Annotated in this window: 55 protein-coding genes and 1 pseudogene (2 of these 56 cut by a window edge); 7 read left to right on the plus strand and 49 right to left on the minus strand. The window is 40.4% G+C overall.

Translation table 11 applies throughout. The features are described 5' to 3' along the window. The 6 genes from opp2D to IGJ41_RS12635 all read right to left on the minus strand — a co-directional run. Window positions 1-635, minus strand: partial view of an oligopeptide ABC transporter ATP-binding protein Opp2D gene (opp2D, locus tag IGJ41_RS12610; RefSeq protein WP_002367425.1) — the 5' portion only. The gene continues 406 nt to the left of window position 1, outside the view; the window shows 635 of its 1,041 coding nt (coding positions 1-635); its start codon is at window positions 633-635; the stop codon falls past the left edge of the window. 263 nt (window positions 636-898) lie between these two features. Continuing rightward, the gene (gene acpP, locus IGJ41_RS12615; RefSeq protein ID WP_002354939.1) at window positions 899-1,138 is read right to left on the minus strand and encodes an acyl carrier protein; all 240 of its coding nucleotides are present in this window, start codon (window positions 1,136-1,138) and stop codon (window positions 899-901) included. Between the two features lie 136 nt (window positions 1,139-1,274). Then, complete coding sequence (gene plsX, locus IGJ41_RS12620; RefSeq protein ID WP_002395966.1) at window positions 1,275-2,276, minus strand: phosphate acyltransferase PlsX; 1,002 nt, start codon at window positions 2,274-2,276, stop codon at window positions 1,275-1,277. A 102-nt stretch (window positions 2,277-2,378) separates the two neighbouring features. Then, window positions 2,379-4,415, minus strand: coding sequence for an ATP-dependent DNA helicase RecG (gene recG / locus IGJ41_RS12625; protein WP_153853915.1), 2,037 nt, complete (start codon window positions 4,413-4,415; stop codon window positions 2,379-2,381). A 115-nt stretch (window positions 4,416-4,530) separates the two neighbouring features. Continuing rightward, window positions 4,531-6,207, minus strand: a complete 1,677-nt coding sequence (locus tag IGJ41_RS12630; RefSeq protein ID WP_002354936.1) for a DAK2 domain-containing protein — start codon at window positions 6,205-6,207, stop codon at window positions 4,531-4,533. Between the two features lie 82 nt (window positions 6,208-6,289). Then, on the minus strand, window positions 6,290-6,652 hold the full coding sequence (locus tag IGJ41_RS12635; protein ID WP_002354933.1) for an Asp23/Gls24 family envelope stress response protein: 363 nt from the start codon (window positions 6,650-6,652) through the stop codon (window positions 6,290-6,292). A gap of 273 nt (window positions 6,653-6,925) precedes the next feature. Here IGJ41_RS12635 and rpmB point away from each other — a divergent pair, with 273 nt between their 5' ends. Beyond that, window positions 6,926-7,114: a 50S ribosomal protein L28 gene (gene rpmB / locus IGJ41_RS12640; protein WP_002354928.1), complete on the plus strand. Its 189-nt coding sequence runs from the start codon at window positions 6,926-6,928 to the stop codon at window positions 7,112-7,114. 102 nt (window positions 7,115-7,216) lie between these two features. On the opposite strand, the gene IGJ41_RS12645 is transcribed toward rpmB, so the two are convergent. The 11 genes from IGJ41_RS12645 to gmk all read right to left on the minus strand — a co-directional run bounded on the left by IGJ41_RS12645 (window position 7,217) and on the right by gmk (window position 18,929). Continuing rightward, window positions 7,217-7,861 (minus strand): thiamine diphosphokinase, encoded by a 645-nt coding sequence (locus IGJ41_RS12645; RefSeq protein WP_002361010.1) that lies wholly within the window; start codon window positions 7,859-7,861, stop codon window positions 7,217-7,219. After that, window positions 7,858-8,511: a ribulose-phosphate 3-epimerase gene (rpe, locus tag IGJ41_RS12650; protein ID WP_002354925.1), complete on the minus strand. Its 654-nt coding sequence runs from the start codon at window positions 8,509-8,511 to the stop codon at window positions 7,858-7,860. The genes IGJ41_RS12645 and rpe overlap by 4 nt, the downstream gene beginning before the upstream one ends. 23 nt (window positions 8,512-8,534) lie before the next feature. After that, the gene (gene rsgA / locus IGJ41_RS12655; protein WP_002359046.1) at window positions 8,535-9,428 is read right to left on the minus strand and encodes a ribosome small subunit-dependent GTPase A; all 894 of its coding nucleotides are present in this window, start codon (window positions 9,426-9,428) and stop codon (window positions 8,535-8,537) included. A 248-nt stretch (window positions 9,429-9,676) separates the two neighbouring features. Further along, window positions 9,677-11,833 (minus strand): serine/threonine protein kinase IreK, encoded by a 2,157-nt coding sequence (ireK, locus tag IGJ41_RS12660; protein ID WP_438714540.1) that lies wholly within the window; start codon window positions 11,831-11,833, stop codon window positions 9,677-9,679. Beyond that, window positions 11,830-12,579, minus strand: coding sequence for a Stp1/IreP family PP2C-type Ser/Thr phosphatase (locus tag IGJ41_RS12665; protein WP_002354922.1), 750 nt, complete (start codon window positions 12,577-12,579; stop codon window positions 11,830-11,832). The genes ireK and IGJ41_RS12665 overlap by 4 nt, the downstream gene beginning before the upstream one ends. Window position 12,580: 1 nt before the next feature. Then, window positions 12,581-13,960 carry a 16S rRNA (cytosine(967)-C(5))-methyltransferase RsmB gene (gene rsmB, locus IGJ41_RS12670; RefSeq protein WP_002354921.1) on the minus strand — a complete coding sequence of 460 codons (1,380 nt, stop codon included), beginning with the start codon at window positions 13,958-13,960 and terminating at the stop codon, window positions 12,581-12,583. A gap of 5 nt (window positions 13,961-13,965) precedes the next feature. Then, window positions 13,966-14,907, minus strand: coding sequence for a methionyl-tRNA formyltransferase (gene fmt / locus IGJ41_RS12675; RefSeq protein ID WP_002368448.1), 942 nt, complete (start codon window positions 14,905-14,907; stop codon window positions 13,966-13,968). After that, entirely contained in the window at window positions 14,900-15,394 is a 495-nt protein-coding gene (gene def, locus IGJ41_RS12680; RefSeq protein ID WP_002371656.1) for a peptide deformylase, read from the minus strand. The genes fmt and def overlap by 8 nt, the downstream gene beginning before the upstream one ends. Window positions 15,395-15,420: 26 nt before the next feature. After that, window positions 15,421-17,853 (minus strand): primosomal protein N', encoded by a 2,433-nt coding sequence (gene priA / locus IGJ41_RS12685; protein ID WP_002419612.1) that lies wholly within the window; start codon window positions 17,851-17,853, stop codon window positions 15,421-15,423. 154 nt (window positions 17,854-18,007) lie between these two features. Then, window positions 18,008-18,310 carry a DNA-directed RNA polymerase subunit omega gene (rpoZ, locus tag IGJ41_RS12690; RefSeq protein ID WP_002354916.1) on the minus strand — a complete coding sequence of 101 codons (303 nt, stop codon included), beginning with the start codon at window positions 18,308-18,310 and terminating at the stop codon, window positions 18,008-18,010. Between the two features lie 4 nt (window positions 18,311-18,314). Then, window positions 18,315-18,929 carry a guanylate kinase gene (gene gmk, locus IGJ41_RS12695; protein WP_002354915.1) on the minus strand — a complete coding sequence of 205 codons (615 nt, stop codon included), beginning with the start codon at window positions 18,927-18,929 and terminating at the stop codon, window positions 18,315-18,317. Window positions 18,930-19,151: 222 nt separating this feature from the next. Here gmk and IGJ41_RS12700 point away from each other — a divergent pair, with 222 nt between their 5' ends. Next, on the plus strand, window positions 19,152-20,633 hold the full coding sequence (locus IGJ41_RS12700) for a DUF1958 domain-containing protein (protein WP_002389422.1): 1,482 nt from the start codon (window positions 19,152-19,154) through the stop codon (window positions 20,631-20,633). 44 nt (window positions 20,634-20,677) lie between these two features. Here IGJ41_RS12700 and IGJ41_RS12705 read toward each other — a convergent pair whose 3' ends face one another. From IGJ41_RS12705 to gnd, 13 genes are all read right to left on the minus strand, one after another. Then, window positions 20,678-20,983: a hypothetical protein gene (locus tag IGJ41_RS12705; protein ID WP_002383233.1), complete on the minus strand. Its 306-nt coding sequence runs from the start codon at window positions 20,981-20,983 to the stop codon at window positions 20,678-20,680. 60 nt (window positions 20,984-21,043) lie between these two features. Beyond that, window positions 21,044-21,928, minus strand: coding sequence for a YicC/YloC family endoribonuclease (locus IGJ41_RS12710; RefSeq protein ID WP_002365374.1), 885 nt, complete (start codon window positions 21,926-21,928; stop codon window positions 21,044-21,046). Between the two features lie 16 nt (window positions 21,929-21,944). Then, window positions 21,945-22,163: a YdbC family protein gene (locus IGJ41_RS12715; protein WP_002381076.1), complete on the minus strand. Its 219-nt coding sequence runs from the start codon at window positions 22,161-22,163 to the stop codon at window positions 21,945-21,947. A gap of 175 nt (window positions 22,164-22,338) precedes the next feature. Then, window positions 22,339-22,809 carry an ASCH domain-containing protein gene (locus IGJ41_RS12720; RefSeq protein ID WP_002368453.1) on the minus strand — a complete coding sequence of 157 codons (471 nt, stop codon included), beginning with the start codon at window positions 22,807-22,809 and terminating at the stop codon, window positions 22,339-22,341. Between the two features lie 168 nt (window positions 22,810-22,977). Then, window positions 22,978-23,631 carry a bifunctional 4-hydroxy-2-oxoglutarate aldolase/2-dehydro-3-deoxy-phosphogluconate aldolase gene (locus IGJ41_RS12725; RefSeq protein ID WP_002354907.1) on the minus strand — a complete coding sequence of 218 codons (654 nt, stop codon included), beginning with the start codon at window positions 23,629-23,631 and terminating at the stop codon, window positions 22,978-22,980. Window positions 23,632-23,635: 4 nt separating this feature from the next. Further along, on the minus strand, window positions 23,636-24,709 hold the full coding sequence (gene uxuA / locus IGJ41_RS12730) for a mannonate dehydratase (protein ID WP_002388613.1): 1,074 nt from the start codon (window positions 24,707-24,709) through the stop codon (window positions 23,636-23,638). A 23-nt stretch (window positions 24,710-24,732) separates the two neighbouring features. Beyond that, window positions 24,733-25,185: a PTS sugar transporter subunit IIA gene (locus IGJ41_RS12735; RefSeq protein ID WP_002354905.1), complete on the minus strand. Its 453-nt coding sequence runs from the start codon at window positions 25,183-25,185 to the stop codon at window positions 24,733-24,735. 77 nt (window positions 25,186-25,262) lie between these two features. Further along, window positions 25,263-25,769, minus strand: a complete 507-nt coding sequence (locus IGJ41_RS12740; RefSeq protein ID WP_002354904.1) for a PTS system mannose/fructose/N-acetylgalactosamine-transporter subunit IIB — start codon at window positions 25,767-25,769, stop codon at window positions 25,263-25,265. Window positions 25,770-25,790: 21 nt separating this feature from the next. Then, window positions 25,791-26,663: a PTS system mannose/fructose/sorbose family transporter subunit IID gene (locus IGJ41_RS12745; protein ID WP_002354903.1), complete on the minus strand. Its 873-nt coding sequence runs from the start codon at window positions 26,661-26,663 to the stop codon at window positions 25,791-25,793. Between the two features lie 20 nt (window positions 26,664-26,683). After that, a complete protein-coding gene (locus IGJ41_RS12750) occupies window positions 26,684-27,520 on the minus strand; it encodes a PTS mannose/fructose/sorbose/N-acetylgalactosamine transporter subunit IIC (RefSeq protein WP_002354902.1) in 837 nt (278 codons plus the stop codon). A 12-nt stretch (window positions 27,521-27,532) separates the two neighbouring features. Next, complete coding sequence (locus tag IGJ41_RS12755) at window positions 27,533-28,636, minus strand: iron-containing alcohol dehydrogenase family protein (RefSeq protein WP_010827837.1); 1,104 nt, start codon at window positions 28,634-28,636, stop codon at window positions 27,533-27,535. Window positions 28,637-28,650: 14 nt separating this feature from the next. After that, entirely contained in the window at window positions 28,651-29,652 is a 1,002-nt protein-coding gene (locus IGJ41_RS12760; RefSeq protein ID WP_002375530.1) for a D-isomer specific 2-hydroxyacid dehydrogenase family protein, read from the minus strand. A 12-nt stretch (window positions 29,653-29,664) separates the two neighbouring features. After that, complete coding sequence (gene gnd, locus IGJ41_RS12765) at window positions 29,665-30,600, minus strand: phosphogluconate dehydrogenase (NAD(+)-dependent, decarboxylating) (protein WP_002381070.1); 936 nt, start codon at window positions 30,598-30,600, stop codon at window positions 29,665-29,667. Window positions 30,601-30,975: 375 nt separating this feature from the next. Between gnd and IGJ41_RS12770 the strand changes: the two genes are divergently transcribed. Next, entirely contained in the window at window positions 30,976-31,863 is an 888-nt protein-coding gene (locus tag IGJ41_RS12770) for a MurR/RpiR family transcriptional regulator (protein WP_002383224.1), read from the plus strand. Window positions 31,864-32,267: 404 nt separating this feature from the next. Here IGJ41_RS12770 and IGJ41_RS12775 read toward each other — a convergent pair whose 3' ends face one another. The 7 genes from IGJ41_RS12775 to yfmF all read right to left on the minus strand — a co-directional run bounded on the left by IGJ41_RS12775 (window position 32,268) and on the right by yfmF (window position 39,557). Next, window positions 32,268-34,052, minus strand: coding sequence for an ABC transporter ATP-binding protein (locus IGJ41_RS12775; RefSeq protein ID WP_002370114.1), 1,785 nt, complete (start codon window positions 34,050-34,052; stop codon window positions 32,268-32,270). Further along, the gene (locus tag IGJ41_RS12780) at window positions 34,052-34,651 is read right to left on the minus strand and encodes a MarR family winged helix-turn-helix transcriptional regulator (protein ID WP_002359022.1); all 600 of its coding nucleotides are present in this window, start codon (window positions 34,649-34,651) and stop codon (window positions 34,052-34,054) included. Before IGJ41_RS12780 ends, IGJ41_RS12775 begins: the two co-directional genes overlap by 1 nt. 248 nt (window positions 34,652-34,899) lie before the next feature. Continuing rightward, window positions 34,900-35,478, minus strand: coding sequence for a CDP-diacylglycerol--glycerol-3-phosphate 3-phosphatidyltransferase (pgsA, locus tag IGJ41_RS12785; protein WP_002365382.1), 579 nt, complete (start codon window positions 35,476-35,478; stop codon window positions 34,900-34,902). A 98-nt stretch (window positions 35,479-35,576) separates the two neighbouring features. Next, window positions 35,577-35,789 carry a hypothetical protein gene (locus IGJ41_RS12790; RefSeq protein WP_002359021.1) on the minus strand — a complete coding sequence of 71 codons (213 nt, stop codon included), beginning with the start codon at window positions 35,787-35,789 and terminating at the stop codon, window positions 35,577-35,579. 168 nt (window positions 35,790-35,957) lie between these two features. Continuing rightward, window positions 35,958-36,824: a helix-turn-helix domain-containing protein gene (locus IGJ41_RS12795; protein ID WP_173963711.1), complete on the minus strand. Its 867-nt coding sequence runs from the start codon at window positions 36,822-36,824 to the stop codon at window positions 35,958-35,960. A gap of 167 nt (window positions 36,825-36,991) precedes the next feature. Beyond that, window positions 36,992-38,296 (minus strand): EF-P 5-aminopentanol modification-associated protein YfmH, encoded by a 1,305-nt coding sequence (yfmH, locus tag IGJ41_RS12800; protein WP_002354885.1) that lies wholly within the window; start codon window positions 38,294-38,296, stop codon window positions 36,992-36,994. Continuing rightward, a complete protein-coding gene (yfmF, locus tag IGJ41_RS12805; protein WP_002372779.1) occupies window positions 38,289-39,557 on the minus strand; it encodes an EF-P 5-aminopentanol modification-associated protein YfmF in 1,269 nt (422 codons plus the stop codon). The genes yfmH and yfmF overlap by 8 nt, the downstream gene beginning before the upstream one ends. Window positions 39,558-39,765: 208 nt before the next feature. Here yfmF and mscL point away from each other — a divergent pair, with 208 nt between their 5' ends. Continuing rightward, entirely contained in the window at window positions 39,766-40,218 is a 453-nt protein-coding gene (gene mscL, locus IGJ41_RS12810; RefSeq protein WP_002411261.1) for a large conductance mechanosensitive channel protein MscL, read from the plus strand. Between the two features lie 40 nt (window positions 40,219-40,258). Here mscL and IGJ41_RS12815 read toward each other — a convergent pair whose 3' ends face one another. Then, window positions 40,259-40,942 (minus strand): WxL domain-containing protein, encoded by a 684-nt coding sequence (locus IGJ41_RS12815; protein WP_010783622.1) that lies wholly within the window; start codon window positions 40,940-40,942, stop codon window positions 40,259-40,261. A gap of 454 nt (window positions 40,943-41,396) precedes the next feature. Here IGJ41_RS12815 and IGJ41_RS12820 point away from each other — a divergent pair. Further along, window positions 41,397-41,504, plus strand: a pseudogene (locus IGJ41_RS12820) (large conductance mechanosensitive channel protein MscL); the annotation flags it as partial. A gap of 40 nt (window positions 41,505-41,544) precedes the next feature. Here IGJ41_RS12820 and IGJ41_RS12825 read toward each other — a convergent pair. Together IGJ41_RS12825 and treR are read right to left on the minus strand one after the other, a co-directional pair. Further along, window positions 41,545-42,261, minus strand: coding sequence for a WxL domain-containing protein (locus tag IGJ41_RS12825; protein ID WP_002381065.1), 717 nt, complete (start codon window positions 42,259-42,261; stop codon window positions 41,545-41,547). Between the two features lie 396 nt (window positions 42,262-42,657). Further along, on the minus strand, window positions 42,658-43,371 hold the full coding sequence (gene treR / locus IGJ41_RS12830; RefSeq protein ID WP_002367455.1) for a trehalose operon repressor: 714 nt from the start codon (window positions 43,369-43,371) through the stop codon (window positions 42,658-42,660). Window positions 43,372-43,631: 260 nt separating this feature from the next. Here treR and IGJ41_RS12835 point away from each other — a divergent pair, with 260 nt between their 5' ends. Both IGJ41_RS12835 and pgmB read left to right on the plus strand, forming a co-directional pair. Continuing rightward, a complete protein-coding gene (locus IGJ41_RS12835; RefSeq protein WP_438714548.1) occupies window positions 43,632-46,376 on the plus strand; it encodes a glycoside hydrolase family 65 protein in 2,745 nt (914 codons plus the stop codon). A gap of 14 nt (window positions 46,377-46,390) precedes the next feature. After that, on the plus strand, window positions 46,391-47,041 hold the full coding sequence (pgmB, locus tag IGJ41_RS12840) for a beta-phosphoglucomutase (RefSeq protein WP_104855649.1): 651 nt from the start codon (window positions 46,391-46,393) through the stop codon (window positions 47,039-47,041). A 367-nt stretch (window positions 47,042-47,408) separates the two neighbouring features. Here pgmB and pepG1 read toward each other — a convergent pair whose 3' ends face one another. The 9 genes from pepG1 to rny all read right to left on the minus strand — a co-directional run. Continuing rightward, window positions 47,409-47,552 carry a type I toxin-antitoxin system toxin PepG1 gene (pepG1, locus tag IGJ41_RS12845; RefSeq protein ID WP_002392696.1) on the minus strand — a complete coding sequence of 48 codons (144 nt, stop codon included), beginning with the start codon at window positions 47,550-47,552 and terminating at the stop codon, window positions 47,409-47,411. Between the two features lie 231 nt (window positions 47,553-47,783). Then, window positions 47,784-48,755 (minus strand): ribose-phosphate diphosphokinase, encoded by a 972-nt coding sequence (locus tag IGJ41_RS12850; protein WP_002381060.1) that lies wholly within the window; start codon window positions 48,753-48,755, stop codon window positions 47,784-47,786. A 174-nt stretch (window positions 48,756-48,929) separates the two neighbouring features. Continuing rightward, entirely contained in the window at window positions 48,930-49,367 is a 438-nt protein-coding gene (gene msrB, locus IGJ41_RS12855) for a peptide-methionine (R)-S-oxide reductase MsrB (RefSeq protein WP_002354871.1), read from the minus strand. Window positions 49,368-49,499: 132 nt separating this feature from the next. After that, window positions 49,500-50,054, minus strand: a complete 555-nt coding sequence (locus tag IGJ41_RS12860) for a Maf family protein (protein WP_002354869.1) — start codon at window positions 50,052-50,054, stop codon at window positions 49,500-49,502. Between the two features lie 24 nt (window positions 50,055-50,078). Next, entirely contained in the window at window positions 50,079-52,211 is a 2,133-nt protein-coding gene (gene mutL / locus IGJ41_RS12865; RefSeq protein ID WP_033625549.1) for a DNA mismatch repair endonuclease MutL, read from the minus strand. Window positions 52,212-52,242: 31 nt separating this feature from the next. Next, window positions 52,243-54,819 (minus strand): DNA mismatch repair protein MutS, encoded by a 2,577-nt coding sequence (gene mutS, locus IGJ41_RS12870; RefSeq protein ID WP_438714552.1) that lies wholly within the window; start codon window positions 54,817-54,819, stop codon window positions 52,243-52,245. After that, a complete protein-coding gene (locus tag IGJ41_RS12875; RefSeq protein WP_002359008.1) occupies window positions 54,820-55,206 on the minus strand; it encodes a RicAFT regulatory complex protein RicA family protein in 387 nt (128 codons plus the stop codon). 73 nt (window positions 55,207-55,279) lie between these two features. Then, complete coding sequence (locus tag IGJ41_RS12880; protein WP_002354864.1) at window positions 55,280-56,077, minus strand: TIGR00282 family metallophosphoesterase; 798 nt, start codon at window positions 56,075-56,077, stop codon at window positions 55,280-55,282. Between the two features lie 159 nt (window positions 56,078-56,236). Further along, window positions 56,237-57,671 carry the 3' portion of a ribonuclease Y gene (gene rny, locus IGJ41_RS12885; protein ID WP_002354863.1) on the minus strand. It continues 122 nt past the right edge of the window, so 1,435 of the gene's 1,557 nt are visible here — the last part of the coding sequence; its start codon lies beyond the right edge, outside the window — the gene reads right to left on this strand; the stop codon is at window positions 56,237-56,239.

A 57,671-nucleotide genomic window follows, 5' to 3' on the forward strand; every position in this document is an offset into this window, starting at 1 on the left:
TTTAACAAATCGAGAATTTGTGCCTGAATGGTAACGTCTAAGGCCGTTGTTGGTTCATCTGCAATTAAAATCGGTGGTTTACACGCGATTGCAATGGCAATAATCACCCGTTGGCGCATGCCGCCAGACAATTCATGAGGATACTGTTTCCCGACACGCTCTGGGTTGGGAATCCCCACTTGATCTAACAGTTCAATGGCCCGTGCTTGTTTTTGTTGTGCGGTCATTTTGGTATGATACGTTAGACTTTCTTTAATTTGGTCTTCAATTCGCATGAGCGGATTCAGTGCAGACAACGGATCTTGGAAAATCATCCCAATATCGTTTCCTCTGACTTTGTTGTACAATGTTTCATTAAACGTAGTTAAGTTTAAATTGTTGTATAAAATTTCCCCAGTAATTTTGGTATGATTGGGATCATGTAAGCCCATAATCGTTGTTGCTAAGGTACTTTTTCCACAACCAGATTCTCCGACGATTGCCAGAATCTCATTTTTCTTCAATTCAAATGAAACATCATCGACGGCATTATAATAATCATCTTTGATTCTAAATGCTGTTTCTAATCCTGAAACCTCTAGTAATTGTTCATTTCCTTGCATCCATACGCACCCCTTACGTCCTTTCAAAAACATTATATAAATTAACTAATATTTAATGATAGCACTTTCTAATTTTTATCAATGTTAATTTACAGCTCATTGTTTTTTCATAATTTTATAGAATTATTCCATAAAAAGCAAGATAAAATAACTTTTTTCGCAGTTATTTTTTTACATGTATGATTTTTTTTACAAAAATATGTGTAAAAATAGCCTTATTGCTTAATAAAATAACCATTATGTACGCAAAAAAAGTCGATCAACACGAATGTCAATCGACTTTGTCTTATTATTTTTTATGAATTACTCACAATATAATCTACAGCGGCACCAACTGTTTCAATTTTTTCTGCATCTTCATCTGAAATCTCTGTTCCAAATTCATCTTCAAGTTCTAAAACAAACTCCATTACGCTAATTGAGTCAGCGTTCAAATCATCTTTAATGTTTAATTGATCTGTTACTTGATCCGCTTCAATATCAAAGTGGTTTGAGATAATCTTCGCTACTTTTTGAAGTACTTCTTCACGAGTCAACTGTATTCACCTCCACTGCTTTTGAAAAAAGGTTCTTTCTTTTACTAAAACGCTAAGATACATTGTACTCACAATTTGGGTATTTGTCCATCTTTTTTTCATTTGAGTAACAAACTGATGTCAAGACAATTGCAAATTACTCTACTTTGCCTTCATAATATTCCACTAATTGTGGGACAACTTGGGTTTCTAACATTGTATGAATTTGACGAATGGTGTAGCGGACGGCATCAGGACCCGTGGCCCCATGCGTTTTAATGACTGGCGCTTTTAAGCCAAATAAAACCGCTCCCCCATGTTTTGAGTAGTCCATTTCGTCTTTCATGCCACGCAACGCATTCTTTAATAATAAGGCGCCCATTTTTCCTTTGACACCTTCAGAAAGAATCGCTGTTTTCAGCAAGCTCATCATGTTCATAGCTGTGCCTTCGATGGATTTTAAAACGGCGTTTCCTGTGAAGCCATCTGTCACCACCACGTCAGCTACGCCATTTAATAATTCTCGTGCTTCAACGTTTCCGACAAAATTAATCGTTTCATCTGCTGCTAACAATTCGAAGGCTTTTTTCGTTAATTCACTGCCCTTTGTTTCCTCAGTTCCGTTATTTAATAGACCGACACGAGGATTCTGAACGTTCCGAACTTTTTCAGCATAGAATGAACCTAAAACGGCATACTGAACCAAATGTTCTGGTTTATTGTCTGCATTGGCTCCTAAATCTAACATGTCAAACCCTTTGTCTGGTTCTCCCATGACAGGTAAAGTTGACATCAAACCGGGACGTTCCACATTTTTGATGCGGCCGACAATGAACAGACCCGCTGCTAATAGCGCTCCGGTGTTGCCTGCAGAAAAAATCGCATCGGCTTCCCCATTTTTAACTGCTTGCGCTGCTAAAACCATGGAAGCAGTTTTCTTACGACGGATTGCTTTAACTGGCTCATCGTCACTAGCAATTTTTTCATCGGTATGAATAATCGTAATGTTTTTTTCATCGGTGATGTATTTTTTTATTTCGGCTTCTTTTCCATATAATTGAAATTCAATGTCTGGGAAGTCTTGTTTGGCTAGCATAACCCCTTCAACAATTGCTTGTGGGGCGTTATCTCCACCCATTGCATCTACAGCAATTTTCATGAGTGATTCCCTCCTACTTTTTTGTTTCCTAACAAGTATAACATATTTTTTTCAAAGAAATACGCATTGGCTTTTACTTTCTGGCTTCAAAAATTACCTCTTCTAATCGAAAAATTGGGCTGCCTCATCTTGGGGTTTCACTCGATTGGCTAAGCCTTGATAAGCAGGATATTGCCACCATTCTTTCACTTGCCATAGGGCACTTGCTTCTTGGCGCGCAACTTCTAAAATGTTAAAGTCCGTCACGATATCTCCTACCGCAAATTGAGGCACCCCTGATTGCCGTGCACCGAACACTTCCCCAGGTCCGCGAAGTTCCAAATCACGCTCACTCAAGACAAAACCATTGGTGGTTTCTGTCATGATTTTCATACGCTCAACGCCCATTTCATTTTTCGGATTGGCTACTAAAATACAATAAGAAGCACTGGAGCCACGCCCAACACGGCCCCGTAACTGATGTAACTGTGCTAACCCAAACCGGTCCGCATCCATAATTAACATCACCGTGGCATTTGGTACATTCACGCCAACTTCAATAACGGTGGTAGAAACCAATAATTGCAGCTGATTGTCTTTGAACTCCTGCATAATGTCATCTTTTTCTTGGTTTTTCATTTTACCATGTAGTAATCCCACTTGATATCTTGGGGAATAAAAGCTTTGCATATGTTCAAAAATTTCTGTTGCGTTTTTCACATCTAAGGCTTCTGATTCTTCAATCAATGGACAAATAATATAGGCTTGATGTCCTCGAGCCAGCTCTTTTTCCATCCATTCTAAAACAGTATCTAACTGCGGCGGCCGAATCCAACGTGTTTCGATTGGAATCCGTCCAGCTGGCATTTCATCAATGATTGATACATCCATTTCGCCATAGGCTGTAATTGCTAACGTTCGAGGAATCGGAGTGGCCGTCATAAATAGAACATCTGGTTTTAAGCCTTTTTCTCTTAATATTTTTCTCTGATTCACACCAAAACGATGTTGCTCATCGGTGATTACCAAACCTAATTGATGAAAACAGACATCTTGTTGTATCAAAGCATGGGTCCCTACCACAATGTCAATCTCGCCATTGGCCAGTTCTTCGAGAATTAGACGACGTTCTTTCGTTTTGGTGGAACCTGTTAATAAGGCCGTTCGAACTTCTAATGGATCAAACAACTGCTGTAAGCTTTCCATGTGCTGTTGCGCTAAAATTTCAGTCGGAACCATTAACGCCCCTTGAAAGCCAGCGGTCATGGTGGCGTATAGCGCAATCGCAGCCACTACCGTTTTCCCACTCCCCACGTCACCTTGAAGCAATCGTTGCATATGCTTCGGACTTCGTAAGTCTCGACAAATTTCATTGGTCACTTTTTTTTGGGCGCCTGTCAATTCAAACGGCAGTCCTTGGGTGAACGTTTTTAAGCAATCCACATCATATTGAATGGCTAAGCCATTTTTTTCCGCTTTTTCTTGTTTCTTCAGTCCTTGCATTTTAAGTTGAAAAAGGAAAAACTCTTCAAAGACTACTCGCCGTTTGGCTTGATGGCTTTCTTCTGGATTACCGGGAAAATGCATCGCCCACATTGCTTCTTTTCTAGGCATCAAGCGGTACTTTTCTAATAAATCATTCGGTAAAATCTCTTCAATCAGTGAACCATACTCTTCAAAAGCAGTGCGGATTAACTGAACCAACGTGCTTTGGCGGACTTTTTTATTCACATGATAAATGGGGGCGAAATCTTCATTGTCTCCTTTAGAAGCTAAGATTTTCATGCCATTTAATGATTTTCTCTTGGCGTCCCACTTGCCATAAACAGCAATTTCTTCGGAAAGAACTACTTTGTCTTTTAAAAAAGGTTGGTTGAAGAAGGAAACATTAATGACCGCATGTTCCTGCATCATTCGAAACGTTAACCGGCTCTTTTTATAACCGTACCGACTAACGACTGCTTCCGAAACCACTAGCCCTTTTAGCGTAACTTTTTCCTGATCCTGAATCTCACTTAAATCCTTTTCTTGGATATCATCGTAGCGGAAGGGATAATACGTCAATAAGTCTTCAATTGTAGCAATCCCCAGTTCTTGTAAATTTTCAGCACGTTTTGGGCCAACACCGGGCAATACGCTGACTAAATCTGTGATGTCCATAAAATCCCCTCCTCATTAATATACGCAAAAAAATGGATCATTCATTAAATAGGCTGGTTCATTAGCCCTAACTAATGAACCAGCCTATTCGTTTTTATTTTTTCATCACGAAAACCTATTCTGCTGAGAATAAGTATGGATACACAGGTTGTCCACCTTCATGAAGTTCTGTTTCTAGTTCATCGTTTTCAGAAACTAAAATAGCGATTAGCTTTTCAGCTTCTTCAACCGAACCATCTTCGCCGACAATAATTGTCACGATTTCAGTGTCTTCATCGATCATGCGGTTCAACGTGTCTAATGATGCATTAAAACGATCTGCTTCAGAAACGACGATTTTACCATCAATCATTCCTAAGAAGTCATCTTTTTTAATTTCAACGTCATCAATGGTTGTGTCACGAACAGCTGTGGTTACTTGACCACTCACAACGCTGTCTAACATTTCCGTCATACTTGCTTTGTTTTCTTCTAATGATTGTTGATCATTGAAAGCTAACATTGCTGTCATTCCTTGAGAAATGGTTTTAGATGGAACAACCGCTACTGGTACATCGGCAACTTCTGCTGCTTGATCAGCCGCCATAAAGATGTTTTTGTTGTTTGGTAAGATAATGACTTGCTCTGCATTCACTTCTTTGACTGCTTTTAAAATATCTTCCGTACTTGGGTTCATTGTTTGGCCACCACTAATAATGTAGCTTGCACCTAAACTTCGGAATAATTCTTGAACGCCTTCACCGGCTGCAATAGCAATCACAGCAAACGGTACGCGAACTTTTTCAGTCAACGCTTCTTGCTGAGCATCGCGTTCAACTAACGTTTCATGTTGTAAACGCATATTGTCTACTTTTATTTTTACTAACGAACCAAATTTTTGGCCGTAGTTCATCACTTCACCTGGATGCTCAGTGTGTACGTGAACTTTGATAATTTCGTCATCGTTAACGACTAATAGAGAATCGCCTAATTCATTTAAGTAGTTTCTGAATGTTTCATAATCAAAAGCGCTGTCCACGGTTGGGCCTTCGCCGATACGAACCATAATTTCTGTACAATAGCCAAATTTAATGTCTTCTGTCGCAACGTGGCCACTAACACCACGATGATGTTCAGCATTAACCATTTCGTCCATTTCGGCAGGACTTGGTTCATACGTCTCAGTTGGTAAAAATTCACCACTAAGCGCTTCTAAAAATCCTTCATAGATAAATAGTAGTCCTTGACCCCCACTATCTACAACGCCGACTTCTTTTAGGACAGGTAATAAATCAGGTGTTTTCGCTAAGGCACGTTTAGCACCTGCTACAACAGCTGTCATAACTTCGATACAATCATCTGTTTCTTTCGCTTTACGTTCACCAGAACGCGCCGCTTCACGAGAAACAGTTAAGATTGTTCCTTCAACGGGTTTCATCACTGCTTTATACGCTGTTTCTACACCATGTGTAAAGGCAGCGGCCAAGTCTTTGGCATTTAATGTTGTAACCTCAGGAATTTGTTTTGAGAAGCCGCGGAATAATTGAGATAAAATAACCCCAGAGTTTCCACGAGCACCCATTAATAACCCTTTGGATAACGCACCTGCTAATTCTCCTACTTTTTCAGAGCGAGAATCGGCCACAGCCTTTGCACCACTGGTCATTGATAAGTTCATATTTGTTCCTGTATCACCATCGGGTACAGGGAAAACGTTTAATGAGTTGACATATTCTGCATTTGTGTGCAGACGAGTCGCACCTGCCTGGACCATTTCCTGGAACTGACCTGCGCTGATTTCTGTTACATTCACCTAAAAAATCCTCCTTCAGATTTACCGCTAACGGCAACACACGACTTCCTTGTGCAATTGCATCGTTGACAGTACACTACCTCTAATCCGGTAATACACGAACTCCTTGAACAAAAACGTTAACTGAATTCGCAGTGACACCTAATAATGTTTCAAGATTATATTTTACTTTTTCTTGGACGTTACGAGAAACTTCAGAAATTTTTGTACCATAACTAACAATCGTGTAGACATCCACTGCGATTCCGTTGTCTTCTTGACGAACAACGACACCACGTGAGTAATTCTCACGACGTAAAATATCGTTTAAGTTATCTTTAATTTGATTTTTGCTTGCCATTCCGACAATTCCGTAAATATCTGTCGCAGCTCCGCCAACTACTGTAGCGATCACATCATTGGTAATCTCAATGGTACCTGCGGGTGTTTGAATTTTTACAGCCATTGATGAAAGCCTCCTTATAAGAGCACATTCGCCCTATTTTCTTCCATAACATTTTATCATATCCAGCCTTTAATTAAAAGGAAGTTCGTCAGATATTTTCATTCTTCCACTTCTAAGTGAACATTCTAGCAAGATTTTAATTTACTCTTTTTGATTGCTAAAGTCAAATCATAGAAAAAAATCTTCTTGCAAATCAGTGCCTAATATGATAAATTAAGTTAGTATGAGCTGAATATTATCGCTCCAAGATCAAGGCAAAGGAGGAAACTTAAAATGGCAAAAGTATGTTACTTCACTGGTCGTAAGACTTCAAGTGGTAATAACCGTTCACATGCGATGAACTCAACAAAACGCACTGTGAAACCTAACTTACAAAAAGTTCGCGTATTAATCGATGGTAAACCTAAAAAAGTTTGGGTGTCAACTCGTGCTTTGAAATCTGGTAAAATCGAACGTGTTTAATAAACTTAAATAAGCAAAGCTGGACGTTCGTTGTTCGGCTTTTTTTATTGCATAAAAAAAGAGGTTGGACCTTCATCGCATTGATGAAGGTCCAACCTCTTTTTACTTGTCTTTACTTTGAATAACCGCAATCATCCCTGCATCGAAGGAAAAAGCAGCGGCTTCTTCGATAAATTCATTACTTGCATACGATGTTGGGTAAGGAACATCTTGATTGGTTAATAAATATTTACTGCGTCGTAGCGTCAAGTTTTCTACAGGCGTCAAACAGCAGTAGGCCAGATATTCTTTATCTGGCTCTTTCGGTACGATATACGAACCAGGGGCGTAATACTGGATGCTATTTTGACGATCGCATAGACGGATTTGACGAAGTACGCCTTGAAATCGTGGTTCAAAGGGTAACCAAAGATTGGCTAACAGGTGGTCAATTCTGCCCCCTGTCGCACCGATAATCGTCATCTCTGCTTGTGGAAATCGTTGTAAAGCTTCTTGAAGCGCTAATTGTGTGTCTGTATCATCTTTTTCAGCAGGTGCTTGAATGAGTGTTTCGGCAGTTTCTTGGACAAAATGGTATTCTTCTCGTGATAATGAATCAAAATCGCCCACCGCTAATTGTAACGGTAAATCGGCCTCTAATAAATGGAGACAGCCGCGATCAATACCTACGAAATAATCATACGTAGCTGGTTCAATGGTTGGCCAATCACTTGGATTGCCGCCAGCTACCAGTAAGACACGACTCATTTGTCTAGCACTGCTCTCAGTGCATCGATTCGTTCTTGAGGATTTTCAGCATTATAAATGTAGGAGCCTGCAACAAACACTTCCGCACCAGCTTCTTTACAGCGTGCGGCAGTTTCAGGAACAATCCCGCCATCGACTTCAATTTCATAGGTGTATCCTTTTGTTTCTTTCCATTCTTTTAATTGAGCAATTTTTTCTAGTGAGTTTTCAATAAATGATTGTCCGCCAAAGCCTGGATTGACAGTCATTACCAAGACTTGGTCTGCTAAGTCTAATACATTTTCAATCATCGAAAGTGGTGTCCCAGGATTGATGGTTACGCCAGCTTTCACACCCGCATTTTTAATCATTTGTAAGGCACGATGAATATGGGGTGTTGCTTCTTGATGGACGGTAATAATATCCGCACCGGCTTCCGCAAAGGCATTGATATAGTTTTCAGGTTGTACAATCATCAAATGAACATCCAATGGTAGTTTTGTCACTGGACGAATCGCTGAAACGATATTCGGTCCTAAGGTAATGTTGGGCACAAATTGACCGTCCATAACATCAACATGAATATAATCTGCTCCTAATTCTTCTACTAAACGGATATCTCTTTCTAAATTGGCAAAATCGGCACTTAAAATGGATGGTGCTAGTTTCATTTGGCTCGCTCCCTTTATATTTGCTATGATTTTTTCTTATAAACAGGTCGTCGATTCTCGATTTCCATTAAAAACTGTAAATAATTTTCGTAACGACTCGTCGCAATGGTTCCCGCTTCCACTTGACGTTTCACTTCACAACCAGGTTCTTTGTGGTGCATACATTCACGAAACTTACAGTGAGAGGCCGCGGCAACAAATTCAGGAAATTGCTTTGGTAATTCCACTGCTTCCATCTCCAAGAAATCGATGGCACTAAATCCTGGTGTATCAGCAACCAAACCGTCGTATAACGGAATCAATTCCACGTGACGGGTCGTATGCTTGCCCCGTCCTAAAGATTGGGAAATTTCCGCAGTTGCTAGTTGTAATTCTGGTGAAATTTGATTCAACAATGTTGATTTTCCAGCGCCTGATTGTCCCATAAAAACAGTCAACCGTTCTGGGAAAAAGCGTTCTAATTCTTTGGTGGCTTCTACGTCTTCCGAAGCGATCACCGCATAACCTAACGCTTCATAAATCTGTTTAATTTCAGTGACTTCTTGACGTTGCGGCTCATCTAATAGATCAACTTTCGTTAAATAAATAACTGGTTCTATATCCTTATACTCTAAGCTGACTAAGAAACGATCCAACAAATTAAACGAAAAATTTGGCGAAACCATACTCATGACAACCACACCTAGATCCACATTTGCAACAGGCGGGCGCACTAATTCATTTCGTCTTGGTAAAATTTCCAACACATAACCATCTGTTAAATTATCGCTTTCAAAAAGTACTTCATCTCCCACGAGTGGCGTAATTTTTCGATTACGAAAATTCCCTCGCGCTCTTGTTTGATATGTTTCTCCATCTGCGTATACATAATAAAAACCGCTTAACGCTTTTCTGATTTGACCTTTCAGATAAACCACTCCTAACTACTTTCGAATATACAGGATAGTGGCAGAGAAATCAAGGGAGCCTCTCGATTCTATTAATTAAAAAGAGCCTAGGACATAAGTCGAAATGACTTACCTTCCTAGACTTAAACCTTAAGATAAACTGCGGGACAGGAGCAGCTTCTTCTTATTGCTGAGAAACACTATTTGAAAAGCAAATAAATGTTAAACAGTACCTACTTGGTTCTTGAAGCTAAACGCTCCTGTCCCAACCTCTTGTCTTAATTACTCGTACTACTTTCACTATTGGTGCTTTTTGAATCATTTGCTTTTGAATAATAAACCGTAACAGCGTCGCCTTTTTTGACTTTGCTGCCAGCGGATGGGCTAGTTCGTTCAACGACTTGGCCATCGCCAGAGCCAGATAATCCTTGTTCATTGATTTTAAGGCCAGCGTTATTGATGCTGTCTTCTGCAGCTTTTGGCGAATAACCTGAAATATCGGGAACAGTTACTGAGTCGCTGCCTTTGCTGACATGTAAAGTAATCGTGTCATTTTTCGGATCAACAGCGGTACCAGAAGCTGGTTCTTGACTAATCACGGTATCTTTTTCAACTTTGTCGCTTTCTTCGTCCACTCGTTTAATTTGAGATTCTGGGATACCTAAAGCAATTAAGCGACTTACCGCATTATCATAAGAAATTCCGCTATAATCAGAAAGTGTCACTTTGTCGCTACCTTTACTTACATATAATGTCACTTGACCATTTTTAGGTACTACGGTGCCCCCTGGTGCGGGGTCTTGCGTAATGACTAAACCTGGTTCTACCGTATCGCTTGCTTGGTCGACACGCGTAATTTGAGATTCAGAAATACCTAATTGTGCCAGTGCATTTACTGCATTTGTGTAAGAATAACCGGCGTAACTAGGCAAAGTAACCGCTTCTGGTCCTTCACTGACCGTTAAAGTGACGTTGTCTTTTTTCGGATCAACTTTTTTACCTGCAGCTGGTTTTTGTTTAATAATGTTATCTGTAGACACAGAATCACTGTATTCTTTTTTCGTTGTAATTTGGTCTTCTGAAAACCCTAGTTTTTTCAAGGCTTCGACAGCAGATTCATACGATTCCTTTGTATAATCGGCCATCTCAATTTTTTCTGTTCCAGAGCTGATATATAAAGTAACAGATCGGCCTTTTTTCACAGATGATTTTGCTTCGGGGTCTGTTTTGACCACCTTGCCTTCTTCAATCTTATCGTCGGGAATTTTTTTGGTTTCACTATCGACTTTCAGCCCGGCACTTTGTAGCGCTTGTGAAGCGGCCGCTTTCGTTTCATTTGTAACATCAGGAACTTCAACGTCTTTACCGCCCGACATTGCAAAGGCTAAGCCACCTATTGCTAAAGCAATTAATGCCGCAATTGCTAAGCCAATCCACAATTTTTTGCGGTTTTTCTTCGGTGGTTGTTCAGCTAAAATGTCATCTGCGATATCTTCTGGAACTTCGACAGGCGTTGTCTCTTCCGGTTCAGCGATGTCTTCGGGAATCGGAGTTAATACTTTCGTTTCTCCTAATAAAGCCGTTGGTTCCCACGCAGGTTCGTTTAAACGACTGGCTGACAAGGACGTGTATAAGTCTTCTGCCATCTCATTCGCTGTTTTGTAGCGATCGCTTGGGTCTTTTGCGGTTGCGTGACGAACCACATTTTCCAATGATTGAGGAATCCCTGGATCAAACATTTTGACAGAAGGAATTTCTTCTTGAAAATGTTTTAAGGCAATCGTTACGGCTGATTCACCATCAAACGGTACATTCCCCGTTAGCATTTCATAGAGAATAATTCCCACAGCGTAAATATCTGATTGGTTGGTCGCCATGCTTCCGCGCGCTTGTTCTGGCGATAAGTAATGCACCGAACCTAACATTGTGTTCGTTTGCGTAATTGACGTTTCTGACAAGGCAATCGCAATCCCAAAGTCAGTAATTTTGACTGTGCCGTGTTCGTCAATCAGAATGTTTTGCGGTTTTAAATCCCGGTGAATAATTCTATGTTCATGTGCCATTGCGACAGCAGATAAAATTTGTTGCGTAATGTCCACAACTGTGGAATAAGGAATTGGGAAATGCGTTTGGATGTAACGTTTTAAGTCCATTCCTTTCACATATTCCATGACTAAATACTGTAGTCCATCTTCTTCGCCTACATCGTACACACTGACGATATTCGGGTGAACCAGCTCAGTTGCGGCTAGTGCTTCACGCTGAAAACGTCGGATGGCGGCTTGATCGTTTTGGAAGTCAAAGCGCAAGACTTTTACTGCAACGTCTCGGTCTAAAATTAAATCGTGTGCTAAATAGACGTTGGCCATGCCGCCACTTCCGATGCTGCCAATAATGTGATATCGACCATTCAGCTTCTTGCCGATTTCTATCATTGGTTTTCCTCCTTCTGTTCGTCAAAGTGTATCACTAACACGGTAATGTTATCTAAACCACCCGCTTCATTTGCTTGAGCAACGAGTTGGCTCAATTTGGATTCTAAGGGATCTGACGTCTCTAAAATTTCTAAAATTTTTGTCTCAGGAACCATATTGGTTAAGCCGTCCGAACATAACAATAAATAGTCATTAGGCAGCCATTCATGATTGGTTACATCGACTTCGACAGTACCAGGCATTCCCAAAGAACGTGTTAGGACATTTTTTCGTGGATGATTTGCAGCCATCTCACGAGTAATCTCCCCTGATTTTACTAGTTCATTCACTAAGGAATGATCTTCTGTTAATTGTAACATGTGTTGGTCACGAACTAAATAAGCACGACTGTCCCCCACATTTGCTAAGACAAATGAATCCGGTAAAAGAATGGCACCAACCACGGTTGTCCCCATTCCTAAATACTCTGGTTTCGATTGTCCGCGTTCATAAATTTTTTCATTTTCCTTTTGAATTGCTTGAATTAACCACTGTGCAGATTTTTCAGCTGAGTCGACAGACGCATTGGACCAACTCTCACCTAAATTATTGACTGCCATTTGGCTAGCGACATCACCTGCTTGGTGGCCACCCATGCCATCTGCTAAAACAGCAAAGGTTATGTGTTGCTGGTTCTCAAAAACGTTGGCATAATCTTGGTTCGTATTTCTTTTGCGACCGACATCTGATTGAACGTTGATTTCCAAATTATTTCACCTCATTTGAACTAACTTTCCGCATACAGCAAATAAAGAAGCCATCTGTCATGTATTGATGGGGATACAGAACCAGTTCTTGCTCTTTTACTACTGCTTGGACGTTTTCATTTGCAACAATTTCAATTTTTTCAAATTCAGGGTGTTTGGCTAAAAAGGCTGCCACTACTTCCTGATTTTCTTCTGGCGTAATAGTACAAGTGCTATAGACCATTATACCCCATTGTTTTAGTGTTGGGGCAACACTTTCTAAGATTTCTAACTGAATTTTAGGTAAATTTTGAAAATCATTGGCCGTTTTATGATATTTAATGTCTGGTTTACGGCGCATTAGCCCTAAGCCTGAACATGGTGCATCAACTAAAATCCGATCAAAGGTTTCTGCGGGAAATTCTTCGGCCACTTGTCGCGCATCAAGCTTTTCTGCTTGGACGACATCCGCCACGTGGAGGCGTTGCGCATTTTCATTAATTAGCTTAATTTTGTGCGCATGAATATCTAAAGAAGTCACACGACCACCTGCTTCAGCCTCTAAAAAAGTTGCGATATGAGTCGTTTTGCCACCAGGAGCCGCACAAGCATCCAAGACACGATGATGCGGTTCAATTTGCATCGCTGGAGCCACGAGCATAGAGCTTTCATCTTGAATGGTTAAACAACCGTTAATAAACAGTTCACTGCCAGCTAAGTAGCCTTTTTCAGCGACAACACCATAAGGGGAAAGTTGACTTTCCTTCGCGGCAATCCCTGTTTCTTGTAATTCTTCCAGCGCTTCTTCTCGTGAAATAAACCGTGTGTTTACTCGGCCACTCGCATGACTTTTTTCAAATAATGACAAACCTAACTGCCGTGTTTCTTCTTCGCCTAATTGGGCAAGTAATTTTTCTGTTAACCAACGTGGCATGCTAATTTCCGTGGCTAAACGATCAACTGGATCGCTAATTGCGGCCAAACTAGGTGCTCCATTTCGTTGGAACGCCCGCAGCACGCCATTCACGAATTTACCAATCCCAGGATTGCCACGACGTTTGCCAATTTCAACCGCTTCATTAATGACTGCATGATCGGGCACTTTATCTAAATAAAGTAATTGATATAACGATAAAATCAATAAATTTTTCACCCAATTATCGACTTTTTGCGGTTTCTTAACAAATGGTGTTAAGTAGTATTCCAACAATAATTTGCGACTAATTGTGCCGTAGACAAGTTCTGTAAACAAGCGGCCATCTTTCTCGCTTAGTTCTGATTTTGTCATCATTTCATTAAGTAAAAGATTGGAGTACGCCCCACCTTTATCCACACGTTCGATGGTTTCTAAAGCAACGTATCGAACAGAACGTTTTAATTTCTTGGGGATTTTTTCAGCCATTTTTGTTAGTCCACCTTATCTTTTTCTGCGACATTTTGACCAACGCCATTTAAAAATTCTTGAATCGTTAATTGACCTTTACCTGCTGGTTGCAGGCGATCAATTTGAAGAACTGTCCCTTCGCCACAAGCAATCCATAGCGCTTTTTTACTACGTTGGATAATCGTTCCTGGGGCGCTGGTTGTTGTTTCAGTCAGTGGTGTCACTGCCCAAATTTTCCAGTTGGTCCCTTGATAGGTTGTGAACGCTGTTGGCCAAGGACGCATACCACGCACTTGGTTATCAATTGCCTCAGCAGTTTTTTGCCAGTCAATTCGTTCTTGTTCTCGAGTAATATTTGGTGAAAAAGTAGCCTCTTCTTCCACTTGTGGAATAGGCGTGATTTCGCCAGCAATTAGCTTAGGTAACGTCTCTAATAAAAGTTCTTTTCCTAGAATGCTTAATTTTTCAAACATGGTGCCTACATCGTCTTGTTTCGTAATCGGAATTGCACGTTGCGCTAAAATCGCGCCAGCATCCATTTTTTTCACCATTTCCATAATCGTGACGCCTGTTTCTTTTTCTCCTTCAATAATCGAGTAATGTACAGGTGCGCCGCCACGATATTTTGGTAAAAGTGAGGCATGGACATTAATCGCACCTAGTTTGGGCGCTTTTAAAATTTTCTCTGGTAAAAATTGTCCAAAGGCTGCTGTCACAATTAAATCTGGTGCTAAGTCAATCACTTTTTCCATTTCAGGAGAACCTGAAATTTTCTCTGGTTGTAAGACTAATAAGTTATGTTTTAAAGCTGCTTCTTTGACAGGCGTTGGGGTAATCACTTTTTTTCGGCCAACTGGTCGATCTGGTTGCGTGACAACCGCTTGAACGTCATAGCCTGCCTCGATTAAACTTTCTAAAATCGGAACAGAAAAGGCTGGTGTGCCCATAAATACAATTTTAGTCATCAAAATGTTCCTCCATATACGCTTCTAAATCTTCTGGTGCAATTTTCTCAATCATTTTGTCGATAAATAACTCGCCATTCAAATGATCAATTTCGTGTTGAAAAGCTCGAGCTAAATAGCCGTAAGCCGTAACTTCCATTTCTTCACCTTCACGGTCAAAATAACGGACAGTCACTTCATCTGCTCGTTCAACGGTTCCATATGTTTCTGGAATACTTAAACAGCCTTCCACATCAATACTGGTTCCTTTTTTTTCAATAATCACAGGATTAATTAGTTCAAAACGACCAGATTCTTCATCGATTTCAATCACTGCCATTTGTAAATTTTTCCCAATTTGCGGGGCTGCTAAGCCAATCCCATCATGGGCCAGCATTGTTTCATACATGTCCTCTAGTAACTGCACAATTTCATCGGTAATAATCGTCACAGGTTGAGCCTTCATTTTTAAGTGTTCGTTCGGGTGAATCACAACTGGATAGCGCATAAGTGCTCCTTTCAAAGCTGTATTTTTTAAATAAAATTCATGGGTTCTGCATCAATGGAAAGTTTTAAACCACGAGCCGTTGCTCGTTGTGTATCGGTTAAAATTTCTTTCAATAATGGTTGAAGCATTGGTTCTTGTTTATACTTGATAATCACTTGATAAAAGTACCGATTATTGACACGCATAATTGCGTTGGGCGTTGGTCCCAACAAAATAGCTTGCGGCGATAAGCCTTGTTTTAATTTCGTCGCAATTTGAAACATTTGTTTCGCTGCTTCATTTTCTTCAGGATGGCTGGCCGTAATTTGGACCGTAAAATAGTACGGCGGATAATTCCCACGATGACGAATATACATTTCTTTTGTATAAAAATCTTCATAATCTTGGGCTTTTGCCAATTGTATCGCATAATGCTCGGGGTTAAAAGATTGAATGATGACTTCTCCCGGTTTTTCAGCGCGACCAGCGCGGCCGCTGACCTGTGTCAATAATTGGAAGGTCCGTTCACTGGAACGAAAATCGGGTAAATTCAAGGCGGTATCAGCATTTAAGACACCGACTAACGTCACATTTGGAAAGTCCAGTCCTTTGGCAATCATTTGTGTGCCTAATAAGATATCCGCTTGTCCTTCACCAAATGTTCGCAAAATCTTTTCATGCGCACCTTTGCGACGGGTCGTATCAACATCCATTCGGAGAATACGACTGTCTGGTAACAACGTTTGTAATTCTTCTTCTACTTTTTGTGTGCCTGTTCCGTAGTAACGAATTTTATCTTGGCCACAGTTAGGACAGCGATAAGGAATCCGCTCTTCATGCCCACAATAATGACATTTCATTGTTTTGCTATCCATATGCAAAGTTAAGGAAATATCACAATTCGGACACGGCAACACATAGCCACAATCGCGACACATCACAAATGACGAATAGCCACGGCGATTAAGCAGGAGAACACTTTGTTCGTTTTTCTCTAAGCGTTCTTGGAGTTTTTCTTGCAACGACATGGAAAAAGAAGAGACATTGCCATTTTCTACTTCTTGACGCATATCCACTACATCAATCGTGGGCAAGGTTGCCGCTTGATTGGCACGCTGTGTTAATCGTAACCGCTGATAAACGTTTTTTTGCGCACGAGCGCGTGATTCCAAGGATGGCGTGGCACTGCCTAAAACAACAGGGCAATGATGATACTCCGAACGCCAAATCGCTAAATCTCTCGCGTGGTAGCGGGGGGTTTCTTCTTGTTTATAACTTGCCTCGTGTTCTTCATCAATAATGATCACACCGATGTTTTCGATTGGCGCAAAAATGGCAGAACGCGCGCCAACCACCACTTCCGCTTCTCCTCGTTCAATCTTCCGCCACTCATCGTATTTTTCACCTTGCGATAAGCCACTATGCATTACAGCAACATGTTCGCCAAAGCGACTTTTAAAGCGTTGCACCATTTGTGGAGTTAAAGAAATTTCAGGAACAAGCATAATGGCTGTTTTGCCTTGGTTAAGAACTTCTGCAATGACCTGTAGATAAACTTCTGTTTTCCCGCTTCCTGTAATACCTTCCAATAAATAGGTTTGACTTTGCTGTTCTTGGACCGATTGTAAGATTGTTTCCACAGCCACCTGTTGTTCTGCGTTCAAAGATAACGCAGTCGTTTTTTCAAACGTCTGATTAGCAAACGGATCACGATACGCTTCTTTTTCAATGAACGTTAACCAGCCGTTTTTGGCCGCTTCATTTAAAAGCGCGGTACTGAAACCTAATTCTTTCATTTCCTTCACAGCGGTGATTTTTTCAGTGCCCAAGCGTTGTAAATAGTAAAGAAGTTGCTCTTTCTTCTTAGCTCCCTTGCGTAAACCCAAACGAATTTCCTCTAGTTGTTCAAATTCCTTAGCGGCTTGAATGAAGCGGACCATTTTGACTTTATTTCTCGTCGTAACTTCGTAGCGAATATCGACTTTTTGCTGTTTACGCAACGCCATTAGTTGAGGCAAAATCCCACGTTCTTGCGCTTGGTCCCACGAAATTTCCTCTAAACCATAAAATAACTGATCTTGTAATTCTTCAGAAAGCTCATCCGTTAAATAAATATATTTTTGGTAATCGGCACGCATTACGCTAGGTAACATGGTTTGCAAACAAGTGATTTTAAAGGCAAACGTTTTTTCCTTCATATAATCAGCTAAAGCCAACATTTCTGTATTTAAGACAGGTTTTAAGTCCAATACCGCCACTAGTTCTTTCAACTGAACGTTGGCTTCGTCAAGAACCGTTGCAGCCATTGGTTCAATGGCTAAAACAAACCCTTGAACATGCCGATTACCGTTACCAAAAGGCACTTCTACACGCATGCCGACAGCCAATTGCTCATTTAAATTTTCAGGAACTAAATAAGTGAATGGTTGATCGGTTTGCATCGTTGGTACATCCACAATAACTTTGGCTACTTTTTGCATGGTGCGTCCTCCTTTTTATGTAAATTCTCTTTGCCTATTGTACTAAAGATTGACTGATTTGTCTTGTGTGTCTCGCTGGCACCTTTCAGAATAAACGAAGAGAAAGCCTCTGAAATAGACAGACGGCTTTCTCCATTCGTTGACAATCATTCAATTAATTTTTTTCGTCACGTAAACGGTTTTCTAATTCTTTTTGTTCTTGTTCACGTTGGCGTTTGCGTTCTTCACGTTCAATGCGTAGACGTTCGCGTTTTTCTTCAGGATTTGGATCACTGATCACTGTTCCTGCTTCGATTTCTTCTAACGCACGACCCACACTTTTTACAGAATCAAAGGATTCAACGGTTGGTTGAACGCCTTCATCTAATTCATGCGCACGTTTGCTTGCTAAAATAACCAAAGAATATTTTGAAGGGACTTCTTTTAACAATGAGTCAATTGACGGTTTTAACATCATAAGGCTACATCTCCTCTAACATTTTAATATATTTTCCAATTACACGGTCAACACGGAAGTGCTCACTCGCGATAATGTCTTTAATTCGTTGCACGGCTAAAGGAACTTCATCATTCACTACCGCATAATCATACAGCGCCATCATTTCGATTTCTTCTCTGGCCACAGCCATTCGTTCTTCAATCACAGACATTTCATCTGTTCCGCGGCCAATAATTCTTGATTTTAATTCCGCTAAATCGGGGGGTGTCAAAAAGATAAATACGCCATCAGGCACTTTGTCTTTGACTTGTTTAGCCCCTTGGACTTCGATTTCTAAAAAGACGTCTTTGCCTTCATCTAGCGTCTGGTTAACATACGTTAATGGTGTCCCATAATAGTTACCAACATATTCCGCATATTCCAACATTTCTCCAGCTTCAATCATCGCTTCAAATTCTTCTCTTGAACGGAAATAGTAATCTACTCCATCCACTTCGCCTTCTCGCTGTTTCCGAGTGGTCATTGAGATTGAATATTGAAAATCATTTTCTTCACTGTCGAAAATAGCCTTTCTTACAGTCCCTTTCCCCACTCCTGAAGGACCTGACAATACGATTAATAACCCGCGCTCTGACATAACGACTTCCTTTCAAAACATAATTTCACAGTATTAGTTCTATTTTGCACTTTTTTTCTGCAATTTTCAAGACTTTCTTGGAGATTCACTGAAAAAATAACATTTCTTCTTTAATTTGGCTTTCATAACTTGTTCTTTTTTTAAACAAATTACCTAGAATTCCTATACAGGCAGCCATTTTTTAAGTAAAATGAAGTGATGACTCCTTTAGGATGAAAAAACGTGAATAAGAAAGGACTGAGAAACATCGCACGAATTAAACCATTTACATTGTTTCTGCTAGGCTTAGTTGTCAGTTGTGGGGCCTTTTTTGCCCAACCTACTGTGACTCACGCAGAAGAAGATATTACCGCGATTGCTAAAAAAATGGGGACGACTCTGAAAGCGGATGGCATCCCCAAAGCAGCCATCGTTGTTGATGCTGATTCTGGAGAAATTCTCTGGTCGCAGCAACCAGATTTAGCGTGGAATCCTGCCAGTATTGCCAAAGTGATGACCATGTACTTGGCCTTTGAAGCAATGGAGCAAGGAAAATTTACAATGGATACGACTGTGACTGCTACGCAAAAAGATGTCGATATTTCTAAAATATACGCCATTAGTAATAACAAAATTACGTTAGGTGTTGCTTATCCAGTCCGTGAACTGTTAAAAATGATTGCTGTCCCCTCTTCTAATGTGGCGACTCTCATGTTGGCAAATTTAATTTCAGGGAACCAGCCTACTGACTTTGTTCATTTAATGAACCAAAAAGCGGCTGAATTAGGGATGACAAATACTACCTATTACAACTGCAGTGGGGCGCAAGCAAGTGCCTTTAACGGCCTGTATCAAATGCAAGGAATTGACCCAAATGGCGATAACGTCTCTACAGCTAGGGATTTAGCTTCACTAACCTATCATTTTCTGAAAAATTATCCAGAAATTTTAGAAATCACCAATAAACCAGTGGTGAAAACAATGGTCGGCACGCCTTACGAGGAAACTTTTGAAGCGTACAATTATTCTTTACCAGGCGCTAAGTATGGCTACCAAGGCGTGGATGGTTTAAAAACAGGCTCTAGTCCAACAGGCGGTTTTAACTATATTGCGACTGTCAAACAAGGAGATTTCCGTTTAATTGAAGTCATTTTAGGCGTTGGTAATTGGCAAAACCAAGATGGTGAATACGAACGGCATGTGGCTGGGAATGCTTTGCTGGACTATGCCTATACGACATACGAACGCAAAAAACTTTTAGACAAAGGACCACAAACCATTGATCACAAAAAAGTCACTTTGGCTAACGATTTATACGGTGTCGTTCCCAAAGGCAGTCAGCCTACTTTTAAATTAGTAGCAGGGCAGGTGCAAGTCGACACGCCTTTGACATTGTTAAATAGTACTGTTCAAGCGCCTAAAGTGGCTTACCAAGAAGTTAAGCCAAAACAAACAACAGCTGAAGCTGCGGAAGAATCAAACGAACATTCTGGGGATACCACCGTTGCAGAACCGAATCATTTTATTCCCAAATCGATTGCCACAAGTGTTTTAGTCCTTTTCGGGCTAATCTTCTCAGTAATTACCCGTCAGCTTCAAAAACGTTTAGAACGTCAAAAAAAACACGGCAAAGAAAGCAGTAAAACTGCAGCCATGCGGACAATCTTTTTAAGTGCCGCAGTCCTTTCTTTCCTATGCGCCGTTGGCTTGTTTCTTTTATTCTAATTTTAAAAAAATACCACCAAGCGTGAAATGCTTGGTGGTATTTTTTATAAGCCCATATTAGAAAGCGTATTGACCACGTTCATCAATTCATCGCGACGACGAACTTGTTTGTCGACAGGGCCGTCAACTTCTTTCACGTCAATGCGCACAACAAAGTGACGATTCAAAGTAACAAACGTGTCTTCGTTAATTTGGATATTTAATTCTGTTTCAGAATAGCTTGCACAAGCATCTTGCCAGACGTCAAATGGTTCTCTGTCTGAAGCGACTTCTGTTTTTACCACAGAACGACCACTTAATTCTTGAAAGGTTACATCATAAAATTTAGTCATTGCTTTCACCTCTGTCATTTATTCGTTACTTCTATATTATAGCATAGCGTTTTCTGGAAAAACACGAAACCATTTTCTCTATTCGACATTTTGAATTTGTTCACGAATCTTTTCTAAGGTTGTTTTCATTTGAACGACACTATTTTTTATTTCAATTGGACTTGATTTCGAACCAATCGTATTGACTTCACGGTTCATTTCTTGAATTAAGAAGTCTAGTTCTCGGCCCACTGGTTCTGTTTCATCAAGCAACTGATGCAACTTATCAATATGGATATCCAAACGATCCAATTCTTCATGAATATCGCCTTTTTCCAATAAAATGGCCATTTCTGTTAATAAGCGTGTTTCATCCACTTGGCTCCCTAACCATTCGTTTAATTTCGCTTCAAAACGCTGACGGTATTCTTGTTCAAAAACACCCACAAACGCTTGCAGCTCTTGAATTGATTGGGTCAACACTGCTACGTAGTCAAGCAGGACTTGTTTAATTTGCGTTCCTTCTTGCACACGGCTTTGGTCAAGACTAGCGATGGCTGCTTCAAATGCTTGAACAAGAAATGGTTCAAATGTCTGATCAACGATTTCTGCTTCCACTATTTCGACAAAATCATTTTGCTTTAATAAATGGTTGACCGTGTCCCCTGCATCAAACGTTGCTTCCGGATAGTTTTCCTTTAAATGTTGATCTACCGAAGTTAATAATTGATCAATTAAGTCCCACTGCACGCGTACTTCTTTTTGATTGTTGCCGATTTTTTGGAGATTTACATAGACTTCCACACGCCCACGTTTTAACGTGCGTTTGATTACTTGCCGAATCACCAGTTCATAGGCATTCAGTTCCTTTGGCATACGCAATTGAATATCTAAAAACCGCTGATTAACACTTTTGACTTCGATATCCAATTGATAATTTTCATTTTGAATGGTCTTTTTTCCAAATCCAGTCATACTTTTCATTGACAGGGTGCTCCTTTTACATGGATTTAATTGTTTTGCTTAATTCAGCAAATTCTTCGTTAGTTAAGGTGATGCCTTTACCCATTTTTTCGTGATCAGGGGCCCACTCACGCAAATCAAATTTTGGTGGACGACCATTCCAACTAATTAAATTTAATTCTTTACGCCAGCCACGAGCATTCTCAGATAACACAGCGACTTCTTCTAAAATTTCATATGAAAATTCTTCTTTCATAACATTCACTCCTTGTTAGTATTCCTTAGGTTATTGTACCATCTTTTCCTCGACACTTAAAATACACATCTCTTTTCTATCACCCTGTCTATATAAACATACGCAACTTTTTCAAAAAATCAGTAAAAAAAGCGACGACTGCTCGTTTCAATCGTGTCAGTCACCGCTTCTCTGTTTATTCTTTTTCTGTATAAAGATCCACCACTTCAAAACTTTGGCAAACTAACAGCATGTCGGGATAAAATTGTAGCTGATAGGGGGCCAGTTCTTCTTTAAAGAACCGCGCATGCTCTTCATACCAATAATCCAATGTCAAATCTCCTTCACCTTCTGCTTGCGCAAAAGATTCTGAGACCTTGTTCATGGGCATAATTTCAACTTTGGTTGTTCGAATAATAGCCAGCGGTTGAGACTGACCATCTAAAATTATGTCGTATTGACCAGCTTTAGGGAGTTGTTCTCCTTCCATCTTATAAATATCTAAAGAAGAACATGTCGCTGTCTTACGACCAGAAACAACCAATTGACCCAAACGATTACCCATCTCAGAAGAGCCATCACCAAACATCCACACATCGGGCATCAGCATATCTAATTCATGTTTATCTAAAAAGTTTTGCCAGAACACTTCTACATTTTTTAACATCCTTTGCTCTCCTTTTTATTTTTACTTCACGCAACCTTCTTTCACTAATTATACATAACTGATTGCTTTTCTCCTATACTATTTTTACAAAATGAAAACTAAAATAATGTCAGTAGTATTTGGACAGAAAAAAAAAGAGGACTAAGTAACAAAACTTAGCCCATCTTTTTATTTTGCTTGTCGTTCTTTGATTTTCGTGAGTAAAGATTGAACATGCTGGCGTGCCGAAGCTTCATCTTCTTGAAGCATCTTTTCTGATAAAATAAAGGACCCGCCCACTGCTAATACTTCTTTGGCTTCCACATACTCTATAAAGTTTGTTTCATCAATCCCACCAGTTGGTAAAAATTGAACATCATAAAACGGGCCACTTAAACTTTTGATGGCTTTTAACCCGCCGTAAATATCGGCTGGGAAAAATTTAACCACTCGTAAGCCATACGCCAGCGCTCGCTGAATCTCCCCAGGCGTAGCTGTTCCTGGAAAAATAGGCACCTCATTTGCCAGACAAAAATCAATGACTTCTGGAACAATCGCTGGGGAAACAATGAACTGTGCACCGTTCGCTACTGCCTCTTGGGCTTCTTTCAAGGTTCTAACAGTTCCTGCGCCCACAATTAAATTCCCTGAAGCAGCAAGTTGTTTGATGGCAGGCAAGGCCAGCTGACTCCGAAAAGTGACTTCAATAAACGGTAATTCGTTTTCTACTAAGACTGATTCTACTTGTGGCAAATAGCGTAAATCTGTTGCAGTGTATAGTGGTAAAAGTTTACATGTCGCTAATTGTTGATACAGTTGATTTTTTTCAACTTTTGTTTCCATTCTGTCACTTCCTATTTTGTTTGGCTTTGGTTGCTTCGTACAGTCCTTGAATATAGGTCAACCCCATTGCTCGATCGTATAAACCATAACCAGGCATCGCTTTTTCATCCCAAATTGCCCGCCCATGGTCAGGACGAATAACACCTTCATACCCTACATCTACCAGTGCTTGCATTAATTCCGCCATATCTAACGAACCAGCGACACTCGGATGCGCCGTTTCTTCAAAACGATGCTCACCTAAATACTTCACATTGCGGAAATGAACAAAATTAATTCTGTGACCTATTTCACGAATCATAGTAGGCAAATCATTCGTCGGGTCCGCACCGAGGGAACCTGTACAAAATGTAATCCCATTTGCTGGTGAGTCCACTAAGGAAAGGATCCGTTTTAAATCCGCTAAATTTTTAGTGATTCTTGGCAAACCAAAAATTTCCCAAGGTGGATCATCAGGGTGAATCCCCATTTTGATATTTTCTTCTTCACAGACAGGAATCACACGTTCTAAAAAGTAGCGCAAATTTTCGACCAAATCTTCTTCTGTTACGCCAGCATACATGGCTTTCAATTCTTGAAATTGTTGCAAACGCTCCTCTTCCCAACCTGGTAACCGGAATCCTTTTGACTGACTGTGAATCAATTGATACATGTCTTCTGGCTGCATGTTCTCTACCACAGCTTGATCAAATAACAACGATAAGCTGCCATCTTCATTCTCATACGCCAAGTCCGTTTTAGCCCAACCAAAAATAGGTTTGAAACTGTAGCACACTAAGGAAATTCCGCATTTCCCCAAGTTACGTAACGTTTGGCGATAATTATCAATATAATGGTCTCGTTGATCCGTTCCCGCTTTAATGGCATCATGAATAGCGACACTTTCAATTCCTAAAAGTGCCAATCCTTCTTGTTCTACCGATTGTTTAAGTGCCTGAATTTCGGCTACTGTCCAAACATCACCTGGTAGTTTATTTAACAAGGTACCGACAACGCCAGTAATTCCTGGAATCTGTCGAATGTGTTTTAACGGAATGGCATCGCCTGCCGCTCCGTACCATCTAAATCCCCATTTCATTGCTTTCACCCTTTACTACATTCTTAAAAATCATCGTCCTCATCCTCTTCATCCTCAAAGGAAGTCATAGAAATATCCCATGCTTGCACACTTTCTTTGCCTTGCGCAACAATCGCTTGCGCCGCTTCAGCAATCGGTGTGCCCAATAATTGATGGTTTATCGCTTCTAAGACCATTGGTAGGTTGGTACCACTCACCACAAAGATTTTCTTTTGTAGTGCTGGTTCGAGTTCGTTAATCACCAAAACTGCCTGATTGTAAGGACTCGCACTTAATAAGTCAACCATGACCAACACGCCATCCCCTTGTTGGACGTTCTCAATCGCTGTTTTAATTTGTCCGCCTAGTGCTTGGACATCGTCTCCACTATTTAGATTAACGGTTTCGATATTTTCGGTTGCGCCCATAATCACGGTAGCTGCGTCTTTCGCACCGTCACTTAGTGCACCATGTGTAGCAATCACAATCCCTAACATAAAAGTTCCTCCTTCAGTTCAGTGGCTTGAGTCATTACTTCAAACAGTCATGCAATGACTCAAGCGACTGGCCTTTTTTATAAATTAAATTTGCCTAAAACCTCTTTTAAACTAGTTTTTGGTGCAGAAGGCGTTGCTTGGAAATAAATATCTTCTACGCCATACACCTCATGTAGTTCTTTTAATTTTTCAGCATCTTCTTTGTTTAAATAAACTGATTTGGTTACTAATAAATCTTTTTCTGGATTCTTCTGTGCAATACCGCCGATGTTTAACTCCTTCATAGGGACTCCGTGTTTTACTAAGTCATAAATTACAGAGACGGTTTTAGCGATTAAAATACAGTTGTACTCTTTGAATTGGTATTCATCCCAATAAAATTTAGCTTTTTCCGGCGTAATGACAATGGTTTTTTGTCCTGTCCGACTGCCTGCACTTTTGTATAAATCACGCATAAATTTATCCTTTGCCACCACTTCATCGACAACGAAAATGGAATTAACGCCACTTTTTTGGGACAAGGTCACCATCACTTGTCCATGAATTAATCGTTCATCTACTCTTGCTAAATTTACTACGCCCATCTGATTCACGTCCTTTTCTTTTTATAAAATACCGACTGTTGCTAAGACAATTAAGATACCTGTTAACCACAATAATGCTTGTGTAACTTTCAAGCCTTTTTTCGTATAGAACCAATACACGCCCATTACGACAGCTAGCGGCAAGAGTCCTGGGACAATCTGATCAAGGATATCTTGGACCACAAACTCACGGCCAGAAAGTTTAAATTGAAGAGTTGAAGAAACTTTGACATAATTACCAGCTAAAATTCCCATCATGAACAACCCTAAAACAGATAACATTTCAATGGCTTTTTGAATCCCCGCACTTTGCATTAAGCCTGTAGCATTCCGCCCCATTTTGAAGGATTGTCTCGCAAAGAACACACCTAACAGTACTTGATAAAGGGCAAACGCCACAAATGGGAAAATCGCACCTAATGCGCTACCTTGTTGCGCCCACGGCACCGCAATCGCAATAAAAATATATTGAACCGTACCTGAGTCAATCGCATCACCAATCCCCGCTAACGCGCCCATCAATCCAGCTTTGGTGTTATACATTAAATCATCTTGCATCATGATTTCGCGGCCTTCATGTTCTTCTTTGGCCCGCTCTTGTTCCATAGAAGCCATCAACCCAGTAATGACCCCGCCGCCCCAACTTAATTGCGTATTGAAAAACAGCAGTTGACGCATATAAGCGGCTTTTAATTGTTCATCGTCTTTATATAATTTCTTTAAAAGTGGCATCATTGCGTACAATAACGAAGGCGCCAAGTAACGTTCAAAGGAATGGGGAATTTCATTGGCAAAATGCCAACGGAGATAGGCTTTTGTAACATCTTTATTGGTAATTTCTTCTGGTGCTAAATTCGTTGTTTTCGGCACGACTTTTTCTGTTGTTTCCGTCATTTCAGTTCCTCCTTTTTCTTTTAAAACCCGTCATCGTAATCGTCATCATCATCAAAATCAGTGGTGGCACTGGCGGAACCAGCACTTTCTGCTACAGGTTTGCCTTTTTGGACTTGCACAAAAATTAACGCAATAATTACGCCAAAGATGGCATACGTTACCATGGTAATTTCCAATGACTTAAAGACGATACTCATGAAGTATGCAAGGAAAAAGAAAACCAAGAAATCTTTTCGACCAATGACATAGACCGTTGTCGCAATCCCAATTGCGGCTAAACCACCACCGACTACTTCTAACACGTGAATCACAACGGTTCCTTCTAATGCTTTAATAATATCGGCAATGACTGGTGCCCCTAAATAAAGAGCAAAAAAGACTAATGGAACGAATAAAATAAATGAGGCAATCGTTGGATACCAGATAATTGAGCGGGCAATTTTTTTAGAATTTAATTCAGCCACCGCACGATCGGTATACTTCCCTAAAAACGTGTTAATAAAGAAACGGAATTGATATAAATAACTTCCTAAAAGACCGACAGGAACCGCTACGGCGATAGCCGCTTCCGGCTTCAAATTCCCTAGCAACGCAACTGGCACAGCAATCGCTGCCGCAATTGATGGTTCTGCTGGCATAGAGCCACCTGGTGAAAAAACACCCATGTAAATCATTTGTAATGCTGCGGTGACAATCATCGCTTTCGGGACATCGCCCATCACTAAACCTGCTACTAACCCTGTCATTAAGGGCGAGAAACGCAACGTTAACGTTGCTCCTCCTCCAAGCCATCTGGACATAATTGCTGCCACCCAAAGCGCCATTATCAAACTTTGTAAAACACTTAACGTTTCCATAGTTCCTCCTTCTTATCCTTGGTTTTGGATATACTTTTCTAGCTCTTCAATCCCTTGACGTAAACGTTCTTCCGAAATCTCAATAGGAATTAAATGAACCTTTTCTTTTGAATCAATAAATTGAACCATTGCATCGAGTACTGCTTCTTCTGGGTAAAGGCCCATTTGTCGTAACGACATGGGCAAGTTTAGCTCTTGATAAAAGGGGATTAATGCGTCTATGATGGCCCACCTTTTTTCCAATGCTAATTGATAGAAGATGCCGTAAGCTACTTTTTCGCCATGTAAATAGTCATGACTTTTGGGTAAAAATTTACTCATAGCATCATGCATGGCGTGTGCTGCTGCATTGCGGGCGTATTTGTCACCGAAGCCGCCGACTAATCCAGAAACAGCGAAAACAATTTCTGAAAGATGGACAAATTCAGGCGTGAGTTTGCCCTCGTCCATCGCTGCTAAGGCTGCTTTTGAGTCCCGCATAATCGCTTCTTGCGAAAGCTTGGCGGTCGCTCCCGCTAATTGTAAAAAGGGTTCCCCTTGCAAATGGGCTTGGCGTAAAATAGTCTCTGATTCATACCATTTCGCTAACGTATCAGCTAAACCAGCGACAAAATAATCACGGGGTGCATCAAGAAGCAACTTAGGATCGGTGATTAAAAACGCAGCTTGGCGAAAGAAATGTTCCGTTTTGCCTTCGGCCGCGCCATTTTCTTGATACATCACAGCTAACGGTGTCCACGGCGCACAGTTACTAGCCAAAGTGGGGACCAAGCCAAAATTCAGATTGTTTAAATGGGCGCTGTAGCCCACTAAATCGGCTAACTTACCGCCGCCGACTCCCAGAAGAAAGTCAATCTGGTGTTCCTTTATTTGCTGTGAAATTTGTTCGGCGCCAAAATAACTGCATTCTCCTGTGTAAGTGTGATAGAAGAATTGATACTCTGAATCTGCCAAGAAGGACAAAAATGGCTGAGCTTTTTCAAAGGATACGGTGCCATGCACCACCAAAATTCGTTGGGCGTGATATTCCTTGAAAAGTGACGGCACCGAAGCTAAGGCGCCTTCGTGGTAACGATAAAATTGCGGTCCAACTTTCACTTTTAAATCAGTTAACATGCTCCTCCTCCTTCTTAACTAACGTAACGACTGACTTCTTGCACTGCCCGTTGAGGTAAAATACCTTGCACCACGTCTTCCACATCTTGCACGCATTTTTCTCCCATCGCTTGCAGGCATTCCATGGTATAAGCGGAGGTATGCGGCGTCATTACTACATTTTCAAACGCAAGATAAGGATGATTTTTCCGACCTGGTTCCTCTTCTAAAACATCTGTCCCAAGCCCAGCAATTTTGCCCGATTGTAAACCGGCGATCATGGCTTCTTCATCAATCAAGGCGCCTCGTGCGCTATTGGAAAGATAGACGCCGTCTTTCATCTTGGCAATTTCCGCCGAGCCAATCATGTGATAACTTTCTTCAGTTAAATTGGCACATAAACAAATGATGTCTGCTGAAGCTAGCAACGTATCTAAGTCTACTTTTTTGGCTCCATAACTTTGCAGATAAGTGGCGGATTTATAGGGATCATACGCTAACACGTCACAGCGAAATCCGTTTCGTAACGTCTCCACGACACAACTTCCTGTGTTCCCAACACCAATGACACCCACAGTTTTGTTAAATAACGTCCGACCGACAAAATTCGCTCGTTTTTCCCATTGATCTGCTTTAACGCTGGCATCTGCAGCCACGGTTTGCCGTAAAACAGCTAGTAAATTTGTGACATTGTTTTCCGCCACGGCATCTCGTTCTACTAAAGCTGGGATGATGGAAACAATTGTGTCGTGCTGTTTTGCAGCGTCTAAATCGATGTTGTTATACCCAATACCATGGCGAGAAATCAGCAACAATTCATCTTTATGTTCAAAAAATTCTTTCGTGAAAAATGGCGTCACGCTAGCAATAATAATCGTATATCCTTGTAAACGTTCCGCTAACTCTTTGCCACCAATTTCACTGTCGACTGTAAAATGCTTCACGGTGCCTATTTTTTCTAAGCGCGTCAAGTGTTCAGGAAAAATTTGACCAAAACTACTGGAATTCACTATGGCAATTTTTTGTTTTTTTAACATGACTAAACTCCTTTACTGACTTTTTACGACTTCATGCCCGCCAAATCCTTGTCGCAAAGAAGCGACCACTTTGTTTGAAAAATGATTTGCTAGCATACTTTCATTTCGAGTAAATAAGGACAACGCCGTAGTTGGGACGGGCATCTCCAAACGCAATGCTTCTTCAATCATCCATTTGGCTTCGCCATTTGCTGCCACTTTCCCTTCTAGATTGGCTAACGTAGGATTTTCCGCAAAAACCTCTTTCGCTAAGCCCATCAAGCGAGCTTCAATAATCGAGCCGTGATTCCACACATCGGCTACTTTCTCCAACGCAAAATCATATTCGGCAGCTTCTAATAAATTGAATCCTTCGCCCATGGCTTGCATCATGACGTACTCAATCCCGTTATGCACCATTTTCAAATAGTGACCAGCTCCTGATTTCCCAGCATAAAGATACCCTTGTTCACAAGCTAAATCTTCAAAAAATGGGGTTAACACTTTGACAGCTTCAGGCGCACCGCCAACCATTAAGCACGCTCCTTCCCGCGCTCCTTTGATGCCACCAGAAGTACCACAATCAATAAAATAAATTCCTTTTTCCTTGGCAAGTTGAGCATTCGCGACACTATCATGAAAATTTGAATTGCCACTATCCACAATGATATCCTCTGGTGCTAATTGCTCTACCAATTCTGCCACTAATTGATTGGTAATCTGACCAGCGGGGGTACTTAAAAAAATCACCTTCCTTTTATTAAGCGCTTTCAATAATTCTGACAACGAATCTACAACGGAAAGACCCTGTTCTCTAGCAGTCGCTCTTGCTTCCTTTGTTACATCAAAGCCAATAACGGGCCAGCCTTGTTCGTGAACATTTAACGCCATGTTCAAACCCATTTTCCCAAGTCCAATAAAGCCAATGTCCATTTTTCTTTCACCTGCCTCTTTTGATACTTCAATCATAAAGGATAAAAAAAATAATGTAAACGATTACACTAATTAAAAAATATTTTTTATTTTTTAGCAAAAATCTTGCCTGCTCAAAAGGTAAAACGTTTTTATTTTTAAGGAGCTTTCATACAAAAAACACAAGTAAATCTCTTGGTATCACGTTCTTTTTACTGGCTACTTTCTTTAGTTGAGAGAAGTCTTTTCAAGACCCCTTCATTTTTCAGAAAAAAGATTATTTATTTTTTTTGGCTTTTTTTAAAGAATTTCTTTTTTGTGGAGAAAAAGAGAAATTGTATTTGTCCTCTTTTTCCACTATAATCAGTCTATACCAACAATGAAAAGGCATTCATTCTATTTTTAAAAAAATAAGATTGGAGGAACGTGTTAATGAAAAACCACTATTTGGATCAACGGATTCGGATCAAAAAACCGAATTTGAGCCTCACAGAAAAGAAAATTTCCGATTACTTTGTTCATTCTGAATCATTATTGACACAAATGACGTTAGAAAGTTTGGCCAACGAAATTGGCGTCTCCCAATCTTCCGTGTATCAATTTGTAAAAAAGATTGGCTATTCTGGGTTCCAAGAATTTAAAATTGATATTGCCAGAAATTCTAATTATCAGCCGACTTTTCAAAACGTCAATAGCGTGAATGGCGCCGATGATATTTCACCAGATGATGATAGTATTACGATTGCTAAAAAAGTCTTACAAGCCAATATTTATTCCCTCAGTAACGCTACACAGTTCTTAACAAAGGAGCTGTTAGATAACGTGTTGGCTTTGATGTACTCTGCCAAAACGCTTCATTTTTTTGGGCAAGGCGGCTCCTCGATTGTGGCTTTTGATAGTTTCCATAAATTCATTCGGACCAACTATCGGTGTAACTACATTTTTGATTACCACATGCAGTTAAGCTTTGTCACAAAATTAACCAGTGAAGATTGCGTGTTTATTTTTTCCCATTCAGGCAAAACCAAAGAATCAATCAACCTAGCACGACAAGTTAAAAAAACCAACGCAAAAATGATTACGTTAACTGGTAACAGCGGTTCAGAGTTGGCAGGCTTGTCCGACGAAGCAATTATTGTCGTCACCGAAGAAGGCTTGTTTCGTGCGGAATCCTTGGCTTCACGGATTAGTTACTTAACGGTAATGGATATTTTATATACAAATACGATGTATCACAATTTTGATCAAAATGCCGATTCCTTGAAAAAAATCCGCGACAACATTAGCACGACTAAGACCGATCCGCATTACTTGTCGTAAAGATCTGAATGGTGCTTATTTTTGTAATATCGGTCCTCGCAAATTGGCTTTATACCGTGACTCTACATTTTATGAAGTAAGTGAACTATCATGGAGGTATTTAAAGAGGTCGGGACAGAAGTGTTTAACTCCGAGAAATAAGAAGGAATTTCCGAAAATTGTTCTTTAATTTTTGGAGAATTTCGGCTTATTTCCGAAGGAGTTGCTTCTGTTCCCGCCGTTTATTAGTTTTTGAGCGTAGAGCAAAAATCCAAAGTGATTTTTGTCTCACGCTTTTTATCTTGGGGGTAAAAATAAGTTAGAAAAAAGAACTTGGGGGTTATGTCCAAGTTCTTTCTAAATCTTAAGACAATTAGTTAAATGCATGTGTTGTCTTAGCTTTATTTTAAATTTGCTTATTTCGTTCATTCCGTTACTTTAAATTGTTCGGACACATATTTAGCGTAAGTTTTATGTTTACTTACTAGCTCATCATGTTTTCCTGAACCAGTTACTTTCCCTTTTTCAACAAAGTAAATGCTATCCGCATCAACAATTGTCGACAATCTATGGGCAATAACCAATGTCGTTCGGCCCTTCATTAAATTGGACAATGCCTCTTGAACCTTCATCTCAGATTCTGAATCTAGGCTAGCAGTAGCTTCATCTAACATTAGAATCTTGGGATTCCGCAAGAATGCACGAGCAATTGCAATACGCTGTCTTTGTCCTCCAGAAATTTTAACGCCACGTTCACCGACTTCCGTATTCAATTTATCTGGCATTTCTTCTACAAATTTTCGCGCATATGCTAGTTCCAAGACATCCCATAGTTGTTCATCTGAGAAGTTTTCTGCTAACCCATACGTTAGATTATCTCTGATTGTCCCTGCCATAATCGCAGAATCCTGTGATACAAAGCCGATTTGACGACGATAATCTGATAATTTGATATCTTTTATGTCAATATCTCCAAATTTAATTTGTCCTTCTGTAGGTTCATAAAACCTTTCAATTAAACTAAAAATCGTCGATTTTCCGCCACCTGATGGGCCAGCAAAAGCAATTACTTGGTTTGGCTGAGCAGTAAAAGAAATGTCTGTTAAGATAGGTTCCTCTGGTGCATCTTCATAAGAAAATTTTACATTTTTAACTGATAAAGTCTTTTCCGATAAATCAATATCTTGTCCACTTTCAAAGTCTTCAGGTTCTCTAGATAACAATTCTTGCACTCGTCGCGTTGATCCTGCTGCTTTAGCTACTTCAGAAAATAACGTCGCAATGATTGGCATGGCACCAATAAGATTAAATAGATACATTAAGAAACTCATCAATGTTCCGATTGTCATCACACCAATGGCAATTCGATGCATCCCATATGCTAATAGCCCAAATACCATGCTCATAAAGACCATCATCATAATTGGTTGCATAGATGCATCAAATATTGCTTCTTTTTTCCCTACATTAAATAACCGATCCACTTCATTTGCAGCACGAACCTGCGCCTGAGATTCAGCATTAGAAGTTTTGACTAAACGAATTTCACTCAACGTTTCAGTAGCAAGTCCATTAAATTGACTCATAGCATCTTGGCGAATGTGACTAACTTTTGAACCAAATGCCATTACTGGAATCATACAAAGGATTACAACAGGAACAGCAATTACCATAGCAAGCGACATATGCCAATCCATTTTAATCATCATATATACCGTACCAATAACTGTAATCACACTGGCAACTGTTTGAGGAAAAGTAACGGCTAACAATTGCTTAACTTGATTAGTATCATTTACGACCCGGCTGGATATTTCACCCGCTTTAACAGAGTCAAAATAAGAAACTTTTAGAATAGTTAATTTATTCCATAAGCGTTTACGCATATTTTGGATGACATTTTCACCAAAAATACCTAAAATTGTCCCTCCTAATGCAGAAACGAGTGCTGAAAATATAAATAATCCAACAACTTTACCTAATAAACTATAATCTACTCCCTTTTGAAAATTATTGACTAAACTTGAAGCAAGTTTTGGAACGTACACTTGGATACTAGAAGAAATCACAAGAAATATCATCCCAATGCCAAGCAGTAAATAGTTAGGCTCTGTCATCTTGATTAAGCCTAAAAATTCTTTAAACGAAAATTTTGTTTTATCTGCTCGGATAGAATCATGACTATTTTTGCCGCCTCCACCTACTGCCATTATCTTCTCCGACCTCTCTTCCATCCTTCAAAGCCACCGTATTCACCGTTGAATTCACCAAATCTACCAAAGCCATCATGTCCCATCATCTGTTCTCTAGCTCTACCATATCTAGCTGATATTTTTCTGAAATGTTCCCAATTTTTATCGTCGCCAAAAATTGTTTCAATTTTATCTAAAAATTCTTCACTAGAAATATTCTTTTCTATACGTTCTAAATAATTATTTAAAGACTCTAGTTCCTCCTCTGAAAAGCCCTTAAACATTTCTTCATTAAATCCATTAGAAATATTTCCTTGAGTACTTAAACTTTCTCGTCCCTTATCAGTCAATACAACAAATGTGACCCGAGCATCTGATTCATTTTTGACTCGTTTAACTGCTTTAACAGACTCTAATTTTTTTATGATTTGTGTCACACTAGAAGGTTTTATATCTAAATATTCAGCGATTCTTCCAGCTGTTACATTTTCTTCAGAAGCAAGCAATTTTAACGTTTCAAAAGTGTTATCTGGTTTTTCCTCTATGCTAGAAGCAAAGATTAAGTAAGGTTGTTGAGCAATTTTTAATAGTTTATTTAAAATATCTGTTTTTTTCATAATTTCCTCCAAAAAAATTATTTAGTTTATATATAAGCTAACGAACTAAATAGTAATCTATTTAGTTTACTTTGTCAACAACAAACTAATTATTTGTATGTAGATATAACCAAAATGAAAAATAGCATAAAGAAATTGCCGATTTGTTTTATCGATTCATCTGTTCCTCTACTTAAAAATCTATTTGCCGATTCAATCATGAATACTAAAAAAACGCTTGGCACAAGCCAAGCGTTTTGATTCTCTCTTTACATCGAACCTTTAAAAACATCTTTATTCTTAGCAAAATAATCAACACCAGAGTAAATGGTGAAAATCAAGCAGGCATATAGCATGATTTGATCTAGTGGTAGATGGAGTGCTGAAAATGGAATGTTGTTAATGAATAGTAAAATAATTGCAACCATTTGGGTAGCTGTTTTTACTTTTCCCGGCCAAGCTGCGGCCATTACTTCGCCATGTTCGACTAATAACAACCGTAAACCAGTTACTGCCAATTCACGACAAACAATAATTGCTACAATCCAAGCGGGTACTTTGCCTTGACCAACTAAGACGATAAAAGCGGTCATCACTAGCATTTTGTCCGCTAATGGGTCCGCAAATTTTCCGAAGTTCGTCACCAAGCCTTGCGCACGGGCAATTTTGCCATCCAACCAGTCTGTAAAACTAGCAACTGCAAAAATAATCGCGCCCACTAATTGGGTAACGGCTAACGTTGTGTCGCCAAAACTAATCGTTCCCCAGTCCATCGGCACCGACACAATAATAATAAAAATCGGAATCATAAATATTCTTAAAACTGTTAATTTATTTGGTAAATTCACTTCAATTGCCCCTTCCTTCTCCTGTTCTATTTTACGTTATCTTGCTGGCAGTGTCACGAAAAAAAGAAAAGAATCTGGAATAATTGCCGTTTGACAGTTTATTCAGAAATATTCTTGCCTTTTTTTAGAAAGAGCTGGTAATAGCCTAAACCTAAATTAATCATTCCAATCAATGTGATACTGTCTAAAAATTTAGAACCATAGATAAAGTAGAAATACAGTTGTAAGCCAACAATCAAGAAGCCCATGACCAACAGAGCGATTGAAAATATGGTGATAAGATTAAATTTTTTATTAACTATTTTAAGCATTGATAACCCCTTCTCTCTTGAATTATTATTGTCGTCTTTTTTAACTATTCGCTGTTAATTATACTTTATCATAGAAACGTTTGTAAAAAGAGCGCTGTTAATTATAAAAGAAAAGAATCTGGAATAATTGCCGTTTGACAGTTTATCCAGATTCTTCTTACACCATTTCTAACGATACGTAATCCCTAATGTAACATCCTTACGAATTAAAACTGGCGTTTTTTCCAGTGTTAAATCGGCGCCATCGACTTGAATGGCGACGTTATTTGAGGCGCCTAGAATCAGTGTCGCATTGGCGGCATTCGCAGGTAAAGCTGTTGTTTGGGTCTCTCCTGCTTGCAGGGTGTGTTGGTAGGTGTAGTTGCCATCGACCATCACGCCAATCCAGCAAGAGCCTTCAGTCCCTTTAAAGGTAATGTTGATTGGACTATTCGCATCTTTAACCGTTGCAGTCACTTGATTGTTGGCATCGCTCACCACAGCCACAGCTGTTTTCTTCTCTGGTTCGCTTGAAGAAAACGGCGGTGTACTACTTTGTGTGCTACTTTCTGGGGCTTGACTTGATTCTTTGGGTTTTTCCACACTGGCACTAGTTGCCGGTGTTTGAATAATCGGTTCGGCTTTTTGATCTTGCCACATAATATACAGCACCACGACCGCAATGGCTAAACCAATTAACGAAAAGGCAATGGCTGGTAAGTTCCGCAGTAACCAACTGGATTGCTTTTCTTCGTCATGCAATTGCTTACGTGATCCTTCAAGCTCTTCATACACTGGCTTGGGTTCTTCGACAATTGCTGGTTCTTTGCCATCATAGATATCTACCAATTGATTGCCATCTAAGCCGACCGCACTTGCATATTGGCGGATAAACGCCCGCACATAAAAGGTGCCTGGTAAGGACTCAAAATCGTTTTGTTCAATAATTTCTAAATATCTTTTTTGAATTTTTGTCATTTGTTGCAGTTCATCAATTGAGATGTTCTTCTGCAATCTTGCTTCTTTTAGTGTTTCTCCAATATTTACGCTGGCCACTCGTCCATCTTCTCCAGTCTATTTTGTTAATTTATCGATTGTCTCATCAGTCTTTTTCAATTGCCAAGGAAAACATTCCCGTCCTTTAAGAATACCACAAAAGAAGCCAACTGAGGATAACAAAATTGAAAGATTTCAAAGATTTTTCTTTTTCTTAAACAGTTGGTTTATTGCTCGGTTTCTCCTTTAGGATACATGTAGAAACGGCTCAATCCTTCTTCACGAATCAAGGTCTCTGCTACTTGGCGGACGTCGGCTAATTGAATGCTTTCAATGACTTCAATCTTATCAAACAGCGTGGTTTCCCCAAACAATGATTGTGAAAATTGGTTAGCGATATACTCTAAAGAGTTTAAGGATTGGAAATATTTACCAATCATTTTTTTCTTCAATAAGGACAAATTTTCTTCCGTTAATTCTGGACTTGTTGTGGCAGATAATAAAATAGCTTCAATTCGTTCTGCTAAGACTTCTGGTTGCTCACTATCGCCGCCAATATCCGCAAAATGGAAACTGCGATCTAAATTAAAGTCATAACTAAAACTATCATCTAACAAGCCTTCATCATAAAGAGCTAAATAGTTTTGAGAGGTATTACCAAACAATAATTGTAACAACAAATTCACGGTGACTTGATATTTCATTAAGTCACGACCCGTTGTTGGCACTTCATCTAAGCCTTTCAAGCCAACAAGCACTTTTGCCCGTGTGACTGCCATTTCAATGGCGCTCTCTTTGACAATGTCAGCAGCTGTTTCTTCAGGGAAATGCCGACGAATAGGTTGGGCGGCAGGAAACTCTTTCGCCGCTTGGTTTTCACGAATGAAGGCCATTAACGCTTCAGGGTCCATTTTCCCTACCACGAATAAGGTCATATTACTTGGATGATAAAACGTATTGTAACATGTATACAAATCCTCTGCGGTAATCTCCGCAATACTTGCCACTGTGCCGGCAATATCAATATGCAATGGATGTTTCGGATAAAGGTTGCCTAAAATCCCAAAGAACAAGCGCCAGTTAGGATCATCTAAATACATTTGAATTTCTTGTCCGATGATGCCTTTTTCTTTTTCGACCGTTTCCTTCGTGAAATACGGCGATTGCACAAAATCAAGCAACGTTTCTAGATTTTGTGTCACTTGATCCGTCGTTGAAAACAAATAACTCGTCTTCGTAAAACTGGTAAAGGCATTCGCTGAAGCCCCTTGTTGTCCAAATTTTTGGAAGACATCGCCATCTTCTTTTTCAAACATTTTATGTTCTAAAAAGTGGGCGATTCCGTCAGGTACTTCAATCATTTCCTCTTGACCAATTGGCACGAACGTATTGTCGATGGAACCATAATCGGTCGTAAACAAGCCATATGTTTTTTGGAAATCATTTTTCGGCAATAGGTAAACTTTTAACCCATTCGCCAGTGTTTCTGTATACAATGTTTCTTTAATTTGTGCATAGTCTTTTTTAATCATTTTCCGTTTCTCCTTCCAAAAAGAAGATCGCTTGAAGTTCCAAGCGTTTGGCTACTTCTTGGATTTCTGGAATAGTCACGGCATTGATCCGCTCAATCCATTCCTCCGCCGTCAGCATCGTCTGCGGCATTAATTCGTTCAAGTATTCTTTTTCCAGCCACGCGCCTGCATTATCTAACGCTAAGATATACTGATTTTTTAGCATTGCTTTCGTTTGTTCAATTTCTAATTCGCTAATCTTACCTAAGCGAATATTTTCCAATTCTGTCGAAATCAAACGCAAGACCTGATTCCGATTTTTGCCATCGATCCCTGTTTGAACCGTCATGAAGCCACGGAAGGTGTCGATACTACTAGAAGCATAATACGCTAAATGCTCTTTCTCACGGACATTCATAAATAATTTGGAATGCGGGAAACCGCCAAAAATCCCATTAAACACTTGCAACGCAAAATAATAGCTATCGCCATAATAAATATCCGTGTTGTAAGCCAAGTTTAATTTCGATTGGGCTAGCACCTCACGCTCGGTCCGCTCTTCAATCACGTTGCGAATCGGTTGATTGTAGAAAATCGCGGCTTTGCCTTCTTCACGAGGCGTAAACGGTAATTGCTTGAATAACGGCACTAGCTCCGCCTCATTAACATCACCTAAAACAAAAATATCCACTTGATCTTCCGCCAGCATTTTCTGATAATACGCTGCTAATGATGCCGCTGTTTCCTCAGCTAACGCCGCAACGGTTCCGAAACTAGGGATTTTTTGATCCTCCGATTGATTAAAATAGACACTTTGAAGCGCCAAAGAAGCATAGGTTTGCTTATCCTCCACAATACTTTCCAAGTACGCTTTCAAGTTCTCTTTCTCCCGTTGGAAGGTTTCTGCCTCGAATTGGCCCGCTTGAATATTGGGGGCAAAAATAATTTCCTTCAAAAAGTCCACCGCTTCGGCAAGCACCTGACTATCCTGTAAATAATGATCATTGACAATGTTCATAGAAATATTAAACCAATGTTGATTGCCTTTTTTGGAAACGCCAATCCCAAAGCTGGCGCCGTAAAGTTCCGCCAAACGCTCACTTAACTTGACTTGATTCGGGTAATTCAAGCTGTTGGTTTCCATTAAACTGGACAACAGCGTTCTTTTTGTAATGGTTTCATGATTTAATCGTGTATTAAAGCGGACTAAAAGACGCACCGTTTTATATTTTTCTGTAGGAATGACGTGTAAATTCACGCCTTTAACTAATTGAACAGACATTGCCGCATCGCTCCTTCATTTGCTTCATCTTACCTAAAGAATGCTGTGAAATATATGTATCGCGTAAATTCTAAAGCATTTTTTAATGTTTTTTCCAATAGCTCCATTATAACACAGCTTCAGGTGCTTTCTGAATGATAAGAGTTTTTCAGTTCAAATTTTCAAGAAGATTCGGTATACTGTTTTTAAAGTGAGGAGGAAAACAGGAATGATTAAAGAATTTAAAGAGTTTATCATGCGCGGAAGTGTCTTAGACCTAGCCGTTGGTGTTGTCATTGGTAGTGCGTTTACAGCGATTGTGACACAAGTAGTAGAAGGCTTGATTACCCCGTTAATTAGTCTGATTTTTGTCTTGACGACTGGGAAAAAGAGTGCCGACGATGCATTGGGTGCCCTTGTTTATAAAGTCGAAGGCGTTGAATTCAATATTGGTAGCGTGATTAGTGCACTTATTACATTTTTAATTACGGCCTTCGTCCTCTTCTTGATTGTCAAAGCGGCCAACAAAATGAAAAACCGTGGCAAAAAAGAAGAAGCGGCAGAAGAAGAAGAAGTGGTACCAACGAGCGAAGATTACTTAAAAGAAATTCGCGACTTATTAGCGGCGCAAACACCGCCTGCTGAAACTGTCAAAACAGACAGCACCTTCACAGAGAAATAAGCAAAAAGTCATCCTGAGGGGATGACTTTTTTGTTTGGTCTTAGAGAGATGGTCCTGCCACGAGATTCCAGGTGATTTCCCCTGTATAGTTACCGGCTTTGATTTGTTGATAAGGGGTCGTGATGGTTAATGTATGTCCAGTCATAAAAGAATTCCACATTCCTTGTCCTTTTCCACTAGAAGCGTTAGCCATTAATGAAGCATCTTCTCCAATGGTAATACTTGTAGCTGAAAGTACAGGTGCAACAGGACTATTAGTAAAATCATTTAAACCATCTGTAGCATCAAACCTGTTTGTATCTTCATTATAAGATAATACATATCCTGTCTGTTTAAAAGAATATATACCAGATAACTTATCCTCACCATTTTTCATTTCAGGAAGTGTCGCGGTTACATGCCATCCTTCTTTCGTCCCTCGAATGTCACCAACTGCATAATTGACATACGAATTAGACTTGATAGATGATAAATCACCTGATACAGAAGTTTTATCAAATGAAATTGCTTCAGGGATAAAAAGTAAATCAAAGTTCCCGTTTGATGTATTAGGATCTGGATCCTTTGTGTTATCAAAACCATCCCCATCTGGTAACGTTCCCCCTTCAAAACCCACTGTCACTGGCGTATTCCCTGTTGTTACCGCCTGTACTGACAAGGGTGCTAAACTTGCGCCTACCACGGCGCTACCAACCAATAAACTTGCTAAAACTTTCTTTTTCATATGTACGTCTCCTTTAACTATTATGAATTTCCAGAGCGCGCTGATCATTTCTTCGACGCTTCTGAAGCTATAGCCTTATTATACAAGATTCCGACTTCCCTGTGATTTTAAATATTTAACAGTCCTTATCAAAAAACGACATTTCCTTTAAAAGCAGCATTTACCCTTAGTTTCAAGCCGCTTTTTTAGTACTTTTCAATAGTTATCGATGTTATTTAATACATTTTGTGTTGAAAGTATTTAATAAACAACGAGAAAACGTCACAAAGTAGAGGTTACACTCTAACATTATGACGTTTTCTCCTAAAATCTTATACATTTATTCGCGGTTGCGGCAAAAAAAAAAACGTAAAATTTCATTTAATGACAGCCACTTTTGCATTTGCTAGTCGCCAAGACTTACAACTTGCGGCGGCAGGCGAATTCCACAAACTTAAATTTGTTTAAGCGGTGAGTGGCACCAACTAGCGAAGATTACTTAAAAGAAATTCGCGACTTATTAGCAGCGCAAACACCACCTGCTGAAGCAGTCAAAACAGACAGCACCTTCACAGAGAAATAAGCAAAAAGACATCCTATCGGGATGACTTTTTTGTTTATGCTTAGATTGATGGCCCTGCGACGAGATTCCAGGTGACGTTACCTGTGTAGTTCCCTGCTTTTATATTGTAGGCGGGGGTAGTGATATTTAATGAGGTAACAAACATTGAAAATTGCCATAATCCTTGCCCTCTTCCTGCTGTGGCATTCGCAAGGAGCACTGCATCTCCGCCTAAAGGAATTGAAAATGAAAATGGTGTTTCATCCATTTCAGGTTTGGTAACTGGGTCCGCAAGAACAGGATTTTGAAAAACATACGTTTTAGTTTCCTCATCATAGATTAATGGATATAAAACATTTTTACCAGTTGTGATACTGCCTTCCAAATTCTCCTCGCCAAGCTTCATACCCGTGGATTGAGTAGTCACATGCCAGCCTTCTTTGGTTCCTCGTATATCGCCGACACCAACAGATTCCATCTTCCCATTACGTCCTTCATCCGCTTTATTAGGAATTGGTTTAGTTAAATCATCCGAAAGCGATAATTTCCCAAAATCAAATTCTCTAGGAATAAATAGTAAATCGAAATTGCTATTTGTAGCATCTGGATCAGGTCTTACTGTATTCGGATCTCCATTCCCATCCGGCAAACTTCCCCCTTCAAACCCCACCGTCACTGGCGTATTTCCTGTCGTTACCGCCTGTGCAGACAAGGGTGCTAAACTAGCGCCCACCACAGCACTACCAACCAATAAACTTGCTAAAACTTTCTTTTTCATATGTACGTCTCCTTTTACTGTATGAATTGCCAGAAACCGCTAGTTGTTTCTTCGGCGCTTCTGAAGCTATAGCCTTATTATACAAGAATTTCATTTCTCTGTGATTTTAAATATTTAACCACTCTGTTCAAAAACCGAAATCCCTCTTAAAATCAACGCTTCAGCCGAATTTTAAGCCATTTTTACAATATTTTTTTGGCATCCATGTCTGTTATTTAATTCATTTCTTGGGGAAATTCTTTAATAAATAAGGAGAAAACGGCAAAATTTTAGAAGCGAACCTCTACTTTGTGACGTTTTCTCCTAAAATCTTATACATTTATCAGCAGTTGCGGCGAAAAAAACGGCAAAATTCATTTAATGACAGCCATTTTGGTGTTTGCTAATCGCCAAAACTTACAACTTACGACGACGCGCAAATTCTACAAACTTAAATTTGTTTAAGCGGTGACGGGATTCCGTATAACCAAAACAGCGGGTATCTTCCAAGTTCATGATACTGCGGACCACGACGACATGATTGCCTTCCACTTCACCAATCAGCTGCTTGTCCATCTCTGTGAGCGGTTCCACGGTAATCTCTTTCTGGGCGTAACTAATCGCCAAGCCAAGGTCGTTTTCCAGATAATCGAAAATCGAATCTTCGGCACGGTGCTTCGGCAGTTCCGGGACAATTTCTTTAATCAAGTAATCAATATCTAAAATATCGACTTCCCCTTCAATCTCCCGTTGCCGAACTAAGCGCCACACAGGGGCCCCTTCCCTCCAACCAGTCAACTGAGCCAAGTTACGCTCCACAGGAATTTCTTCTAAGGAAACCACATGAGTATGACTTTCAATATGTTGCGTTTGTTGTAATTCCTTGTAACTGGTCACCCCTGAAATAGGAAAATTAAACTTTTTAAAGTTGAGCACAATCGAGCCTTTGCCTTGTTTTTTCTGAATGTAGCCAGCGTTAATCAGTAAATTCAAGGCTTTCCGAATTGTTTCACGGGAAACATTGTAAGTTTCCACTAATTGATTTTCACTAGGTAATAAATCGCCTGGCTGATAGTCGCCTTGGACAATTTGTTGTTCTAATTCTAAAAATATGTCATGAAACTTGTTCATGCCGATCCTCCTCTACCAACAATTTCTTTTCTAAAAGCATAGCATATTCCCACCGAAAAACCTAGAGCTGGTCAGAAAAATCCCCTGCACTTTCTGCCTTGCTTACGCCACAAACTCCCCCAGCCAAACCACTGCTTGACCGCCTTTTTTCGGACCCAGCGCAGTCTGTTACAGCCCCCTTCTGGAAAAGTTTTCCCAAGAATCTAGGGAAAATCCTTGTAATTCTGATTCGTTCATACTATACTGTAGTCAAACACAACATGTCTATACAAGTTTGTAAGGAGGCGCCAAACATGACCATTTTAGAATTAACATTCGCAACGAACCAACTAACGACGACTTTTTTTAACCATAAATTGGAACCGCTTCACCAAAAAACGTTCCCTTTTGAAGCTTTGACTGTCGAAGAAACGGTTCCTGAACTGTGCCAATTGATTTTGGCAGAGGCTGCGCCGATTCTGGGAGGGATTGTGGCTGAGTTCCCAGCGGACTTCTTTTCGCCAGAGGAAACGTTGGCGCTAGTTCCGCAAGCGGTGATTCAAGCGTTCGCGGAACAGTTGAACACGCCACTTTTAACAGCAGCTGAACAAGCGGCGGCACCGAATCTGCTGGAAGCATTTGAAGAAAAACGGCAGTATTTGGCTTGGCATTTGGACTATTATGGCTACGTGCCTGGGAAAAATGAATATGGGGTGGAGTCCCTATTAACTGTCGGCAATGGCTTTTTAGGCTTGCGCGGCACAACACCTGAGATGACGATTTCTGATGACCATTATCCAGCGACCTACATTGCGGGGCTTTATAATACAGCGGCTTCGGAAGTGGCGGGTCAAGTAGTGGAAAATGAAGATTTCGTCAATGCTCCTGACAACCAACACATCGCTTTAAAAATTGGCGATGCCACTGACTGGTTAACGATTTCTCCAGACACGCTACAACAATTACACCGTCAATTGAACTTGAAAACGGGATTGTTTGTCGCAGAAATGATTTTGAAAGATGCCCACAATCAGCAAATTAAATTAACGACGAAAAAAATCGCCAATATGGCACAGCCGAATGACTATCATCTGCAATATACGTTTGAGCCGTTAAACTTTTCGGCCCCGATTACTTTGAAAACCGTCACGGATGGCAGTGTCTACAACTATAACGTGGCGCGGTATCGCAACTTAACAGCGAAACATTTTCAGGTGACAGCATTAAGCGCGCAGGAAAACAAAACCGTGATTGAGGTTTGTACCAATCAATCCAACTTAAGCGTCCGAGAAACGGCCTTGATAACCGGCGATTTTTTTGAAAAAGAAGCCATTATGATTCAAGAAGAAGCGGAAAAAATCGCCCAAGTGGTGACCGTGATGGCGCACCAAGGCACGCGCTATACGCTAGAAAAACAAGTCTTTGTGCAAGCCAGCCACGCCGAACAAAGTTGGCAGGTACCGTTTACGCCGAAGGACTCTTTTGCGGCCGCCGCTCAGGAAAGCGCTCGCGCTTGGCAAACCCTTTGGCAACAAGCCAACATTACCGTGACAGGCGATTTGATGTCTCAAAAACTTTTACGGATTCACAGTTATCACTTGCTGGCTTCGGCTTCGCCTTTTAGTAACCAAGCCCAAGCATTGGACGTCTCGATTACCGCCCGAGGCTTGCATGGTGAAGCGTATCGTGGACATATTTTCTGGGATGAAATTTTTATTTTACCTTTTTATATTCAACATTATCCTGACACAGCGAAACAATTGTTGCTGTACCGCTACCATCGATTAGAGAAGGCGAAGGAGAATGCGGCGGCCAGCCAGTATCGTGGCGCAATGTATCCGTGGCAATCAGGGCGTGATGGGCGTGAAACCACGCAAAAACTTCACTTAAATCCGTTGAATGGACATTGGGGCGAGGATCATAGTATTTTGCAACGGCATGTGTCCTTAGCGATTGCTTACAATACTTGGTTGTATTGGCATAGTACACAGGATCATGAATTTATGAAACAATATGGCGGCGAAATGTTGTTAGAAATCGCTCAATTTTGGAACAGCGCTGCGACGTTAGATGACGCAACAGGACGGTTCTTTATTGATAAAGTGATGGGACCTGATGAGTTTCACGAGGGCTATCCAGACCAAGCGGAAAGCGGCTTGAAAAACAACGCCTATACGAATTTGATGGTGGTTTGGCTATTCGAAGAATTAACCAACATTTTGGCACTTTTCTCTGAGGAAGAACAGGCACAACTTTTTGCCAAAATGCAGACTACTTCTGCTGATCTAGCCCGCATGCAACAAATTCAAAATTCACTGGAAATTGAAGTTAATTCTGACGGTATTATTGCGCAATATGAAGGGTATTTCGGCTTAAAAGAAATTGACTGGGCGGCGATGAAAGAGAAATACGGCAATATTTACCGCATGGATCGAATTTTAAAAGCCGAAGGAGAATCTCCCGATGATTACAAAGTGGCGAAACAAGCCGACACATTAATGTTGTTCTACAACTTAGACAAAACTCGGGTGGATCAAATTTTAGAAGATTTAGGGTATCAATTGCCTGCGGATTATTTGGAAAAAAATCTTTTATATTATCTAAAACGGACGTCTCATGGTTCGACTTTGTCACGAATTGTTCATGCCCAATTGGCAGAAATGGCGCAATTCCATGAGCTATCTTGGCAACTTTATCAAGAAGCGTTGTATTCCGATTATCGTGACATTCAAGGTGGCACGACCGCTGAAGGGATTCATACAGGGGTCATGGCTGCGACGATCCACGTTACTTTAGCGACGTATGCAGGCGTTGACACGCGCCAGAACGAGTTATCAATTTGTCCAAACTTACCTGAACATTGGCAAGCGCTGGCCTTCCAGTTTATTCATCAAGGCGTGACATATCAATTTTCATTAACACAAACCAGTGTCACGATTACAGCAGATAAAGACACACAATTATTGGTTCAGGGCGCGTTGATTCCGTTAACCGCCGAACGACCAAAAGAAGTACATTATCAATAAAGGAGCGAACCACAATGACGATTGGATTTATTTTTGATTTGGATGGTGTCATTACAGACACCGCCAAATTTCATTATCAAGCTTGGAAAGCGTTGGCCGATTCGCTAGGTATCCCCATTGACGAAACCTTCAACGAAACATTAAAAGGCATTAGTCGGATGGATTCCTTGGACCGCATTTTAGCCCACGGCCACCGTGAAAATGCGTTTACTCCAGCAGAAAAAGAAGCCTTAGCTCAGCAAAAAAATGACCACTACGTTCAATTATTAGAACATTTAACAACAGAAGATGTTTTACCTGGTGTCGTGCCATTGCTACAACAAGCCCAAGCACGTCACATTCCCTGTGCCGTGGCTTCGGCATCAAAAAACGCGCCCCTGATTTTGGAAAAATTAGGCGTGCGCGCGTACTTCGCCACAATTGTCGATCCCGACTCGTTAAGTAAAGGCAAACCTGATCCTGAAATCTTTTTAGCCGCCGCTGACAGTATTGGCGTGCTACCGCAAAAAGCCATTGGCTTTGAAGATGCACAATCAGGCATTGACGGCTTGAAAGCCGCGGGCATCTATGCCGTCGGCTTGTCGGCCAACCAACCCTTAATCGGAGCCGACATGCAAGTTTCTGAAATGACTGAACTAAGCGTTGATACACTGCTCAATCGCTAAAGAATGACAAGAACCTTTAGCAGCAGGCACCTCTTTTCATCTACATTGTATCTATGCTAGAATGTAGATGAAAAGAGAGATACTTCAACATACCTCTCTATTGTAGAGCCGTTTGAGACGGTGACCGATTTTGTTACAAAAAATAACCGTACTCGATCAAAGTTGACGGTTATTTTTTATTGTCATTTTTAACAGCTTTTAGGATTTCACGGATTAACGCTAAATTTATTCGTACTTTTCGGGAAAATGTGCTATAATGAAAACGAAAAGAGAGATATGCGTCAACATACCTCTCTGATGCAGAGCCGTTTAAGACGGTGACTTTTTGAATTATTTAAAAATAACCGTACTCGGTCAAAGTTGACGGTTATTTTTTATTGTCATTTTTAAGCAATTTAACAATCAGTGCAATCAAAGCAATGGTAAACATACCAAAACCTAGGATCGTCTGAATTGTTTCATATGCTGACAAAAGGCCTCTCCTTTCTGTAAATTTTGGAAGTACGCTCATACGCATCACCTCACCGAAAGAGGAAAGTCTCTGCTCCTACGCTTCTCACTTTGTTGCGATGCTCGTCGCAAAGCGCATGTTCCTTTGCGCTTGCCTCCGCCTTAACTACTCTACACTTATCGTATATCATGAATGCCTAATAAATATTCAGGTTACAATATATTTTTAGATAAAATGATTTAGAGAAAAACCCGCCCACATCAGAAAAATGATGTGGGCGGGTTTTTGTAATTATTTATTTTTTGTTTCAAATAACGGACTAACTGGTTTGTTTTCGTGGATACGTTTAATCGCATCTCCGATTAATTCACCAACGCTGACTTCGTCAATTTTTGCAATTTTACGATCATCAGATAGGTAAATAGAGTCTGTTACAACTAAGCGTTCAATTGCTGAATCTTCAATACGTTGTAAGGCTGGTCCTGATAAAACGGGATGTGTACAAGAAGCGTAAACGTCTTTTGCTCCGGCTTCTTTCAATGCGTTTGCAGCAAGAGAAATTGTCCCCGCTGTGTCAATCATGTCATCAATTAAGACACATGTTTTGCCTTCCACATGACCAATGATATTCATTACTTCTGCTACGTTCGCTTTTGGACGACGTTTGTCAATGATCGCAATTGGTGCTTTTAAGAATTCTGCCAATTTACGCGCACGCGTTACACCACCATGGTCAGGGGAAACGACAACGACGTCATCGCCTTGAATGCCGTGTTCGATGAAGTAATCGGCAATTAATGGTGCACCCATCAAATGATCCACTGGAATATCAAAGAATCCTTGAATTTGGACCGCATGTAAGTCCAATGTCAACATTCTTGTTGCACCAGCTTTTTCAATCATGTTTGCAACAAGTTTAGCAGTGATTGGTTCCCGGGCACGTGCTTTACGGTCTTGACGTGCATACCCATAATAAGGCATAACCACGTTAATTGTTTTAGCACTTGCACGTTTTAACGCATCAATCATGATTAATAGTTCCATTAAGTTATCGTTAACAGGGCTACTTGTTGATTGAATGACGTAAACATGTGCACCACGAATACTTTCTTCAATATTCACTTGAATTTCGCCATCACTAAATTGTGTTACAGAGCACTTTCCTAGCTCCACACCCACAGCATCCGCAATTTTTTCTGCTAAGGGACGATTAGAGTTCAAAGAAAAGATTTTCAATCTTGGATCAAAATAATGTTTCGACATTAGAACCTCCACTTTCTATTTCAGCCAATTCGTTAAAACTGAACAATACTTTCCTTCTAAAATAATAGTAGTCCTAGCCAAATAAATCAAGAGATTTTCTGTATTTCATACAAGATATTCATCAAAAGTCGCTTTCTTCTAACTATTTTATCGTATTTGTCTAAAAAATGAGGATTATTTGAATAAAGAAAGGTACTCGCCATAGCCTTCTTTTTCTAAATCTGCCACTGGCACAAATCTCAAAGCTGCCGCATTAATGCAATAACGCAAGCCGCCTTCTTGGAGTGGGCCATCAGTGAAAACATGCCCTAAATGTGAATCCGCTTCTTGACTGCGAACTTCTACTCGGTGCATGCCGTGACTAAAATCAGCTTTTTCTTTGACGCCACGTTTTTCAATTGGTTTGGTAAAGGATGGCCAGCCGCAACCAGCATCGTATTTGTCCAGGGAGCTAAACAACGGTTCGCCACTAACAATGTCTACATAGATTCCGTCTTGGTAAAAGTCATCATATTCTCCTGAAAAAGGGCGTTCTGTTGCGTTTTCTTGTGTGACGGCATATTGAAGATCCGTCAAGGTTTGTTTTAATTCTTCTTCTGTTGGTTTTGTCATTCTGTCCACTCCTTTTCTTCTGTTCAATTTATTGGGTTCAATGATACCACGTTTGCCAAACAGGCACCTAATAGTTTGCATAGTAAAAGACAGTCCTTTCTCTTTTTGACGAATGAAAAGGACTATCTTTTATTAGTTGAATTCTTTTAGCAGTCGGGCTACTTTGGCAATTGGTAAGCCCATAATGGCGTAATAATCGCCGGCGATTGCTTCAATTAGTAATGCTCCTTGTCCTTGGATACCATAAGCGCCTGCTTTGTCGGCATATTCTGCGGTATCTAAGTACGCATGGATTTCCGTGTCTGTCAGTGGATAAAACGTCACGGTTGAATGAACTGTCGCGGAACGCTCTTTTTCCCCTTGTTTCAACGTCACACTTGTATACACGTCATGTGTTTTGCCACTTAGGAGGCGCAACATGCGATAGCCGTCTTCCCGAGAAGTCGGTTTGCCGAGGATTTCTCCCGCCAATGCCACAATTGTATCGCAGCCAATGACTAGTGCTTCGGGGGATTGCTCTGCTATAGCCGCTGCTTTTTGGGCAGCCATTTGCGCCACATATTCTGCTGGTAAGCCGTCTTTGCCAACAGTTTCATCGATATCGGCTGGTGCAATCGTAAAAGTTGGAACCACACGCTTTAATAACTCCTGACGGCGAGGAGATTGGGATGCTAAAATAATTTGCATAAATTGATGACGCCTCGTTTCTTTTTAATGGGGGTCTTGAATGCGTTTAAACATTCGTTCCATATCTGAATTCGTAAAATGAATCAGCACCGGACGTCCATGCGGACAATTAAACGGATTTTCGCACAAGGCTAAATCTTTTAATAGCACGCGTGCTTGTTGCTCATTGAGGTAATGATTGGCTTTGATGGATCGCTTACAGCTCATCATAATGGCAGTTGCTTCACGGAATTTTTTCACGCTGACCGAGCCAGTTGTTAGCAACATGTCAATCATCTCGCGAACAATGCTTTCCTCTTCGCCTGCAGGATACCAAGTTGGGTGCTCCCGCACAATGAAACTATTTTGTCCAAAGTCTTCCAAATGGATGCCGACTTCCGCAAGGGTTTCTTTCTGCTCTTTAATTTTCAAGGCATCGCTATTTGGATAATCAATAACGATTGGTACCAATAGTTCTTGTAAATCATCACTGACTTCGCCAATTTTTTCACGGAAGTACTCGTATTTAATTCGTTCTTGGGCAGCGTGTTGGTCGATAATAAACAGACCATCTTTGCTTTGTGCGAATAAATAAGTTCCGTGCATTTGACCGAAGTATTCTAGCTCAGGAAAACGTTCTGTCGGTCGTTCTTCTTCCAACTTGTTCAGGGCTTGTTTCAGTTCTCTTTGGCTCGCAGCGCTATTGGCATCGAATTCCGGGTGAAGTTTCATTTCTTCTTGGAAAACCTCGTCAGCAGCCTCTGATGAACGCAGAGAAGGTTCTGAATCAGGCACTTCAGTTATTTTCGTTTCTTCGGCTATTACCTGTTGCTCATTACTAGCTGTTTCCCAATGATTTGCGGAATCAGCAGCTGCCGAAGAGGTTTCGTAAGCTGACGTTTCTTCCGCTACACTCGTTGATTCTGGCACTGGCGGCGCAAATGGGTCGTCCATTGGATCCACTGCTCTTTCTGTCTGGTTGACAGTTTCAGGGGCGCTTGAGACTGGTGTTTCGTCTGTCGCATGTTCCGCATAGAAGCGACCCGTTGCAGGATTATAGCTTAAGCTGCCCGGTCGTTGTTTTACCGCAGGTTGTTCAGTCGATAGAGGAATTTCCATTTGTTCGGCTTTAGGTTCTGGCGGTAGTTTCTTTTTAAAACGCAAATTGTCTGCCGCATTGGGAATCAACTGTTCTTGGCTCAACACTTCTTGAATCGCCTGTTCAATTAATGCCATTAAATCTTTTTCTTTACTTAAACGAACTTCTTGCTTAGTAGGATGGACATTGACATCGACTAACAGCGGATCCATTTCAATTTCTAACACAGCAATTGGAAAACGCCCCACCATTAGTTTCGAACCATAGCCGGCTACAATTGCTTTATTTAACGCGAAATTTTTAATATAACGACCATTGATAATCGTTGATAAATAGTTGCGACTGGCCCGTGTGACTTCTGGCAATGAGACATACCCTGTCAAAGTAAAATCAAGGTCTTTTCCTTCAATTTTCAACATTTTCTTTGCGGTGCTAATGCCATAAATCCCCGCAATCGTTTGTTTTAAATCACCATTGCCTGTTGTACTCATCATTTTGTGGCCGTCATGAACTAAGCGAAAAGCGACTTTAGGGTGACTTAACGCCAGACGATTGACAATGTCACCGATATTGGCCAATTCCGTTTGGATCGTTTTGACGTATTTCAAACGAGCAGGCGTATTATAAAATAAATTAGAAACGGTCATTTTTGTGCCTTTACGGAGGGCTGCTGGTCGGTTTTCTTCGACCTTGCCCCCTTTTAGAATCACATAGCTGCCTTCTTCTTCCTCAGCTGTGGCAGTTTCGACAATCATTTCAGAAACTGAGGCAATACTTGGTAAGGCTTCGCCTCGGAACCCCAAGCTGCGAATTCGGAACAAATCATCTCTCGTATGAATTTTGCTTGTGGCATGGCGTTTGAAGGCATTCAGTACATCTTCTTTGGCAATTCCTTCACCATTATCAATAATTTGAATGGTTTTCAAGCCAGCTTCTTCAATAAAAATATCAATTTGGGTGCTTCCTGCATCCAGTGCATTTTCCACCAATTCTTTGACGACAGAAGCGGGACGTTCAACAACTTCACCAGCAGCAATCTGGTTGGCTAGTTGTTCGGATAGTTCTTGAATTTTCCCCATTTCACGACCTCCTAACCGGTTCGGTTCCTAATTAGATACGTTTTTGCAATTGATGAAGCATGTTTAACGCATCTAGTGGTGTCATTTCTAATAGATTCATTTTCTTCAATGTGTCAATGACACTTAATTCTTCTGTTGAAACTTCTTTAAATAATGAAAGTTGCTCGGTTTCTTCATGGACTTCTGAAACTTCTTCATGATGAACTGAACTTGGAATCGTTGTTTCTTCCGCTTCTAAAGCGGATAAAATGGTGGCTGCTCGTTCTAAAAGCGAGCTTGGTAAACCAGCGATTTTAGCAACATGTATCCCATAGCTCTTATCAGCAGGTCCTTCCATCATTTTATGAAGAAAGACCACTTCGCCATCTTTTTCGACAGCGCCCACGTGAATATTCTTCAAGCCTTTTAAGGTTTCATCTAGAACAGTTAGTTCATGATAATGTGTAGAGAATAGCGTTTTGGCTTGTACTTCACGATGGATATATTCAATGATGGCTTGCGCTAGCGCCATTCCATCATAGGTTGCCGTGCCGCGTCCTAATTCATCAAATAAAATTAGGCTGTTAGGCGTGGCATGCCGCAGTGCTTGGTTGGCTTCCATCATTTCTACCATAAAGGTACTTTGCCCTGCAATTAGGTCATCAGAGGCCCCAATCCGTGTAAAAATTTGATCGAAAATCGGCATTTCAGCACTTTCCGCTGGTACAAAACAGCCAATTTGCGCCATGACCACCGTCAAAGCCAATTGACGCATGTAGGTACTTTTCCCTGACATGTTTGGTCCAGTAATCAAGAGAATATCTGTTTCTGGGTTCATGCGGATACTGTTTGGAATGTATTCTTGATGCCCTAAAACTTTTTCCACGACTGGGTGTCGTCCTTCGACAATCGCCAAATTTTTCGTGTTACTTCTTAACGTTGGTCGAACGTATTGATACCGTTCACTAATTGTTGCAAAAGATTGTAAAACATCAACCGCACTAATGGTTTTAGCCAGTGTTTGCAATCGATCAATATTCGTTTTCACTTGTTCTCTCACGGCCAAGAACAATTGATATTCTAGTTCAACTGATTTTTCTTCGGCTTCTAAGATTAAACGCTCTAGTTCTTTTAGTTTGGGCGTAATAAAGCGCTCCGCATTAGCTAATGTTTGCTTCCGCTCGTATTTTCCTTCTTCTAAATTCGCTAAATTTGACTTAGTGATTTCAATGAAATAACCAAAGACACGATTGTAGCCAATCTTCAAGTTTTTAATCCCTGTTTCTTGGCGTTCTTTCGCTTCTAACTCCGCTAACCATTGCTTACCATTGCGCATGGCATCACGGTATTCATCTAATTGGTCGTTATAGCCGTCTTTAATAACATTTCCTTCAGTAATTTGTAAAGGGGCTTCTTCATTAATCGCCGTCGCAATCAATGCCACTAAATCTTCAACGGGGTTTAAGTCGACTAACAAATCATCCCATTCCCCTTGATTGATCCCGACAATTAACTGTCGAATCGTTGGTACTTGTTCTAAAGAGGTCCGTAATTGAATTAAATCACGCCCATTCACACTGCCGAATGCCACGCGTCCTGCCAACCGCTCTAAATCATAAACGTTCGTCAATGCTGCTTGCAAATCTAAGCGTTCAAAATAGGCATTTAATAAGGATTGCACCATTTCTTGACGCGCCTTAATTTGACGTTCCTGAATTAGCGGACGATCCAACCATTGTTTCAACAAACGGCCGCCCATAGCTGTTTTCGTTTCATCTAATAGCCACAAAAGAGTCCCTTTTTTCTGTCCTGTTCGAATCGACTGACTCAATTCTAAATTGAATTTAGAATAATGATCCATTTTCAAGAAATGATCTGGCTGATATTCCACAGCTTTCTGAATATGGGACAAGCTCCGCTTTTGGGTAACAGATAAATAAGATAATAACTTGCCTGTAATTTCAATTTCTAATGGATTAATCAGTTCATTGGTTAAAAAACTAAACTCGGCATTTTCTTCCACCGTTTCTTGTGTCGAAAAGATGATGTTTAAACGTAAACTTAAGTTCTCTTTTAACGATTCAGGAATCCCTGAACCTAGGACCATTTCTTTTGTTTGCAACGCAGAAGCTTCGTTTAAAACGCCCTCTTCATCAGCCAAGACTGCTGTTTTTAATTCGCCTGTACTCAAATCTACATAGGCAAAACCGAAATGATTACCATCTGTTAGCACAGCGGTTAAGTAATTATTGTCTTTGGCTTCCAAGCCTTTACTATTCATCACCGTTCCTGGCGTTACCAACTGGACCACTTCTCGTTTGACCATGCCCTTGGTAGTCTTTGGATCTTCCACTTGCTCACAAATCGCTACTTTATAGCCTTGCTCAATCAACGTATCAATGTAGCCTTGCGCGGCATGATAAGGAACTCCACACATAGGAATCGGATCATCCGCATTGCGGTTACGACTGGTTAACGTCAATTCTAAGATTTGCGCTGCATTGATAGCATCTTCATAAAATAATTCATAAAAATCACCTAAGCGATAAAATAAAAACGCATCCTTGTATTGGGCCTTAATGGACAAATATTGTTCCATCATGGGTGTATTTTTTGTCTTTTGTGGCATTTAATTCCCTTCCTTCTCTAGCTCTTCGTTCACGCGGTATTGAATGAGCGCCGTGACATGTTGGACTAAGTCATTGGCTTCGATCAGTTGTTCGCGGTAGGCTACAACGAGTGGGTGCTCATCAAATTCTTTTGTTTTCGCATCAGCTCGTTGAATGGCTTCTTTTTCAGCAGTTGGTTTGCCATAGTGAGCAAATTGAACCGCATCTTTTTGCGCAGCTTTAATTTCTTCCACTAATTCTGTCAGCTTTTTGTTTTTCTTTACCTTTTCTTCAATCGCTTGGTAGCGCTGAATGACTTCATCTTGTCCAATTAAATGTAACAATTTTTCTAATTCTTTATTACTTTGTGCATCTAAATTCAACGGCTCCATTTTTTTCACCTTCATCTTTCACCGGCACTTTTTCTATAAGAGCAGAAAAAGTTAACCTCTTAATGATCCGAGATTAACTTTTCTTCTATTATTCTTGAAACGGGCGATCTTCGCTAATCTGAATCGGCTCAATCATCTTCGCTTGGCCCGTTTGGTCATCAATCTCTAAAATACAGGCAGATAAAATTGTCCGCCCTGTTTCGACTACCTCAAAGCGCTTCGGCAATGCTGTCATAAACTTCTCAATAATCGGTTCACGCTTCATTCCTAGAATCCCATCATAAGGTCCGGTCATACCGACATCACTTAAGAAGGCTGTCCCTTTCGGTAAAATCCGAGCATCATTTGTTTGAACATGCGTATGTGTTCCAACAACGGCTGAAACTTGGCCATCTAAAAACCAGCTCATGGCTTGTTTTTCACTCGTCGTTTCGCCATGAAAATCCACAAAAATGAGCGGTGTTCGTTTGCGAGCGATAGCCACTAGCTCGGCGGCTTTCTTGAAAGGATCTTCCAATGGCACCATAAATGTGCGGGCCTGTAAATTAATCACCGCTAGTTCCAATTGATTGACTTTCACAAAAACCATTCCTTGACCAGGCACATCTTCTGGAAAGTTCGCTGGACGAACCATTTTCTTCGCATCATCAATGAATTCAAAGATATCCTTGTTGTCCCACGTATGGTTACCCATCGTAACAACATCGACACCATCTTGCAAAAATTTCTTATAAATCTTGCCAGTAATTCCCCGACCAGATGCCGCATTTTCACCATTGGCAATGGTCACTTGTGGACGATATTTCTTCTTTAATTTAGGGACATACGTTGCTAAGGCTTCTCTTCCTAAAGAACCGACAACATCTCCTATAAATAATATACGCAAAAAGGTTCCTCTTCTCTTTTTAACATCTCTTGTTTATTATAGTTGTTTTCGCTTTGAAAAGAAAGTTTTGGTTTTAAAAGATTAAAAAAAGTGTCTCAACGAACAATCCTTGCAATTGTTCGTTGAGACACTACACGCGATACTTATTCGCTTTTTATTTTATTTCGCATAGTCAACGGCACGTGTTTCACGGATAACCGTTACTTTGATATGTCCTGGATAATCCAAGTCATCTTCAATTTTCTTCCGAATGTCTCGAACTAAACGAACAGATTCTAAATCAGAAATTTCTTCTGGTTTCACCATGACACGAACTTCACGTCCTGCTTGAACAGCAAAACTTGAATCAACGCCTTCAAAACTATTAGAAATATTTTCTAAGTTTTCTAAGCGGCGAATGTAGTTTTCTAACGATTCACTACGTGCACCTGGACGGGCTGCAGATAACGCATCTGCGGCTGCCACTAAAACAGAAATAACTGAGGTTGCTTCCACATCACCATGATGCGAGGCAATGGCATTAATAACTACTGAATTTTCTTTATATTTCGCAGCTAATTCTGCGCCAATCTCAACGTGAGAGCCTTCAATTTCATGATCTAATGCTTTCCCAATATCATGTAGTAACCCTGCACGTTTGGCTAATTGAACATCTTCGCCTAATTCGGCGGCTAAAACGCCAGCCAGTTTTGCTACTTCGATTGAGTGGTTCAAGACATTTTGACCATAACTTGTTCTGAAACGTAAACGGCCTAAAATTTTAATTAAATCAGGATGTAACGTATGAGCACCTACTTCAAAGGCTGCTTGTTCTCCGTATTCACGAATCCGTTCATCCATTTCTTTACGTGATTTTTCTACCATTTCTTCGATACGAGCGGGATGAATCCGACCATCTTGGATTAATTTTTCCAAGGTCATTCGAGCGATTTCTCGTCTGATTGGATCAAATCCGGATAACACAACCGCTTCTGGCGTATCATCAATGATTAAGTCAATCCCTGTTAATGTTTCCAATGTACGAATATTACGTCCTTCACGACCAATAATGCGACCTTTCATCTCATCATTTGGTAAAGTGACCACGGAAACAGTTGTTTCAGAAACAGAATCGGCGGCGCAACGTTGAATTGCTAGGGAAAGCAAGTTCTTCGCTTTGCGATCAGATTCTTCTTTGGCACGTTGTTCTGACTCCTTGACCATCAAGGTTAGTTCATGATTCAACTCTTCTTCTGTTGACTTCATAATAATCGATTTTGCTTCTTCTTTTGAAAGGGAAGCAATTCGTTCTAATTCTTGATGTTGCTGATTAATTAAGTTTTCTACTTCTTTTTCTCGCTCATCAATTAATTGCTGTCTAGCACCAAGTTTCTCTTCTTTTTCTTCCAGTGAGCCTTCACGTTTTTCAAGAGAGTCATCTTTACGATCCAACGTTTGTTCCCGTTGGATTAAACGATTTTCTTGAGATTTAAGTTCTAATCTGCTTTCTTTCAACTCACTTTCAATTTCTGAACGATACTTCTGGTTCTCTTCCTTAGCTTCTAGCAATGCTTCTTTTTTCAGTGTTTCTGATTCTTTCCGAGCGTTCTCGAGA

The sequence above is a fragment of the Enterococcus sp. DIV1537a genome (assembly GCF_051712085.1).
In the GTDB taxonomy this organism is placed as follows: Bacteria; Bacillota; Bacilli; order Lactobacillales; family Enterococcaceae; genus Enterococcus; species Enterococcus faecalis.

Excerpts from the sequence above, each read along its gene's own strand:
- plsX (WP_002395966.1), bottom strand. The coding sequence starts at position 2,276 with ATGAAAATTGCTGTAGATGCAATGGGTGGAGATAACGCCCCACAAGCA.
- recG (WP_153853915.1), bottom strand. The coding sequence starts at position 4,415 with ATGGACATCACAGATTTAGTCAGCGTATTGCCCGGTGTTGGCCCAAAA.
- IGJ41_RS12635 (WP_002354933.1), bottom strand. The coding sequence starts at position 6,652 with ATGGCTGTAAAAATTCAAACACCCGCAGGTACCATTGAGATTACCAAT.
- rpmB (WP_002354928.1), top strand. The coding sequence starts at position 6,926 with ATGGCAAAAGTATGTTACTTCACTGGTCGTAAGACTTCAAGTGGTAAT.
- IGJ41_RS12645 (WP_002361010.1), bottom strand. The coding sequence starts at position 7,861 with ATGAGTCGTGTCTTACTGGTAGCTGGCGGCAATCCAAGTGATTGGCCA.
- rpe (WP_002354925.1), bottom strand. The coding sequence starts at position 8,511 with ATGAAACTAGCACCATCCATTTTAAGTGCCGATTTTGCCAATTTAGAA.
- ireK (WP_438714540.1), bottom strand. The coding sequence starts at position 11,833 with ATGATAGAAATCGGCAAGAAGCTGAATGGTCGATATCACATTATTGGC.
- rsmB (WP_002354921.1), bottom strand. The coding sequence starts at position 13,960 with ATGGCTGAAAAAATCCCCAAGAAATTAAAACGTTCTGTTCGATACGTT.
- fmt (WP_002368448.1), bottom strand. The coding sequence starts at position 14,907 with ATGACTAAAATTGTATTTATGGGCACACCAGCCTTTTCTGTTCCGATT.
- def (WP_002371656.1), bottom strand. The coding sequence starts at position 15,394 with ATGCGCTATCCAGTTGTGATTCACCCGAACGAACACTTAAAAATGAAG.
- priA (WP_002419612.1), bottom strand. The coding sequence starts at position 17,853 with ATGCAAAAAGTAGCCAAAGTTATTGTGGATGTACCAACGATGCAAACC.
- rpoZ (WP_002354916.1), bottom strand. The coding sequence starts at position 18,310 with ATGATGTTAAAACCGTCAATTGACTCATTGTTAAAAGAAGTCCCTTCA.
- gmk (WP_002354915.1), bottom strand. The coding sequence starts at position 18,929 with ATGTCAGAGCGCGGGTTATTAATCGTATTGTCAGGTCCTTCAGGAGTG.
- IGJ41_RS12705 (WP_002383233.1), bottom strand. The coding sequence starts at position 20,983 with ATGACAGAGGTGAAAGCAATGACTAAATTTTATGATGTAACCTTTCAA.
- IGJ41_RS12710 (WP_002365374.1), bottom strand. The coding sequence starts at position 21,928 with ATGAAAAGTATGACTGGATTTGGAAAAAAGACCATTCAAAATGAAAAT.
- IGJ41_RS12715 (WP_002381076.1), bottom strand. The coding sequence starts at position 22,163 with ATGAAAGAAGAATTTTCATATGAAATTTTAGAAGAAGTCGCTGTGTTA.
- IGJ41_RS12720 (WP_002368453.1), bottom strand. The coding sequence starts at position 22,809 with ATGTTAAAAAATGTAGAAGTGTTCTGGCAAAACTTTTTAGATAAACAT.
- IGJ41_RS12725 (WP_002354907.1), bottom strand. The coding sequence starts at position 23,631 with ATGGAAACAAAAGTTGAAAAAAATCAACTGTATCAACAATTAGCGACA.
- uxuA (WP_002388613.1), bottom strand. The coding sequence starts at position 24,709 with ATGAAATGGGGATTTAGATGGTACGGAGCGGCAGGCGATGCCATTCCG.
- IGJ41_RS12735 (WP_002354905.1), bottom strand. The coding sequence starts at position 25,185 with ATGTTAGGGATTGTGATTGCTACACATGGTGCACTAAGTGACGGTGCG.
- IGJ41_RS12740 (WP_002354904.1), bottom strand. The coding sequence starts at position 25,769 with ATGGGCGTAGTAAATTTAGCAAGAGTAGATGAACGATTAATTCATGGA.
- IGJ41_RS12745 (WP_002354903.1), bottom strand. The coding sequence starts at position 26,663 with ATGACGGAAACAACAGAAAAAGTCGTGCCGAAAACAACGAATTTAGCA.
- IGJ41_RS12750 (WP_002354902.1), bottom strand. The coding sequence starts at position 27,520 with ATGGAAACGTTAAGTGTTTTACAAAGTTTGATAATGGCGCTTTGGGTG.
- IGJ41_RS12755 (WP_010827837.1), bottom strand. The coding sequence starts at position 28,636 with ATGTTAACTGATTTAAAAGTGAAAGTTGGACCGCAATTTTATCGTTAC.
- IGJ41_RS12760 (WP_002375530.1), bottom strand. The coding sequence starts at position 29,652 with ATGTTAAAAAAACAAAAAATTGCCATAGTGAATTCCAGTAGTTTTGGT.
- gnd (WP_002381070.1), bottom strand. The coding sequence starts at position 30,600 with ATGATTGAAGTATCAAAAGAGGCAGGTGAAAGAAAAATGGACATTGGC.
- IGJ41_RS12770 (WP_002383224.1), top strand. The coding sequence starts at position 30,976 with ATGAAAAACCACTATTTGGATCAACGGATTCGGATCAAAAAACCGAAT.
- IGJ41_RS12775 (WP_002370114.1), bottom strand. The coding sequence starts at position 34,052 with ATGGCAGTAGGTGGAGGCGGCAAAAATAGTCATGATTCTATCCGAGCA.
- IGJ41_RS12780 (WP_002359022.1), bottom strand. The coding sequence starts at position 34,651 with ATGAAAAAAACAGATATTTTAAATAAACTATTAAAAATTGCTCAACAA.
- IGJ41_RS12790 (WP_002359021.1), bottom strand. The coding sequence starts at position 35,789 with ATGCTTAAAATAGTTAATAAAAAATTTAATCTTATCACCATATTTTCA.
- yfmH (WP_002354885.1), bottom strand. The coding sequence starts at position 38,296 with ATGATTAAAAAAGACTATGCACAAATTAAAGAAACATTGTATACAGAA.
- yfmF (WP_002372779.1), bottom strand. The coding sequence starts at position 39,557 with ATGTCTGTTCAATTAGTTAAAGGCGTGAATTTACACGTCATTCCTACA.
- mscL (WP_002411261.1), top strand. The coding sequence starts at position 39,766 with ATGATTAAAGAATTTAAAGAGTTTATCATGCGCGGAAGTGTCTTAGAC.
- IGJ41_RS12815 (WP_010783622.1), bottom strand. The coding sequence starts at position 40,942 with ATGAAAAAGAAAGTTTTAGCAAGTTTATTGGTTGGTAGCGCCGTGGTA.
- IGJ41_RS12825 (WP_002381065.1), bottom strand. The coding sequence starts at position 42,261 with ATGAAAAAGAAAGTTTTAGCAAGTTTATTGGTTGGTAGTGCTGTGGTG.
- treR (WP_002367455.1), bottom strand. The coding sequence starts at position 43,371 with ATGAACAAGTTTCATGACATATTTTTAGAATTAGAACAACAAATTGTC.
- IGJ41_RS12835 (WP_438714548.1), top strand. The coding sequence starts at position 43,632 with ATGTCTATACAAGTTTGTAAGGAGGCGCCAAACATGACCATTTTAGAA.
- pgmB (WP_104855649.1), top strand. The coding sequence starts at position 46,391 with ATGACGATTGGATTTATTTTTGATTTGGATGGTGTCATTACAGACACC.
- pepG1 (WP_002392696.1), bottom strand. The coding sequence starts at position 47,552 with ATGAGCGTACTTCCAAAATTTACAGAAAGGAGAGGCCTTTTGTCAGCA.
- IGJ41_RS12850 (WP_002381060.1), bottom strand. The coding sequence starts at position 48,755 with ATGTCGAAACATTATTTTGATCCAAGATTGAAAATCTTTTCTTTGAAC.
- msrB (WP_002354871.1), bottom strand. The coding sequence starts at position 49,367 with ATGACAAAACCAACAGAAGAAGAATTAAAACAAACCTTGACGGATCTT.
- IGJ41_RS12860 (WP_002354869.1), bottom strand. The coding sequence starts at position 50,054 with ATGCAAATTATTTTAGCATCCCAATCTCCTCGCCGTCAGGAGTTATTA.
- mutL (WP_033625549.1), bottom strand. The coding sequence starts at position 52,211 with ATGGGGAAAATTCAAGAACTATCCGAACAACTAGCCAACCAGATTGCT.
- mutS (WP_438714552.1), bottom strand. The coding sequence starts at position 54,819 with ATGCCACAAAAGACAAAAAATACACCCATGATGGAACAATATTTGTCC.
- IGJ41_RS12875 (WP_002359008.1), bottom strand. The coding sequence starts at position 55,206 with ATGAAGGTGAAAAAAATGGAGCCGTTGAATTTAGATGCACAAAGTAAT.